The following is a 56561-nucleotide window of genomic DNA, read 5'->3' as shown; positions in this document are numbered from 1 at the left end:
ACGAAATCCCGGCGATCGTCGATTGTTATCGCTTTTTTGCAGGCGCGGTGCGCAACCTGCACGCACCGGCGGCCGGCGAATACCTGCCCGGCCACACCTCGATGATCCGTCGCGATCCAATCGGCATCGTCGGCTCGATCGCGCCGTGGAACTATCCGCTGATGATGATGGCCTGGAAGCTGGCGCCAGCGATCGCCGGCGGCAACACCGTCGTCTTCAAACCCTCGGAGCAGACGCCGTTGACGGCGCTGAAGATGGCCAAGCTACTCTCCGAAATCCTTCCCGAGGGCGTCGTCAACGTCATTCTCGGCCGCGGCGAAAGTGTCGGCAATGCGCTGATCAATCACGCCAAGATCGGCATGGTCTCGATCACCGGCGATGTCGCCACCGGCAAGAAGGTGCTGCAGGCTGCTGCCAAGACGGTCAAGCGCACGCATCTGGAACTCGGCGGCAAGGCCCCGGTCATCATCTTCGACGATGCCGATATCGATGCCGTCGTCGCAGGCATCCGCACCTTCGGCTATTACAATGCCGGCCAGGACTGCACGGCCGCCTGCCGCATCTATGCCGATGCCAAGGTCTACGACAATTTTGTCGCCGACCTCTCCTCCGCCGTCTCGAGCATCCGCTTCAACCAGGCCGATGATACCGAAAACGAGATCGGCCCACTGATCTCCAAGCGCCAGCGCGACCGCGTCGAAAGCTTCGTCGCCCGCGCTTCCGAGCACAAGCACATGGAAATCACCGCCGGTGGCAAGATTTCCGGCGACAAGGGCTTCTTCTTCACCCCGACGGTCATCGCAGGCGCCACGCAGGACGACGAGATCGTCCGCCGCGAGGTCTTCGGCCCGGTCGTCTCGGTCACCCGCTTCTCCGATGCCGACGACGCCGTTGCCTGGGCAAACGACAGCGACTACGGCCTGGCCTCCTCCGTCTGGACCAAGGATATCGGTCGCGGCATGAAGACCGCCGCCCGCCTGCAATATGGCTGCACCTGGATCAACACGCATTTCATGCTGGTCAACGAGATGCCGCATGGCGGCCTCAAACAGTCGGGCTACGGCAAAGATATGTCGGTCTACGCGCTGGAAGATTACACGGCGGTGCGCCACGTGATGATCAATCACGGCTGACGGCGAAAGATATCCCATAGATATGAAGCGCGCCTCCGGCCGAACGACTGCTCGACGCGACATCCGCCGCGGAATATCTCAAGCCGTGTGGCCGTAAAGCGCCAGCAATTGTTCGCCGCCGCTCCAGACCATGTCGAACGCGACATAGACGATGATCGCAAGGCCGATCCAGCCGATCCACCTGAAGCGGTTGAGCAGCTTGGCGACGAAATTCGACGCGACGCCCATCAGCAGCACCGAAAGGAGGAGGCCGAAGATTAACGCGTTTGTGTTCTCTTTCGCAGCACCGGCAACGGCGAGCACATTGTCCAGCGACATCGAGACGTCGGCGAAGATGATCTGGCCGATCGCCTGCCGGAAGAGCTTCGGCTTGATATGGGAGACCGCATCGCCGGCATGAGCTTCCTCCGCTTCCGCCGAGAGCAGCTCGCAGCCCATCGTCCAGCAGATCCACAGCAGCATCAGGCCGCCGGCAAGCGTGATGCCGGTGATGACAAGAAGCCTGGCAGCGATAACGGCGAAGATGATGCGGATAACGGCCGCCGCTGCAATGCCGACGGCGATCGCCTTGCCGCGCAGCTCGCTGACGAGGCCGGCAGCGGCCATGCCGATGACGATGACATTGTCTCCCGACAGGAGGAGATTGATCACGACGACTTCGAAATAAGCGGAGATTGTATGTTGGTCCAGAAAAGCTGGCATGATGGCGGAGCTTTCATCGATGGGCAAATCGACAATTTCTTGAAACAGATCGTATAGGCTTTGAAAAGAGCCTCATTTACCCAGGGAGAACGCCAGCCCATTTCAAATGAACTGGAACAATTTGCCGGTTGCTGCGTCTTTCCCAGGCAACCGCAAAGGATGACGTCATGTTGAAATGGGCTCTGATATTTTTCGTGATTTCGATCATCGCCGGCTTCTTCGGTTTCTCCGGCGTCTCCGCCGCCACCGCGACGATAGCCCGCGTTCTCTTCGGCATCGCGCTGGTGATCTTCCTGATCTTCCTCGTCCTTGCACTGATGGCCGGCCAGGCGGTTCTGTAAGCGGACGGACGGCTCAGCGCAGCCTGAGGCATGTCGCGCAAAAAGTGTGCGGCGGCTTTGCAAGCACGACATGTGGAAATCAAAGGGAATCGGAAAGATCACGACGCGCCTGAGGCTCGTTCCGACACACGATTCGGAGGAGAGATTGAGATGGAGGGGCGGCGCGGCTTCTCGCCCCTCTACTCGGCCCTTCGGTAACGGGCGGCGGCCCTTTTGATCCCGCCGCATATTCCACGTGCCATCGTCATTCGTTCTCTTGCCAAGGTATGCTGACTTCGGCGCATATTCACGACAACGCCGCCCTCAGCCAGGGATGCATCCCGGCCCGCTTTCTCAGCAGCCTGTCGATCGATATGGCTCCCGCACCCGAAGCCGCCAGGACGAACATGCCGCCGGCAATCGCCAAGTCTTTCTCGAAATGCAGCAGCTCGTTCTGGCTCGCAAAGTTCGTGTGAAAGAGCAAGGCGGTCGCCAGGCAGAAGAGCGCCAGCGCCAGTGCGCCAAGCCGGCTGAGGAAGCCTGTCGCAACGGAAAGGCCGGCGCCGATCTGAAGGGCAATGGTGGCAAGCGCGACCGGCGCCGATAGCCCCAGTTTCGCGAAAATGTCGATGGTCGCCGTGATATCTGCCGCGAGTGACCAACCTTCGTGCAGGAAGATCAGCGACAGCAAGAGCCTGCCGAGGAAAAGAATGAGATCGGCCAGTCCGGGCCGGCTTGAGGCGCTTTCCATCATACCCTCCAGTTAGAAGAGCAGGCGGCTCTCCCGCCTGCTCTCGCGTTCATATGCTCGTCAATTGCCGTCCTTGGCCGCGATGACCTTTTGCAGATCTTCGAGTTCCTCGCAGCCGCTCGGACAAAGTTGCTTCAGCGATGACACCTGCTCCTCCGCCTTCGCCATATCGCCCGTCTCGACATAGAGTTCGCCGAGATATTCACGCGCTGCCCTGTGATCGGGCTGCAGCTCTAGCGCCTTGGTGTAGTAGGTCAGCGACGTTCTGTAGTCGCCGGTCTTGCGCAGCGTATATCCCATCAGATTATAGACATCCGCCTGCTGGTTGTCTTCGGCAAGACCGCGAAGCTCTGCCAACGCACCAGCATAGTCCTTGGCATCGATCTTGGCGCGCGCCGAGGTCAGGTCGGGAGCGTCTGTCGATTGCATGTTGTCGACGGCAAAGGCGGGAAGCGCCGTCACCGCGGAGAAGCCTGCGGATATAGCGCAAAGCCAGATGTATCCGAGAATTGCATATTTCGTCATGGTGATCTCCTTTCGGCCTTTCAGGCCTGGATTGTCGGCGTGAAGCCATAGGCGCTTCCGTCCTTGACAAAGGTGCCGGAGCCAGGGAATGGAAAATGTGAGCCGCAAATCGCGATATTGTCGGCAATGATGCGGTCGATAAGACGGCGGCGAGTGTCGATGGCCGTCGGCCCATCCTGGTCGTAGCTGCCTTGCCACTCAGGATGGGGTGCGAGCAGCGCCGGCACATACATGATATCGGCCGAGACGAGCAGTTGCTTGCTGCCGGAGGCGACAAGATAGGTCGAATGGCCGGGCGTGTGGCCGGGCGCGGCGACAAGCTGCACGCCGGGTGCGACTTCGGCACCATCGGCGACGAGCTTCCAGTTCTTCCATTTCGGAAAGACCTCAGCGATACGCTTGCCTGCCGGTTTGCGGCCTTCGGCGAGCTTTTCGACGCGGCCGGGCGCGGTCCACCAATTGTATTCGTCGGCATTGACGATGAGCTCGGCATTCGGGAAGATGGGATTGTTGGTGCCCTTTTCCATCAGTCCCCAGACATGGTCGGGATGGAAATGCGAGATCATGATCGTATCGATCTTCTTGTAGTCGATCCCCGCCGCGGCCATGTTCGCTGGCAGATGGGTGGCATTTTCCTGCCACTGGCCGACGCCCGAGCCGGCATCCATCATGATCAGGCGGTTACCGAGCTTCAGGACCACGACGGTCAGCGGGATCGGCATGAACTCGGTGGTAAGCCCGGCCTTCGATAGCGCCTCCTTGGTATCCTCGATCGAGGCATTCTTGATGAAGGCCGGGTCATGCGGCTTTCTCCAGATGCCGTCGTAGATTGCCGTAGCCTCGATATCGCCGACCTTGTATTTATAGAAGCCGACCGCCGGCTCCAACGGAGTTGCAGCAAATGCCGGCATGACGAATTCAAGCTTCGACGACAGCCCGAATGCTGCCGCCGCAGCAGCCGACCCCAGGACGGCGCGACGTGACATGGTAAACATGATATGTCTCCTCTTGTTGATGGCATTTCTGGTGGCGAAGACGGCTATTGCTCAGATGTCCTCGCTGACAAACTAGATCGCCGGCGGGGCACGCTTATTCCCGATCTTGGGTGTTATTTCTTCAAGCGATTGAAAAACAAGCGTGATTTCTATCGCGTGCGACCAGCATCCCGCTGCATGCAGAAAAATCGGCGCCGACGTGGAATAAAACCGCGTGCCGATCGGTCTAGACGGCAAGGAGCCGCATTGCATGCCTGCCGGTCTCACGCCTAGATTCTGCTGCTGTTGAGGCAGGGAGGATGATGACAAACGCTCAGATCACCTATCCCGTCGGTTCGACCGATTGGATGCTGCTGTTGGCCCGGCACGCGTCAGGGACCCGCATTCGGCCATCACCGCTAGCGGTGTTTCTCGGCGGCGTGGGCCGACTATTGCACCTCATGGTCTCGGAAAAATCGAGCAGCGATCCGATCGCTTCGACGGCGGATGCGACCATGCAGCGCGAGTTCATGCAGCGCTTTCAGGACATGATCGTTCCGCATCTTGACGCGGCCTATAATTTTGCCCGCTTCCTCAGCCGCGACGCAGATGCCGCACAGGATATTGTTCAGGAAGCGTTCCTGCGCGCCTACCGCAATTTCGAAACCTATCGTGGCGGCGATCCGCGCGCCTGGCTCTTTGCCATTGTGAGGAACTGCTGCCACGTCTGGCGCAAGCAGGATCGCCGCAAAGCGCGGTTCGAGCAGCCTATGGGCAATGACGGTTACGCTGACCCTGATGAAGGTGGTGAGTATCAGATCGCCTCGGAGGAGGATTCGCCGGAGACAGAAACGATCCGGCGAAGCGAGCAGAAGCGCGTGCGCGCCGTTATCAGCCGGCTGCCGGAGGCGATGCGGGAAATTCTTGTCTTGCGCGAGCTTGAGGATCTCTCCTACCGGCAGATCGCCGAGATCATCGATGCGCCGATTGGCACTGTCATGTCGCGGCTTGCCAGGGCGCGGCGTGACTTTGGCGAAGCCTGGGATGCATGCAACAAGAGCGAGACCGCAGGATGAGTGAAGCCCAACGGAAAGGCTGCCCGGAATGGCGCGTCATGCTGCACGGCTTTGTCGATGGCGAACTGGATTCCGCCCATGCAGCGCAGTTCGAGGATCATCTTGCCAGCTGCGCGCATTGCAGGGCGGAGATGGAAAGGGTCCGTGCCGTGAGAGAGATCATCGATCAGGATGGCGTCAAGTGGCGTCCGCCGGAGGCACTGCGATCGCAGGTCCTGTCGATGCTGTCATTCGAACAGGCAGCGGCGGCGTCCAGCCTGCCCCCGCCGCGCCAGGCGCCTGTCTGGCACCGCGTCTTGGATTTCATTCGGAAATGGAGCTTCGTGCCTTCGCTTGCGGTCCTGGCGGCAGGCACCATCCTATTTGTCAACGCGCCGTCGCAGACTGTGCTTTTGCAGGACCAGATCATGGCAAGCCATGTCAGGTCGATGATGGCCGATCATCTGACCGATGTGCTGACCTCGGATCAGCATACAGTAAAACCTTGGTTCAACGGCAAGGTCGATTTTTCGCCGCCGGTCAGCGATCTCGCCAAGGATGGCTTTCCGCTGGTCGGCGGACGTGTCGACTATATCGGTGATCGCGCCGTTGCGGCCCTCGTCTACCGGCGCCATGGCCACGTCATCAACCTGTTCATCTGGCCGACGGCATCGGCCGCGCAGACGACGACGGTGCACGACGGCTACAACATGAAGCAATGGTCGGATGGCGGGCTCGTGTTCTGGGCGATTTCGGATGTCGCCGCGGGCGACCTGGCCGAGTTCGAGTCCGTCTTCAGGGCGGCGGCGAGAGCATGATGCCTAAAAGTGTGAGCGGTTTTCAGATGACATCACGCTCCAGTTTTTAATGATCTAAAGCAAGCTCGCCCCGACATTGATCGCAAGCGCCAGGATCGTCGTGTTGAACAGGAACGACAGCACCGCATGCAGCAGCGTCAGCTTGCGCATGCTGGTCGAACTGACCGCGACATCCGCCGTCTGAGCGGCAACGCCGATGGTGAAGGAGAAATAGAGGAAATCCCAGTAGCCGGGCTCCTCGATTCCATCAGGAAACTTGAGGCCGCCTTCTTCGTCCGAACCACCATAGAAATAGTGGGCATAATGAATGGTGAAAAGCGTGTGCAGGAAGATCCAGGAGATCAGGATCGTCAGCACCGCGACACCTGCCCGTGCCAGCGCGACATCAGGTGCCGCCTCCTTGATCGAATGAAGCTCGAGACCGATGCCGGCGATGCTGGCAAGTGCCGCACCGATCGAAAGAGCCAAGAGGACGGTGTCGGAGAAATCGAGATCCGCCGAGCGTTTCCGGATGCTTTCAACCGTCGCCCGCAACATCTTGCGCCAAGTGAGCGCGACAAAAACGCCGGCGCTGACATTCCAGCCGAACAGGATGTTGCCGGCGCTGACCTCACGCGAGGTCACAGCCAAGAAGACCACCAGTCCGGCAAGGGCGGCGATGATGAAGCTCGCATGCTTATAGGCAAATGCCGTGAGCGAATTTGCTCGTTCCTCATCCGCCATATCGGTCTCCGACAGCATATGCCCTTGACAACACCACGAAAAAGGCGCGCCTGCCAGCCGGCAGCCGCGCCTTCGATTGCATGCCGTGCCTTATCAGGCGGCGGCGAACTGCAGTTCCTTCTGCACCATGGTGCGCAACGTTCCGAGATCCTTGGCGAAGGCGCGGATGCCTTCGGCGAGTTTTTCGGTCGCCATCGCGTCTTCGTTCATCATCCAGCGGAAGGTCTTCTCGTCGACCGAGACCTTCGGGTCCGGCTTGCGGCTCTCCGGCGACAGCTTGCGGTCCAGCTTGCCTTCATCCTTGGCGAGCTCGTCGAGCAGGTTGGGGCTGATGGTCAGGCGGTCGCAGCCGGCAAGGGCTTCGATTTCGCCGGCGCTGCGGAAGGAGGCGCCCATGACGATCGTCTTGATGTCGTTGGTCTTGTAATAGTTGTAGATTTCACGGACGGAGATGACGCCCGGATCTTCCTCAGGGGCGAACTCCTTGCCGGTCGACTTCTTGTACCAGTCGAGGATGCGGCCGACGAAGGGCGAGATCAGGAACACCTTGGCGTCGGCGCAGGCGATCGCCTGGGCCTTGCTGAAGAGAAGCGTCAGGTTGCAGTCGATGCCTTCCTTCTGCAGCACTTCCGCGGCGCGGATGCCTTCCCAGGTGGAAGCGAGCTTGATGAGGATGCGGTCCTGACCGATGCCGCGATCCTTGTAGGCGGCAATGATTGCGCGCGCCTTGGCAAGCGAAGCCTCGGTATCGAAGGACAGGTCGGCATCGACCTCGGTCGAGACGCGGCCCGGGACGAGCTTCACTAGGGCTGCACCGACGGAGATGGCAAGACGATCGGCGACGGCAGAAGAAACGGCTTTGGGATTGCCGCCCTGCTTCTTGCCCCAGGCGACGGCTTCCTTGACGGCGTCGGCAAACATCGGCGTGCCGAGAGCCTTGAGCACGATGCTGGGGTTTGTCGTGCAATCCACAGGCTTCAGGCGGGCGACGGCTTCGATGTCGCCGGTATCGGCGACCACGGTGGTAATCTCACGGAGTTGGTCAAGCTTGGATGTCATGGTCAATAATCCTTGTTGAACTTGGGCTGCGACCGGCGCGCGTTCCGCCGGGCAAAGGTGATCTACCGACAGGTAGTTTGCATGCTGCAGGCGAAAAGGCGCGCATCCGTTACGGATGATTCATAAACGTGAAGGACAGTGGCCCTGTTCCGGCCGCGAACGAACGGCAGCTCAAACGCAAGCGATGCCGCTTGCGGCTGGAGGGCCAGTCGTGACTTTCGGTATGCCCGCACTATGTCCTCCTCGGACGGACAAGAACGACGTATGTCACCCGGACTATCGCCATTTGCCCTACGAAAAGTCAAGGACATTTGTGCATTTCAATTGACATAAGTGTCACACCCGTCATTATCCCCGGCAACAAGGGCGTCGCTAAGGCCTTTCATCCCATGAGGGATCTAGGGCACGAAATCGTGCGGAGGAGATGTGGTCAAGCTCAAACGCGGTACGCACACGGCCTATTCGGAGGCATCCTCGCTGCGGCTAAGGGCGGCATGGCTCTATTACAACGAGGGTCTGACCCAGAAGGATGTTGCCGAACAGCTCGGCATCAGCCGCACCACCGTCATCCGCCTGCTCGACGAGGCGATGAAACGCAGCGAAGTCCAGATCTGGATCAACGATTCGATTGGCGACTGCGTTGAACTTTCGGTGAAGCTGGAGCATGCCTTTGGCCTCGACGAGGCGATCGTCGTCCCTGCGCCGGTCAATGGCGACGTCAATTCACTGGCTAAAAATGTCGGCCTGGCGCTTGGCCAGTTCCTCTCAGAAGCGATCCCGAACGACTACACCATCGGCGTCGGCTGGGGCCGCACCATGACCGCCTCGCTGTCGAGCTTCCGGCCGCCGCGCCGCGCCAATTGCAAGGTCGTCTCGCTGCTCGGCGGTATCGTCGCCGTGCATCAGACGAACCCGATCGATTACACATGGCGACTGGCAAACCAGCTCGGTGCCGAATGCTACATGTTCCTGGCGCCGCTTCTCGTCGATTCCATCGAGACCAAGCGCAATCTGATCGAGAAATGCGGGCTGGACACGATTTATCGTCTCGCCGAGAACCTCGATCTGGCGATCGTCAGTTGCGGCGATATCGGCCCGCATTCGACCTCGCTGTCGGAAGGCTGGATATCGAAGGCCGAGTTGCAGGAGTTGATCGATGCCGGCTGCGTCTGCGACACGATGTTCAACTTCCTCGACAAGGACGGCAATTCGGTCGACCATTCGATCAACCGCCGCGTCATGTCCGTCGACCTCGACACGCTGAAGGAGGCAAAGCACATCGTGCTTTCCTCCGGCGGCGCCCATCGGGCCGTGGCGATCCGTGCGACGATCAAGCGCATCGGCTGCAACACGCTGATCACCGACGAAAGTGCTGCACGAGCGTTGCTGGAATTGGCGGAGACATAACGGCTTGACTCTTCTCACCCGCGGGGGTCCGAAGGACGGGTCGAGACCCGCGGCTCGACCTCGGTCGGTGCCGGCAGGCGGCTGGGGGAGCGATAGGCGGCGAATGACCCACCGCTTCGCTCCACAAACCCGCTCAGGCGTGCGCCGATTCCCAGCCGAGCATCGCCCGTTTGCGGGTGAGGCCCCAATGGTAGCCCGTCAGCGCGCCATTCTTACCGAGCGCCCGATGGCAAGGCACCACGAAGGAGATCGGGTTTGCCCCGACCGCCGCACCCACGGCGCGCTGCGCCGTCGGCCGGCCGATATCGTTGGCGATATCGGAATAGGTGACGGCCTTGCCGAACGGGATTTTCAGCAGGCTCTGCCAGACGCGCACCTGAAAATCCGTACCGATCAGCACGACACGCAGCGGCTGGTCGCAGGACCATTTGCCGGGCTCGAAGATGCGGGCGGCATAGGGAACCGTCGCCTGCAGGTCTTCGACATAACGGGCGTTTGGCCAGCGGCAGGTCATATCCTCGAGGCAGGCCCGCTCGTCGCCGGAATCGCTGAAGGCAAGGCCGGCAAGGCCGCGATCGGTCACCATGATCAGCGCCACGCCGAAGGGGCAGATGTGGAAGCCGTAGCGGATGGTGAGACCACCGCCCTTCGCCTTCCATTCGCCGGGCGACATCGCCTCATGCGTGACGAAAAGATCGTGCAGGCGGCTCGGCCCGGAGAGGCCGACCTCGATCGAGGTCTCGAGCAGCGGCATGTCTTCCTTGCGCAGCAGTCGCTTGGCGTGGTCGAGCGTCACCGCCTGCAGGAAGCCCTTGGGCGATAGCCCAGCCCAGCGGGTGAAGGTCTTCTGCAGCTGGGTCGGCGACTGGTTGAGCCGCGCAGCGATCGTTTCCAGCGAAGGCTGGTCGCGGTAATCCTCGGTGATGAGTTCGATCACCCGACGGACAATGTCATAATCAGGGCCGTCAGGCGTGATGTCTGTCTGCGGGTTGGCAATCATATTCATCGTCTTTCTCCTTGTAACAAGGAGATAGTCAATAGGGGGTGAGCAAACCACCCGTTTCTTGCGCGGTCGCTGGATAGAGCAATGCCAGGAAAAGTGCGAAGCGGTTTTCCGTCCGGAATTGCGTAAAAACAAAAGTTAGAGCGGTTCTGCGCTTCCGTGAAAAGCTGAACCGCTCTAGCTCAGATCCGCTGCTTGACCGTCGCCAGTGCTCCCTTGAAGGCTTTGGCGAAGCTTTCGCGATCGTCGGGATTGAGGAAGGAGCCGATATCCGTACGCCGGCCCTCGCCGAAGATATGCATGGAAAGGATGCCGATCTCCTGGTGCCGGCGAACGAGGAAGCGCGCCCAGGACGGATTGAAATGATGCTCCACCATCCGTCCCGATGGCGCAAACTTACGCACCGACACATCCGTGCGCGACACCGTCACCTGTTCGCGCGCTTTCCCGGAGCGGTAATTCAGCCAGAATGCGCCGTAGAGAAGCACGAAATCCAGTCCGAAGAAGAAGCCGATCGGCCAGGCCCCCGTCGCGATGAAGAACATGCCGTAAAGCAAGCAGACGGCACCGGATAGGGCAAGCAACACCTTGAAGCCCCGGCGGCCGAGCGACCGGTGGGGAAAGAGCTCGGCGGCGAAAACAGGCTGCTCGTTGAAGCTGTCGGCGTTGCTTTCCATCATGGCTGCTGAGTATAGAGTTTCCATGGCAAATCCGAAACTCAAATCCGTTAACAAGATGCCTCAGGACACGAAAGTGATCGTCCGCCGCAAACCGCCAGCCGCGGTGCGCACGGCCTATTCCCAGGCCGAGCGCGAGGAGATCTTCCGCCGCTTCTCGGTGCAGCGGCCGGAGCCGAGGGGCGAACTCGAGCACACCAACCCCTTCACGCTCGTCGTCGCCGTGGCACTTTCGGCGCAAGCGACCGATGTTGGCGTCAACAAGGCGACGCGCGCGCTCTTCAGGGTTGCCGATACGCCGGAAAAGATGCTCGATCTCGGCGAGGAGCGGCTGCGCGATTACATCAGAACGATCGGCCTTTACCGCAACAAGGCGAAAAACGTTATCGCGCTCTCGCAGATGCTGGTCGACCAATTCGGCGGCAAGGTGCCGGAGACGCGCGACGAACTGGTGAAATTGCCGGGCGTCGGCCGCAAGACGGCCAATGTCGTGCTTTCCATGGCCTTCGGCCAGGCGACGATGGCCGTCGATACTCACATCTTCCGAATCGCCAATCGCATCAGGCTTGCCCCCGGCAAGACGCCCGACGAGGTCGAGGCGCGGCTGATGAAGGTGATCCCCAGCCATTACCTCTATCACGCCCATCACTGGCTGATCCTGCATGGCCGTTACACCTGCAAGGCGCGCCGGCCCGAATGCGAGCGTTGTATCATTGCCGATCTCTGCAAATCGCCGGAGAAGAGTTGGGATGTGCCGGCTCCGCTGGTCGAGCTACCGCCGCAGGTGATCGGCGAGGCCGTCGAGTAGGACAGCGATCACCTGCTCGTAATGCAGCCTTTCCGCGCCCGCCTCGATCGCGATCGCCGCGCGATCGAAGGCTGCCGATAGCAGCGACGTCAGCGGTTCGAGCATAGCGCCGGCCTCCGGAAGCATAGCTGCAAGCCCTGCCCGCAGCGTCGCTTGCGCATTCTCTGCATCGATCGTCGCGCTCGCCGGCGGGCCGAGCACGGCAGGTGCCTCGATCAGCAGTAGCCGCGTGCGCCCTTGCGCCATCATTGCATCGAAATAGGCCGAGGCGCCGGCAATCAGCCCGGCACGCGGCGCGTCGTAGCACGCCGAGCGCGCCTCGATCTCCTCGGCCACCGCTTTCGCCTCGCATTCGATGACTGCGCGAAAAAGCGCCCTCTTGTCTTCAAAATGATGATAGAGCGCGCCACGCGTTACCCCAGCCGCCGCAACGATCTCCGGCGTCGAGGTTTCGGGATAACCTTTCTCGACGAAGAGACGTCGACCGGCATCGATCAGCGCCTGTCTCGTCTGTTCCGTTCTCTCGCGATTGCTGCGGCTCATACGTCCTCTTTACATACAAACAGAATGTATGTTAATACCCAAAAACATACAGATTGCATGCAAATAAAAGGAGGAAAGAGATGAAAGCGACCAGCTATTATCCGGTCATCATGACCGACGACGTCGCCGGCACCGCCAGCTTCTATTGCACGCATTTCGGCTTTAAAGCTCTGTTCGAGAGCGACTGGTATGTACACCTGCAATCGGCAGAGGAGGAGCATATCTCGCTTGCCGTCCTTGACGGCGGCCACGAAACCATTCCGGCCATAGCCCGCGGCAGGGTGTCCGGCCTGCTCCTCAATTTTGAGGTCGCCGATGTCGATGCGATCTATGCAGCCTGCCGGAGCGCCGGCCTGCCAATTCTGAGAGAAATCCGCGACGAGGATTTCGGCCAGCGGCATTTCATCACCGCCGATCCGAACGGCGTGCTGATCGACATCATCAAGCTGATCCCGCCAAGCGCCGAATTCGCGGCGATGTACGAGGCCTCCGCCCTGCCCGGTTGAGCCTCAGGCTCGCATCCCGGTGTCCCGTGCGGAAATCAGCTTGTGCAGATGCACCATCATGCCGGCTGCGAAAAGGGGCGTCAGAAGATTGACGATCGGGATGGCCAGAAAGAGGGCGATTACCAGCCCGCCGAGAAAGACGGTGGAGGCATGCTTGGCGCGGAAGAGCCGCGCCTCATCCGGCGAACGGAAGCGCATGGCGGCGAATTCGAAGAATTCCCGTCCGAGCAGATAGCCGTTCACCAGAAAGAACGCGACCAGATTGACGCCGGGGATAAACAGCAGCAACAATGCCACGATATTGCCGAGGATCACCACGCCGAGGAACTTGATCGAGCTCGCCATCGCCGGACCGAGCGGCATGGCGGTGCCCGGCGCATCCTTGGGATAGTCGCGCTTTTCGATGACATCGGCGACATCGTCGAGAAACAGGCCGGCGATCAGCGCCGTGACCGGCGACAGCAGCAGCGCCAGCATCAACGCAAGGCCGATACCGGCCAGGATCGCGAAGAGGAAAGCGAGCCATCCCGCCCAATCCGGCAGATCGGGAAAAAAACCCGTGAGCCAAGGAAAGAGGAAGATCATGAAGGCCCCGCGCAGCACGAACCAGAGGCCGACGAGCACGAGAATCGTCAGGCCGAGTACCTTCCAGAAGACAGATCGCGTTTCCGATGCGAACAAATTGGCGAGCGATAGTCGAGCGGCGTCAAGAATCATGTCCCAGGCGTCTCCGGTTGCGCCGAAGATGTAGGAAAGGTGGAGGCCATCGGCAAGAGAGAATAAAATTGCATTCTGTAATAGAAAACTTGTCGAAAACTGAATGCTAATATAATATTGTAAGGCATCTAAAATACGCATGGGCCTGAGAAGCAGCTTCCGAGAATAGTTGCAAAGACAAGGGGGCGAGAAAGCGCACCCACGGAACGCCTCTGAGGGGAGACGGGGGAGGCTAACGTGGAAGACTTTGTGCACAAACTCAGGCAATACGCAAAAACCGGCACGCCGGCCGAACGCCGTATCGCGAAATATTTCACCGAACACCTGAACGACCTGCCGTTCGAGACGGCTGCGTCTGTCGCCGACAGGCTGGATCTTTCGCCGATGACCGTCGGGCGCTTCCTGCGCGCGCTCGGCTATCAGGGATTGGACAGCGTCAAGGTGGAGATTCGCGAGACCGTGACAGCATCGCCGGCGCAATTGCAAAGCGCCATGAGCGAGCTGCATGCGGACGCCGCGGCGGGCAAACCGCTCGCTGTGCTGGTTGCCGAACAGATCCAGGCCCTCCATCATATCTATCATCTGACGGCGCAGCCGCACTGGTCGGAAGCCGTCAGTTTGATCAGCACTGCCCGCGAAGTGTCGATCGCCACGCATGCGCGGCTCTCGAGCCTGGCCAATCATTTCTGCCAGCGGCTGACGCAAGCTCGCGACGGTGTGCGCACGCTCGACGCCGCCGACAACCGTTTCGCGGAACTTTTCGCCCGACTGGCAGTCGACGACGCGCTGCTTGTCATCATCGACTGTCGCCGCTTCGCCAAGGCGCGGCTGCTGGCCAGAACGGCGCGGCGCTACGGCTATAAGGTCGTGCTCATTTCACCGCAGCAAGCGGACTGGATGGCGGACCAGTCGAACGTTATGCTGCCCTTGCCGCCCGCTCGCGCCCCCGATCTCGACAATCTTCCGCCGCTGATCGCGCTGCTCGATTGCCTGTCGGAATCCGTCATCCTCCAAGTCGGAGAGGAGGCCGCACTTCGCCGCCGCCGCATGATGGAATTCGCGACCGTCCTCGGCGAGACGGTAAACCATTAATTTGAACGGTTATACGCAGATTCAATGTGATGGAGCGTCCTTAGAGCGTCGCTTTATTGCATCGTTTCCAATTCGGCGCGGTGCCGGTGCATGGCGAGAAGACGGCGGTAGTCGCGGTCGTAGAGCGCCTGCTTCGCTTTGTCGGCAAGTCGTTCGTCGCCGCCCGGATACATCGCTTCGCCGGCCGTCGCCAGATCCTTGTACAAGCCGCAGGAGACGGATGCTGCGATCGCCGTGCCAAGCAGCACCGCCTCGTTCATCTTCGGCATCACGACCTTGCAGCCGGTCGCATCGCTATAAAGCTCCATGAGCACTGGGTTCTTCACATGCCCGCCGGCAATATGCAGCGTATCGGGCATGTAGCCGTATTCCTTCATCATTTCCAGGATATGGCGGATGCCGAGCGCAATCCCCACTGCAGAGCGCCAATAGAGTGCGCAGAGCCCGTCGAAGGACGTGTCGAGCGTCAGCCCGCTGACAACGCCGACGGCATGCGGATCGGCAAGCGGCGAACGGTTGCCGTGGAAATCCGGCAGCACGAAGATCCGCGCACCGAAGTCATCGCCCTCCTCGGCCCGCAATTCGGCGATGCGCGCGACGATCTTCTGATGCAGCGCCGCCGTCGGCTCGCCACCGGCCGCATGCATGCGCACGATGTGGTCGAGCAACGCGCCGGTCGCCGATTGCCCGGCCTCCACCAGCCAGGACTGCGGGAAGACAGCCTCGTAATAGGGACCCCACATGCCATGGCTCGGCTTGCGTTCCCGTGAGAAGGTAACGATGCAACTCGACGTGCCGGCAATCAGCGCCAGTTGGTGCTCGCGTTTGACAGGATCGGCGGCGTAGCCGCCGAGCGCGCCAAGTGCGCCGGCATAGGCGTCGATCATCCCGGCAGCGACATGGCAGTCCGTCGTCAGACCCAGCGCTTCCGCCGCTTCCTGCGTCAGCCGGCCGACGCTGTCTCCGACGGGCGTGGTCTCATCCGGCAGATGACCGCGCGCCTGAAGATCCTCGAGGCCGATCCGTTCGAGGAAATCCTGCTGCCAGCCCTCTTCGAGATGGGCGAGATAGTTCCATTTCGCCGTCAGCGTGCAGCGTGAACGGGCGGGCGATCCGGTCGATTTCCACGTCATGAAATCAGCGAGATCGAAGAAATAACCAGCCTTTTCCCATGTGGCCGGCAGCTTCTTCTTCAGCCACATCAACTTCGGCATCTCCATTTCCGGCGACATCACGTGGCCGGAATGTTCGAGCACCCTGTGCTGCGTCGCCGTGCAAAAATCGGCTTCCTTCAGCGCCCGATGATCGAGCCAGACGATCGTGTCGAAACGCCTCTCCCCGCCTGTGGAAACGCTAAGCTGCCGGCCCTCGACATCACGGACGACGAGCGAACAGGTGGCGTCGAAACCGATCGCTCCGACCGAGGCGGCGGCGATGCCGGATTGCTCCATCGCCCTGCGCACTGCCGTGCAGGCGGCCGACCAGATATCTTCGGAATCATGCTCGGCATGGTTTTCGCGCGGCCGGTTCATCACGATCGGATGCTCGGCCTTGGCGAGCAGTCGGCCGCGTGCATCGAAGACGCCGGCGCGCGCACTGCCCGTGCCGATATCCACCGCAACCACATGATCACGCATCAAGTCTTGGTCCCGTCCAGCTTATGGTTGCGGACAAGGTGTATCAAATCCGGCATGGCGTCAAACACCACTTCCGGCGAAAGGCGGTCGAGTTCGGCACGGTATCCGGCGAAGTTGGCGTGTGATCCGCCGGTGAAGGCGAAGACAGTCATGCCTGCCGCCTTGGCGGCGGCAACGCCGGCCGGGCTGTCTTCAACGACAAGGCAATGAGCCGGCTCGACCTGCATTTCACGCGCCGCATGCAGGAAGAGATCGGGTGCCGGTTTGCCGCGCTTGACCATCGTCGCGCTGAAGATATCGGGCAGCTTGTCGAGAAGCCCGGTCACCGACAGCGACAGGCGGATTCGCTCCATCTGGCTGGACGAGGCAACGCAACAGGGAACGCCAAGCCCGTCGATGGCCGCGGCGATACCCTCGATCGGCTTCAGTTCTGTGCGAAAACGGGCGTAAAGATCGGTGCGGATGCGCTCGAGGAATTCCTCGCCGGCATGAACGTTGAATTCGGTCTCCAGCGTGTCGATGAGAGTAGACAGGCTGCGGCCGAGAAAACGCTCATAAGCTTGGTCTTCGGTGATCGAGACGCCGAGATCGTTCATCGCCCCGACGAGCACACTGATCGAGATCGGCTCGCTGTCAACGAGTACGCCATCGCAATCGAAGATGACTAGCCGTGTTTCAGCATCAGCCATGGAAGACCCAACCTGAGTTCAGTTCGCACGTGTTACCGTCCCGCGTCGCTCGCAAAGCCGGATGAATGGCGGCAGCAGATACCGCCATCGGGATTCCTTACACTGCGAGCTTGCCGTCGAGATAGAGCTGCAGCGTCTCCCGCGTGCCCTTTTCCCACAGGGTTTTGAGAGCATGGGCAAAGCGCTTGCGGAAAAGTTCGGATTTCGCCACTTCGCCGAAAATATCGTCGAAGACGAGGAAGGCCGACGGGTCGTCCTTGGCTTTCAGCGCTGCCGCATGCAGGCGCTCTGCACTGCCGTCGTTGAAGACGATATCCTTGCCGCTGTCGGTCTTGCCGGCGAAATAGCGGCACCAGAGTGCTGAAACCAGCGCCAGGCCGATAACGTCACTACCCTGACGCAGATTGTCGAGCGTCGACGGCAGGATGAATTTCGGCTGGCGGTTGGAGCCATCCTGCGCCAGCCGCGGAATGGTATCGGCAATCTTCGGATTGAGCAGGCGATGTTCGATCAGCGCGAAATAATCGGTCAGCGACGTGTTCGGCACCGGCGGCACGATCGGGATGATCTCGTCTTTCTCGAGCTTGGCAAGGAAGGCGCGGATCAGCGGGTCTTCCATGGAATCATGAACGAAATGAATGTCCATCAGCGCCGCCGGATAGGCGATCGCGGCATGCCCGCCGTTGAGGATGCGGATCTTCATGTGCTCGTAGGGCGTGACATCGGCAACGAAAGTGACGCCGACCTTTTCCAGCGCCGGCCGGCCGGCCGTGAACTTATCCTCGAGCACCCATTGCTTGAATTCCTCGCAATAGACCGGCCAACTGTCCTCGATCTGGAAATTATCCCGGAGGAAATCGACCTCGCGCTGGCTGGTCGCCGGCGTGATGCGGTCGACCATGCCATTCGGGAAGGCGACGTTCGCCAGGATCCAATCGGCAAAGGCTGGGTCCGAAAGTGCGGCCGTGCCGACGACGGCATTGGCGGTGACGACGCCATTATGGGGAATGTTGTCACAGGACATGACGGTGAAGGGACCGATGCCCTTGTGTCTCCGCGCCTTTAAGCCGGCGACGATCAGGCCGAACACCGTCTTCGGCGCGTTGGGATTTTGTCCGTCGGCGGCAATCGCCGGATGGGTCGGATTGAAGGTGCCCGATGCATCGATGAAATAGCCGCCCTCGGTGATCGTCATCGAGACGATGCGGATCTCGGGATCGGCAAGCTTGGCGATGATGGCAGCGGCATCGCCGACCGCCAGGATGTCGATCATCGGTGCCGTGACGCGCGCCGCCGTCTTGTTGTTGTCCTGTTCGACCACCGTCGTCAGGAAATCCTGGGCCGCCAGTTTTTCGCGCATGGCGGCATCCGACGGCAGCACACCGGCTCCGACGATCGCCCAGTCGTGATCCATGCCGGCGTTGAAGAGATCGTCGAGATAGATCGCCTGGTGGGCACGGTGGAAATTGCCGACGCCGAAGTGCACGATGCCGGCTTTCAGCGATGCCCTGTCATATCCAGGAATGGCAGCAGTGCGCGCCACATCCGAAAGTGTTGCCAGCGATAATTTGCACGTCATGTTTCAGTCCTCTTGAAGGTCTTGCCGAGACGGCCGGGCGCCATCGTCCGGCTCGCATGCCTGCCCCCACCCCGGCGGTCCGCTTCAAATGGCAAGACCGCCCTCGTTGAATTTGTGAATACGCGAACGGTCCGGCGTCAGGAAAACCGTGTCTCCCGCTTTGGCCGGGAAGTCGCCGCTACCGCGCGCCGTCACCATGCCGATGCTATCGGCGTCGATATGCAGGAAGGTGTCGGAACCAAGATGTTCGGCGACCACGACCCTGCCCTTCCAATCGCCGCTCTCCATCGACAACAGCACATGTTCGGGCCGGACGCCGATGGTATGAGCGTTGAGCGCGGCGGCGTGCTGGCCGGTGATGAAGTTCATCTTGGGTGATCCGATGAAGCCGGCGACGAAGAGGTTGCGGGGGCGGCTGTAGAGTTCGAGCGGCGAGCCGACCTGCTCGATATTGCCCCCGTTCAGGACGACGATCTTGTCGGCCATGGTCATCGCCTCGACCTGGTCATGGGTGACATAGACCATCGTCGTCTTCAACTGCTGATGCAACTCGCTGATTTCGAGGCGCATATTGACGCGCAGCGCCGCATCGAGGTTCGACAGCGGTTCATCGAAGAGGAAGGCCGAAGGCTGGCGCACAATGGCGCGGCCGATCGCCACGCGCTGGCGCTGGCCGCCGGAAAGCTGGCGCGGCTTGCGCTCGAGATAGTCGGTGAGGTTGAGCACCCGGGCCGCATCCGTCACCTTACGGTCGATCTCCGCCTTGTTGATGCCGGCCATCTTCAGCGGGAAGGCGATGTTGTTGCGCACGCTCATATGCGGATAAAGCGCATAGGACTGGAACACCATGGCAAGGCCGCGCTCAGACGGCGCCTTTTCGGTGGCGTCCCGGCCGTCGATGACAATCTTGCCGCCCGAGACGTCTTCGAGCCCGGCGATCAGCCTGAGCAGCGTGGACTTGCCGCAGCCCGACGGGCCGACGAAGACGACGAACTCGCCGTCCTTGATGTCGAGATCGATCGACGGGATGACCTTGGCTTCGCCGAAGACCTTGGAAACCTTCTGAAGGGTAATGCTGCCCATGTTTCTCTCCCTTTTATCTTATTTCACAGCGCCGAAGGTCAGGCCGCGGACGAGTTGTTTCTGGCTGAACCAGCCAAGGATCAGGATCGGCGCGATCGCCATCGTCGATGCCGCCGACAGCTTGGCGTAGAACAGGCCCTCGGGGCTGGAATAGGAGGCGATGAAGGCCGTCAGCGGCGCCGCCTTCGAGGCGGTGAGGTTGAGCGTCCAGAACGCCTCGTTCCAGGCAAGGATGATGTTCAAAAGCAGCGTCGAGGCAATGCCGGGCACGGCCATCGGCGTCAGCACGTAGACGATTTCCTTCATCAGCGACGCTCCGTCCATGCGGGCCGCTTCGAGGATCTCGCCGGGGATTTCCTTGAAGTAGGTATAGAGCATCCAGACGATGATCGGCAGGTTGATCAGCGTCAGCACGACCACCAGGCCGGTGCGCGTGTCGAGTAGACCCGAATTGCGGAACATCAGATAGATCGGGATCAGTGCGCCCACAGGTGGCATCATCTTGGTCGACAGCATCCACATCAGCACGTCCTTGGTCCGCTTGGTCGGCGAAAACGCCATCGCCCAGGCGGCCGGAATGGCAATGATCAGGCCGATCAGCGTCGAGCCGAAGGAGATGATCACCGAGTTCATGAAGTGGCTGAGATAGTTCGACCGGCTCTGCACCTCGGCATAGTTTTCCGTCGTCCAGTGGAAGAACAGGAACTGCGGCGGCGAGGCAATGGCGTCGGCTTCCGACTTGAAGCTGGTCAGGAACGTCCACAGGATCGGGAAGAAGATCAGGATACCGAGCGTCCAGGCGATCGCGGTGACGATGAGCTTGCGCTTCGTTGTGACTTTTCTGGCCATCTCAAGCCTCCAGATTCTTGCCGACGAGGCGCACGAGGAAGATCGCGACGATATTGGCGAGGATAACAGCCACGATACCGCCGGCCGATGCCCCGCCGATATCGAACTGCAGCAGCGCCTGGGCATAGACGAGGTAGGTGAGGTTGGTGCTGTCGGTGCCCGGTCCGCCGTTGGTGGTGACGAGGATTTCGGCAAAGACCGAAAGCAGGAAGATCGTCTGGATCAGGATCACCACGGTGATGGCACGCGCCATGTGCGGCAGGATGATGTAGATGAACTTCGAGATCGGACCGGCGCCATCCATTTCGGAGGCTTCCTTCTGCTCCTCGTCGAGCGACTGCAACGCGGTCAACATGATGAGGGTGGCAAAGGGCAGCCACTGCCAGGCGACGATCAGAATGACGGAAAACAGCGGCGCATTCGCCAGCCAATCGATCGGCTGCAAGCCGATCGCCTTGGCAAGATGGGCAAACAACCCGTTGACCGGGTTCATGAACATGTTCTTCCAGACGAGTGCTGCCACCGTCGGCATGACGAAGAACGGCGCGATCACCAGGATGCGCACGATGCCCTGGCCGTACATCGGCTGGTCGAGCAGCAGCGCAAAGGCGATACCACCGATGACGGTGATCAATAGAACGCCGGCCACGAGCAGCAGCGTATTGACCAGCGCGGCGATGAAGGCCGGATCGGATAGGAAATATTCGTAGTTCAGAAAGCCGACGAAGCTCTCCATGCCGGGGCTGAGCAGATTGTAGTTCAGCATCGAGAAATAGATCGTCATCGCAAGTGGGACGATCATCCATGCAAAAAGCAGCAGCACGGAGGGCGCAATCATCAGACGCGCGGAGGAGCGGGTGTGTAAGGTTGCCATGGCAATCACCGATCTGGACTGAAGCGGGGAGCGGCCGCAAGGCAGCTATGTCTGAAAAAAGAGGCCGCCGATGCAGTTCGGGCAATCGGCGGCCCAGAGAGGCGGAATGTCAAGTATCCGCCTCTTGCTCGGGAGGTTCTATTTTATGTAACCGGCCTTGGTCATTTCGCGGGTTGCCAGTTGCTGTGCGCTCTTCAGGGCCTGGTCGACCGAAAGCTGGCCGGCAAGGGCTGCCGAGAACTGCTGACCCACTGCCGTGCCTATGCCCTGGAATTCCGGGATCGCCACGAACTGGACGCCGACATAGGGGACCGGCTTGACGGTCGGCTTGGTCGGGTCGGCCGACTCGATCGAGTCGAGCGTCATCTTGGCGAAGGGAGCCGCCTTCTGGTAGTCCGCATTCGCGTAGAGAGATTTGCGAGTGCCCGGAGGTGCGTTCAGCCAACCTTCCTTCTCGGCGACGAGGTTGCTGTATTCCTTGCTCGTGGCCCAGGCGACGAACTTCTCGGCAGCTTCGGCCTTCTGCGAACCTGCCGGGATGGCAAGGCTCCAGGCCCAGAGCCAGTTGCCGCGCTTGCCGAGGCCCTTGTCCGGGGCGAGCGCGAAGCCGACCTTGTCGGCGACCTGCGACTGCTTCGGATCGGCGACGAAGGAAGCGGCAACCGTTGCGTCGATCCACATGCCGCACTTGCCGGTCTGGAACAGCGCCAGGTTCTCGTTGAAGCCGTTGGAGGAGGCGCCAGGAGGGCCTGCATCCTTCATCAGCTTGACGTAGAAGTCGAGCGTGTCCTTCCATTCCGGCTGATCGAACTGCGGCTTCCACTTCTCGTCAAACCAGCGTGCGCCGAAGGAATTGGACATGGCCGTCAGGAAGGCCATGTTCTCGCCCCAGCCGGCCTTGCCGCGCAGGCAGATGCCGTAGACTTCCTTGTCCTTGTTGGTGATCTTGCGGGCAGCGTCGGCAATGAAGTCCCAGGTCGGCGCGTCCGGCATCTTCAGGCCGGCGGCGTCGAACAGGTCCTTGCGGTACATGACCATCGAGCTTTCGCCGTAGAACGGCGCCGCATAGAGCTTGCCGTCCACGGTCAGGCCGCTGCGGATCGCCGGCAGCAGGTCGTCGACGTCGTAGTTGGCGCCGAGATTGTCGAGCGGCACCAGCCAGCCCTGTTTTGCCCAGATCGGCACTTCATAAGTGCCGATCGTCAAGACGTCGTACTGGCCGCCCTTGGTCGCGATGTCGGTCGTGACCTTCTGGCGCAGCACGTTTTCTTCGAGCGTTACCCATTCAAGGTCGATGCCGGGATTCTTCGCCTTGAAATCATCCGTCAACTTCTGCATCCGGATCATGTCGCCGTTGTTCACGGTCGCGATTGTCAGTGTCTCGGCCGAAGCCATGCCGGCAAACGCCAGTGCTGAGCAGGCGCCCAGCAGAAAAGTTCTCAATGTCATAATCTTCCTCCCAGAAGATGGGGTGTGAGCATTCGCTTCGCTCATGGGCAATTACTCAACAAACGATAAAGAATGTCAATCGGCAATCGTTGCTGCAACGCCGAAGGCAGTAGTGATACCCTTGATTTAAATCGGATATTTTTTGCTCAGCTCTTGAGCAAAAACTCGGCCGTCTCTTCGTCAGTGATCAGAGCATTGATTTGATGACCGACAACGGCGGCCCTGATCGCCTTGAACTTGCGCTTGCCCTTGGCCAGCCCAATGACCATCGATGCATCGCGGGACGGGATCGGGGCAGATGCGACGCGCTCGTTGATCGGGTTGTCGATCAACCTGCCGTCGACATCGAAGATCCAGCCGCAGATTTCGCCGACAGCACCCCCGCGCATCAGTTCCATCATCTCGTCCTTCTCGAGAAAACCATCGACGCAGAGTGGCCCATCGATGCCGAGCTCGCCGATGCCGACGAAGGTGACATCGGCTTGCGCGCTTATATTAAGCGTCGAGCGTACCAGCTGCTGGCCATGCAGCAGCTCCCGCTCCTCCGCCGAGGTGACGAGCACCGGCAACGGCATCGGATAGTGCCGCGCCTTCACGGCATCGGCCATGCTGAAGATGACGTTGTAATAGGCGGCCGATCCGTCCGGGGCAATATTGCCGGTCAGCGAAACGATGCGGTGATTGGGACATTCGATCGCCGGAAGCTGGTCGACGGCCGCCTTCAGCGTGCGGCCGGTCCCGATGGCGAGTACGATCGGCTCCGGCCGTTTCAGCCACCGCTCGATCTCGGCCGCGGCCGCCTCGGCAATACCGACCGTCGTCGACGACGACGCGGGATCGCTCGGCACCACCTCCACATGTTTCAGCCCGAATTTCCGACGCAGCTGATTGCCGAGTTCCAGGCAGGCGGCGATCGGATGATCGAGCCGCACCTTGATCAGGCGCTCGGCGACCGCCAGCGACACCAGCCGCTGCGCCGATTGTCGTGAAATGCCCATCGCCGCGGCGATTTCATCCTGCGTGCGCCCGGCGACGTAATAGAGCCAGCCGGCACGCGCCGCATCGTCCAGCCGTGCGGGGGTCTCGGATCTTTTTACCATCTAATGCCTATCGCGCAAAGTGAGCCGGCGGGCCGGCGCCGAACATGATTTGAGTCTGTATCGCGCCAGATCAAAACAAAATTCCGGCAAATGTCGAGCCTATTGCAAAGAGCCTCGCCAAATAACGGCCGTCACTCAAGCAAACTCCGTTTAGGCAAACCATTGCACGACGAGATAGATCGCCGCCTTCACGAGACCGTAAATCACCCCGCCGGCGACGACGAGCGACACGGCCGTCATCACGAAGCCGATGAGCGCGAAGAGACCGTCACGGCCCAATATGCCGAAGGCGAAGACCGAGATCGTGATCGCCGGCAGCATGTTGCCGAGCGGGACCGGCAGCAGCAGCACGATCGCCAGCAGCAGGCATGCCGCCCCCGCAAGATATTCCGCCGGCGGTTCGGCGAAGATCGCAAGCCTTGGTTTCAGCATGCGTTCGGCCCAGGCGAGCCAGCGGTAGATGCGGCCGACAATGGCCTCGAAATCCTCCCGGCGCATCGAACGGTTGGCAATCACCTTCGGTAGCCAGGGTTTCAGCCCAAAGGTCAGTTGCGCTGCCAGGAAGACCAATGGCGCCCCGAGCACGGCCGAGGTGCCCGGCGGCGTAGGAAAGGCGTTCGGAAGCGCGAAGATCAGCATCAACGCGCTGATCGCCCTGTCGCCCATCGTGTCGAACAGATCGCCGATCGAGATCCGTTCGCGGCTTTGATCGGCGGCCATTTGCCGCAAAATGGATGAGAGGCGGCGGCCTTTGGGACGTGGTCTTCGGATGGTACTGTTTTCTCTCGTATCGATGGTCGTGGGTCCGGCAGTTGATGAAAGTGTAGGGCCGGATTCTGGCGATGCAATATGCCAATTGAATGACTTGCGGGGACGGAAACCCCTCCCGCCTATCTGATCTCCCCACTTGTAGGAGAGATGTCCGGCAGAACAGCGGAGGTGCCACACGGCACGACCCTAAACCCGGCGACACCGCCGCCGAATGAGCGCTTGAAATTCCCCGCCAACAATGCAAGCAGACGCGGGAGAGAAACGGCAGAGTGGCAATGATCATTTCATTCGACATCGGCGGCACCGCCATCAAGGGCGGCATCGCTCGTTCCGAGACAGACATCGTTCCCCTCGGCCGCCGCCCGACGCCCAGGGATGATTTTGCCGCTTTCGTCGAGACCCTGCGCGACATCATCGCCGAAACCGGCGAACAGGCGAGCCGCATCGCCCTCTCCATCGCCGGCGTCGTCGATCCCGATACGCAGCGCCTGATCTGCGCCAACATTCCCTGCATCCACGAACGCACGCTTGGCGCCGATCTCGAAGCCGAACTCGGCCTGCCGGTGCTGATCGCCAACGATGCCGACTGTTTCGCGATGGCCGAAGCCGGTCTCGGCGCCGGCCGCGGCCACCGCATCGTCTTCGGCGCCATCCTCGGCACCGGCGTCGGCGGCGGCCTGGTTGCCGACGGGCGCCTCGTCAACGAGGCCGGCGGCTTTGCCGGCGAATGGGGTCACGGGCCGATCATCGCATCCGCGGCCGGCAACCCGCCGGTCGCCATTCCCGCTTATGCCTGCGGCTGCGGCCAGAGGGGCTGCGTCGACACCGTCGGCGGCGCCCGCGGCCTCGAGCGCCTGCACAAGACGCTGCACGATCTCGACCTTGCCAGCGAGGAGATCATCGCTCAGTGGCGCCATGGAGAGGAGAAGGCGACACGGACGATCGACGTCTATGTCGATCTCGTCGCCTCGCCCTTGGCGCTGACGATCAACATCACCGGCGCGACCATCGTGCCTGTCGGCGGTGGGCTTTCCAATGCCGAGCCGCTGCTTGCCGCGCTCGACCACGCGGTGCGCGCCCGCATCCTGCGCAAGCTCGATCGCCCGCTGGTGGTGCGCAGCGAATGCCGCATCGAACCCGGTCTGATCGGCGCGGCACTGCTGGGACTGAAGGCCAAGGCGGACTGAAGCAATTCCGCGAAAAGTGCGAAGCGATCTTCCGTCCGCAATTGCCATTCCTTAAAGCACCGGCCACATCCGCACGATTGCTGCGAACCGATCCCAGTCCTTGCGCGCCAAAGGCGTCCAGGCAGCCTCGGCGATTGCCGGGAGACGCGGAAAAACCAGCCGGTTGAAATAGGCGCGCGAGACGAAGTTCTCGGTCCAGATACAGGCCTGGATGCCGCGCATCTTCTCCTGCAGCGCCTCCGGCAGCTCGCCCTCGGCCTCGTAAGCATAGGTGTGTTCCGGCGGTGCGTGGCCCGCCCAGCTGGCGCCCGGCTCGGCCCAGGCCTCCGCCTGCGCCATGTCGAGATAATAGGCCTGCCCCGGTGTCATCACCACGTCGTAACCTTCTTGCGCGAGCTCGATGCCGACGGCCGGCTTTTCCCAGGCCATCAGCAGCGTGCCGTCGCGATCGACGCCGCCGCCATGCGAGACCTCGTTCCAACCGGCGAGCTTCTTGCCGCGCTCCGACAGCATGGCTTTGATGCGTTTCAGGAAATAGGATTGCAGCTCGGCAGTGCCGGCAAGTTTCTCCCGCTCCATCAGCACTTTGCAGAGCGGCGAGGAAAGCCAGGAGCCATGCGCCACCTCGTCGCCGCCAATATGAAGATATTCGCCGGGAAACAGCGTCACCATCTCATCGAACACCTTGCCGAGAAATTCATAGGTGAATTCCACCGCCGGATTAAGGGCGTTGTTCGGATAACCCTGCACCGAGCGGTAACTGTCCGGCGCCTCCTGCCCGTCGACGAGTTCGGGCAACGAGAACAGCGTCGCCGTGCTGTGACCCGGAATATCGATTTCCGGCACCACTTCGATATGCAGCGAGGCTGCATGCGCAACGATCCGCCTGGCGTCCTGCTGCGTGTAATGGCCGGAGCGCGTCTCAGCCCCGTCGCCGAGCTGCGGCACGAGCACTTCATCCGGCCCGTGCCGGGCACCGATCTCCGTCAGCGCCGGATAGGCCTTGATCTCCAGCCGCCACGCTTCGTCGTCGGTCAGATGCCAGTGGAAGATGTTGAGCTTGTTCCAGGCGAGAATATCGATCAGCCGCACGACGTCTGCCACCGGATAGAACTGCCTGGACACATCGAGATGGCAGCCGCGCCAGTCATAACGCGGCTGGTCGGCGATTGTGCCGAAATTGGGGAATTTGAAGCGCTCGCGATCGGCGCGGGAGCCGTGCAGCAGTTGCGCCAGGCTGATCAGCCCGTAATGCCGCCCGGCCGTATCCGCACTCGAAAGCACGATCTCATGCGCCGTAAAACGCAATTCGTAAGCAGAGGCGGCGATCGACGATTCGGTAACGAAACGAATGGCCCGCCCGCCTTCGACGGCACTGAGGGAAAACGGCATATTGTCGGCCGGATAGAGCCGCTGGTAAAGCGCAAGAACCAGCGAGAGCGCCTTGACCGCATCGGGCGGCGTCCGCTCGACCGGATGAAGGACGACCGGCAGCTCTCCCGCCTTCAGCCCAAGCGCCAGCGGCCAAGGCAGCAGCGAATAAGGTTCCTCGGCGCGGCCCGGCGGCAGAAGCGGCGGCGCCACGCCAGCATCCCGGCCTTCGAGCATGAGATCGCCGAAACCAACCGGAACGTGGCGTCCGTCGCCAAGTGTCAGATAGGCCGATTTGACGCCTGATGTCATATGTTTCGGCGCCCTGGTCAGCCCCTCGACGGTGAACCGCCAGCGCCCGCCGGGCGGCACGCTCAGCCCTTCGGGCGGCAGGAATTCGTGGAAATGCGCGACCTGCCGCCTGAGGCTGCCGCCGTCGCAGACATGTTTGTCGGCAACCCGCGTCTCTGACGTATAGGCGAGCGAGAAGCCGGACAGCAGCTCTGCCGAAAGATTGAAAAGCGTGAAGGTGAGGCGCCCGAAACTGTCCTCGATCGGGCTCCAGCTTGCTTCCAGATGGTAATCGACCATGGTCGTGCCCTGCCTCGTCGCTGAGTGGCCGGGATCGCGGTTGGTCTCCCGGCATGCTTTCGCAGCTTAGCTTTTTCGAGGCGGCAATGGAATCGTGGCCCGGGTCCGAGGCAGAGCGGACAGCGATGAGCCGTTCAAAGGCTGGCTGCCGAGCCGCGGCTAAGCAGCAACGTGCTTTGACGGAGAGCTGACCCTGCAAGAAAACGGCGCGGCTTTCGCCGCGCCGTCCTCACTCTGCTGCCAACGCCGGCGGATATCTGTCATCCGCCTCTTCCTGGATGGCGTCGGCATGCTGGCCTGGCTCGTCCTTTGCCTTCGGCTCCCGGCCGAAGAAGAGGGCGTAACCGGCGGGCAGAACCAGAATGGTAAGCACTGTGGCAACCAGGATGCCGCCCATCATCGCGTAGGCGAGCGGGCCCCAGAAGACGCCGCGCGAAATCGGGATCAGCGCCAGCACCGCGGTCAGCGCCGTCAGCATGATCGGCCGGAAACGCCGCACGGCAGCACCGACGATCGCCTCCTGCCGGTGCATGCCGGCCTTGATATCCTGATCGATCTGATCGACCAGGATGATCGAGTTGCGCATGATGATGCCGAGCAGGGCGATGACGCCGAGGATCGCCACGAAGCCGAAAGGCGCGCCGCTGATCAGCAATGCGGCCGCCGCACCGATGATCCCGAGCGGGCCGGTGGCGAGCACCAGCATCGCCTTGCCGAAATGCTGCAGCTGTATCATCAGCAGCACGATGATGACGGCGAGCATGATCGGCGCCTTGGCGGCAATCGACATCTGGCTCTCCGCCGCATCCTCGGCGCCGCCCTGGATCTCGACATTGTAGCCGGCCGGCAGGCTGTCGCGCAGGTCCTTCATGTCGGCATACATCTTCATCACCACGTCGTTCGGCTGCACGCCGTCCGGCAGCGTGGCGCGCACGGTGATCGTCGGCAGCCGGTCGCGACGCCATTCGACGCCATGCTCCATGACGGGCACGACCTTGGCGACCTGCGAAACGGGCACGAAACTGCCGAAGTCCGTCGGCACATAGACGGAATTGACGGCCGACAGCAGCGAACGGCTGGAATTCGGCTCGCGAGCGACGATCGAGACCGTCTCCTCGCCGTCACGGAAATCGTCGAGCGACGTCCCCGACATGGCGGTCTGCAGCACCTGGCGTACGCGCTGCGAAGTGACGCCGAGTGCCCGGGCGCGGTCCTGGTCGATCACCAGCTTCATCGCCGGCACCTCTTCCAGCCAGTCGTCATGGATGGCGCCGAGCTCCGGGTTGGCCTGGAAGCGCGCCTTTACCTGATCGGCGATCTCCCTGACTTTCAGGCGGTCGGGTCCCATGACGCGCATCTGCACCGGCCAGCCGGTCGGCGGACCGAGGAAGAGGCGGTCGACCTTGCCGCGAATGTCGGGGAAGTCTTCCGCAAGGATCGTCCGCAGCTTGACGATCAGCCGCTCGCGTGCCGGTTCGTCATTGGCCATGACGAGCAGCTGGGCGAAGTTCGGATTGCGCAGCTGCTGGTCGAGCGGCAGAAAGAAGCGCGGCGCGCCTTCGCCGATATAGGTGGCGATGAACCGCTTGTCGGGATCATCCATCATCTTGGCTTCGAGCGCCTTTGCCTGCACCTCGACTTCCCGAATGCTGGTGCCCTCGGGTAGCCAGAGATCGACGAGAATTTCCGGCCGCGAGGATTGCGGGAAGAAATTCTGCGGAATGAACTGGAAGGCCCAGAGGCTGGTGACGAAGGTGCCGAGCGTCAGCAGCAGCACGATGACCCGGTGGCGCACCGCCCAGCCGACCGTGCCGCGCAGCCGACGGTAAAAGCCGGTGTCGAAGGCGTCGCGATGCTCGCCGGCATGATGGCGCTGCTTGAGGATCATATAGCCGAGCCACGGCGTGAAGTAGACCGCGACGAACCACGAGGTGACGAGCGCGATGCCGACGACGTAGAACAGCGAGCGCACATATTCGCCGGCCGTCGAGGCGGCGAAGCCGACGGGAATGAAGCCGGCCGTGGTGATCAGCGTGCCCGTCAGCATCGGGAAGGCGGTCGAGGAATAGGCGAAGCTTGCCGCTTCGATCTTGACGAGCCCCTCCTCCAGCTTTCGTTCCATCATCTCGACGACGATCATCGCATCGTCGACGAGCAGGCCGAGCGCGATGATCAGCGCGCCGAGCGAGATGCGCTGCAGATCGATGCCGAGTTCGTACATCAGCGCAAAGGTGGCGGCGAGTACCAGCGGAATGGCGATGGCGATGACGAGGCCCGATCGCCAGCCGATCGACACGAACGAGACGACCAGCACGATGATGAGAGCTTCGCCGAGCGCATGCATGAATTCGCTGACAGCATCCGTCACCACGTCGGGCTGGTTGGCGATCTGGTCGACGGCAACGCCGTAGGGCAGCGCCTCCTCGAAGCGCTGATAGGTCGCCTCCACCCCCTTGCCGACATCGGTAACGTTGAAGCCCTTGGCCATCACGACGCCGACCTGAACGCTGTCGTGGCCGTTGAAACGGTACTTGCGCTGGTAGGGATCTTCGAGCCCGGAACTGACGGTGGCGATATCGCCGAGGCGCGTCACCTGACCGCCGGCGCGAAGGCGCAGTTCGCGGATGTCGGCTGCTTTCTTCACGTCGCCTTCGACCGATATGCGCACCGACCGCAGGCCGGTATCGACCGAGCCTGCCGGATCGACATTGTTCTGGCCCTTGATGGCATTCTGCAGATCGAGGATCGTCAGGCCGCGCTCGGCGAGCGACTTGGACGAGACGTCGACATAGATCTTCTCAGGCTGGTCGCCGATGATGACGGCTTTCTCGACGCCCGGCGTCGTCAGCAACATGTCGCGCGCCTGGATCGCGAATTTCTTCAGCTCCGGATAGGAATAGCCGTCGCCGCTGATCGAATGCAGCGTGATGAAGGTATCGCCGAACTCGTCGTTGAAATAAGGGCCGAGCAGGCCCTGCGGCAGCTCGTTGGAGATGTCGCCGACCTTCTTGCGCACTTGGTAGAAGGCATCCGCCACCTCTTGCGAATTCGTGTCGCCCTTGACCTGCAGGGTGATGATCGCACTGCCCGCCCGCGTATAGGACTTGACCCAGTCGATATGCGGCGTTTCCTGCAGCTTGCGCTCGATCTTGTTGACGACCTGATCTTCCATTTCCTGGATGGAAGCGCCCGGCCAGATCGCCTGAACGACCATGACGCGGAAGGTGAATTCGGGGTCCTCGCGCTGGCCCATGCGCATCAGGCCGAGCACGCCGGTGATGATGATCAGCCCGAAGAGGAAGCGGGCGATGCTCGGATGCCCGATCGCCCAGCGCGACAGATTGAAGGGCCGCTTTTCGGTTGTGGTGGCGTCCATGGTCCTGTTCTCTCTTTATGGCGCGTTCAGCGGACGGTCTGGTCCGTGGCAGCCAGGGCCGACTGCTGGTCCGGCACCTTCACCTTCAGGTTTTCGCTCATGAACTGCGTGCCGGCCGAAACGACGAGATCGCCGGTATCGAGACCCTCGGTCACATGCACGCCGTCGCCGGTGAAATCGGCAACCTTGATGTCGCGGCCATGCACGGTCGCCGTGTCGCGGTCGACGGTCCAGACCATCTGCTTGCCGTCCTTTTCAGCCAATGCGCTGAGTGGGATCGAGACATAGCTGTTGCCATTGCTGACATCGGCCTCGATCGTCGCCGTCATGCCGAGCAACACCTGCGGATCGTTCGGCAGGCTCACCCGAACCGCAAATGTACGCGACTGCTGGTCGGCGCTGCCGGAAACCTCGCGCACCTTGCCGTCGAGCACCAGCCTGTCGTCGGCCCAGAAGCTGGCCTTGACTGTCTTGCCCGGCTTGAATTCGGCAATGTCGTTTTCCGGAACCGCAATCTGCACTTCCTTTTCGCCGTCGACAGCAACGGCGACGACGGGAGTGCCCGACGCAACGACCTGGCCGACATCGGCATTGATCGTCGTGACAATCCCGTTGTGGTCGGCTTTCAGCTCCGCATAACTCACCTGGTTCTTCGCCTGTTCGAGCGCCGAGACGGCGGCATCGCGGCTTGAAACGGCCTGATCGTAGCTGAGCGACGCTTGCTCGAGCTGGGATTTCGGCGAAACATTCTTGTCGAACAGCTGCTGATTGCGCTTGTTCACGAGATCGGCGGTTTCGACGCCTTTTTCAGCGGCGGCGAGATTGGCTTCCGCCGTCTTGACCGCCAGCTGGTAATCGGTGGAGTCCATCCGAGCGAGCACGTCGCCCGGCTTCACCTTGTCGCCGATATCGACGAGGCGTTCGGTGATCTTGCCGGCGACGCGAAATCCGAGGTTCATCTCCGTGCGCGCCTTGACCGAGCCCGAATAGTCGAGCTTGCGGGTGTCGCCGGCCTTGGCGATCTCGACGACCTTCACCGGCCGGATGACTTGCTTGACCTCAGCCTTCTCTTCCGAGCAGGCGGAAACGCCGATGCCGATGGCGCCGAAGAGCACGAGACTGGCGACGGACGGCATGCGATGGCTGAGGGTCTTGAGCGAAAACATCTTTCGCACTCCTGGATCGTTTGGGGTTTCGGCGGCGGCTGCCGTTCATTATTTCTTCAGCGCCCTGATCACATAACTGATCAGCTCGTCGACGCTTGCGCGGTTGGTTTTGGCAAGACATTGCGCCACCATCTGCGGGTGGCAGAGATTGATCGTCGCCGCGCCGAAGCAGCGCGAGGCAACGACCGGATCCTGCTCGGCGAATTCCCCGGCTGCAATGCCTTCGGCGATGATTTCCGCAATGAGATCATGGACGCGGTCGATATGTTTCTCGATGACATGCCAGTCGCGTTCGATCGCGACGATGATCATCTCGTGCACCTTCATCTCGTCGAGCATCAGATCCAGCGTCAACTGGTGCTGGGTCTCGACATAACGGCGCAGCCGCTCGCTGGCGCTGATCGGCTGATGGCGGATGTCGTAAGCGATTTGATAGGCTGTGGCGAGCATGCGCCCGCAGAGCGCCTGATGAATTTCGACCTTGGAGGCGAAGAAACGATAAATATTGGCCGGCGACATGCCGAGATCGCGGGCAATGTCGGCCACCGTCGTCTTGCTGTAGCCATAGTGCCGAAACAGCCGCTCGGCCGCATCGAGAATGCGCGTGACATTCTCCTGCCGCGTGATGTCGAGTGTATTTTCCGCGAGGTCGTTCATAAGTTTTGAGGCCTGATTTTACGACTGACGATTTTCGAATTTCGTCAGTCGTAAAATATAAGACGTTATTTGTCAATATGCCGCGGCGCAGCACAAATCGTCGCGGGACGAGCACGATCCGGCGGAAGCGACAATCTAGCGGTGAGAAGGCCTGTACCGCCCGCGTCATGCCGACAGCCGACGACTTCGGGATAGGCGGACCCGATAATGCAGGCGACAAATGGAAAGTGCCACGGCGAGAAGCGCGCGGCGCCTGGTCAATGAAATGACGTGTCAGACGATCTTGACGTCGAGTGTGATCGGAACGGAGGCGAGCGCCTTGGAAACCGGGCAGCCGGCCTTTGCCTTGTTGGCGAGTTCGGTGAAGGTCGCCTCATCGGCACCGGGAATACGGCCGGAGAGCGAAAGATGGATGGCGGTAATGGCAAAGCCGCCCTCGACGCTTTCGAGCGTTACCTTGGCAGAGGTTTCCATATGCTCGGCGGTAAAGCCGGCTTCCCCGAGGATCAACGACAGCGCCATGGTGAAGCAGCCGGCATGGGCGGCACCGATCAGTTCTTCCGGGTTGGTGCCGGCAACGCCTTCGAAGCGGCTCGCAAAGCCGTAGGGATAATCCTTCAGGGCGCCGCTCTGTGTCGAGATCAGGCCTCTTCCGTCCTTGAGGCCACCGGTCCAGTGAGCCGAAGCCGTACGATTGATCTGCATGCCGTCCTCCTGTTTTCGATTGAGCTTTCAGCGCATGATGCCGAAAAGTGTACACGGTTTTCGGACGACATCATGCTCCAACTGTTTCCAGGAAGCGGCAGGGCGCCGCTCCATGCCTGCGGGAGATCGGATAACCTTCCCGATGGGCAATATAATGCTCTATCGCGAGAAGACGACAGGCTTGTAAAAATAGCGGGGTCGAAGCCCTTCAGGCGGAATGCTGCAGCATGCTGAGGCCGCCGTCGATCGTCAGGCATGTGGCATTGATGAACGGGCACTCGTCTGAGATCATGAACACGGCCGCCATGGCAATCTCCTCCGGCGTCGCGATGCGCCCGCCGGGGTGCAGTTTCATCGTCTCGGCCTTTGCCGCCTCCGGATCGGGAAAGCCGTTCCAGTAATCGATCACCTTCTGCGTCGAGACATAACCCGGCGCCAGCGCGTTGACGCGGATATTGCGGGCGGCATATTCGAGCCCTAAGGATTTCGTCATTCCGAGCAGGGCGTGTTTTGCCAGCGGATAGGGAAATGTGTGCGGGATGATGGTGAAAGCGTGCGTCGAGGCGATGTTGAGGATGACGCCGCCACCCTGTTCGATCAGGCCGGGCAGCACCGCCCTGCAGCAATTCCATGCGCCCTTGAGATTGATGTCGAAGCAGCGGTTCCATTCCTCGTCCGTCGTCTCGAGCGGTTCGGCGAAGACATTCACCCCGGCATTGTTGACGAGCGCGTTCAGCTGTCCGATCTCTTCATTCGCCTGAGCGACCAACGTGGTGATCGTCTCGGAATCGGTGATATCGGCCGGCAGATAACCAAGCCGGCCACCACTGCGCTGGAGGTCTTTCGCTGTCTTCACCAGCAGCGCGGCGTCGCGATCGACGAGAAAGACGGCGGCATCCTCCCGCATGAAAGCCTTTGCGATCGCAAGGCCGATACCCTGCGCAGCGCCGGTGACCAGGATGTTCTTGCCCTGCAGGCGGCCGCTCATCTATCCCTCCTCCGGTTGAACCGGCAGCGCCGACATCAGGATCGTCACCGTGCCGGCAAGCGCCTCTCCCGGCGCAAGCGGCGTGAGCCCACCGAAATCGGGAAGGTGGTGGCCGTTCGGCAGGTGGCTCATCGGCTCGAGGCAGAAGAAGTCGCTCCGGTTGACCGGCATATACAGCATAAAGCGATCGAGCGCACCGTTGGTTTCCAGCGCCGCCTGAATTCCAAGTTCCGGCCAGGCGATTGCCGCCCGCCCGTTCCAGCCCTCGAAGGCATTGTTCATCCACCTCTGCGGCAAAAGCTTTTCGGATCTGAAATCGAAATGGTCCGGCACAGGGCCAGGCATCTCTGGCAGATGGTCCGGCCGCTCGCTCCAATAGCGATCGGCCGCAATCGTCAGTCGCGTCTTTGGCGTCCGCGCGAAGAAGGGATGTTGACCGAGCCCGAAAGGAAGAGCCGCTTCGCCGCGGTTTTCCACGGAAAGCCTCAGCACCAGAGCATCGCCGGTGAGACGGATCTCCTGCCGGGCAAAATAGGCATAGGGTGAAACCCCGTCGGCACTACGGGAAAAGGAGAACTGCGCATGCTCCGCGCTGGCATCTTCAAGCTGCCAGAAGCTGAGCCAGCCGTCGCCGTGGAGATAGAGCGGATCGGAAGCATTCGGTTGGAAGGCATAGTCTCGGCCGGCAAAGGACATGGCGTTGCCCTCCACGCGATTGCCGAACGGCACCATCGCGAAATTCGCCATCGCTCCGTCCGGCCCGCCGGCCGCCACGACAAAGGGCATGCCTCGATAGGTCGCGGCGGTGACGGCGGCACCCCGACGGCTGACCCGGACGGCGAGATCGCCGTGCCTCATTTCGATGTCATCGCCAGCTTGTCCCTGGTTCATCCGCGCCGTCCCGCAGCCGAAGACCTCAAATTGTCGAGCAACACTGCGATCAGCAGGATCAGCCCGCGGACCACATACTGATAAAACGCCTGGATATTCAAGAGGTTCATGACGTTTTCGGCAATGCCCATGATCAGCACGCCGACGATGACGCCGCTCATCGCCGCCCGGCCGCCGGCCAGCGAAACGCCGCCGAGAACGCAGGCCGAAATCACCGAAAGCTCAAGCCCCGTCGCCGCATTCGGCTGGCCGGAGGTGATGCGCGAGGCAAGCAGGATGCCGGCAATGCCGCAGACGAGCCCCTGCAGCGCAAAGATCCAGATGCGCATGTTGACGACGTTGACGCCGGCAAGCCGCGAGGCCTCGGGATTGCCGCCGATCGCCAGGGTGTTCTTGCCGAAGACGGTGCGGTTGAGCACGAAACCGAAGAGGATGAAAAGGATCAGCATGATCCAGATCGGCGTCGGCACCGTCAGAAATCGCGACAGGGCAAGCTGGTAGAAGGCCGGATCGTTGATGCCGACGGCGCGGCCATCGGACGCGATCAGCGCCAGCCCGCGGACGATCTGCATGGTCGCAAGTGTGGTGATTAGCGCATTGATGCGAAAGCGCGCAATGACGATGCCGTTGACGAAGCCGACGACGGCGCCGCATAGCAGGGCGGCGAGCAGCCCTACCGGAATGGAGCCCGTCGCATTCGAGACCATCACCGCGATCATGCCGGAGAAGGCGACGATCGATCCGACCGAGAGGTCGAAATCGCGCGACGCCAGGCAGAACATCATCGTGCAGGCAACGATGCCGATCGTGACGACCGACTGCAGCAGCCCCAGCATGTTTCGCTCGGTCAGGAAGTTCGGAACGAAAAGCGAGACGATCACGAAGGCAGCAGCGAAGATCACCACCAGCCCCTGTTCGCCGAGAAGGATTTTTTTCAACGAATTCATCGTCCGTATTTTCCCGGTCCTAAAGGGTGCCTGCGGCATTCTTGTCGGGCAGTGCTGCCGTCAGGATGCTGCGCTCGTCGAAATCCGGACGGGCAACATTGGCTGCCACCCTGCCCTGGCACATCACCATGATGCGATCGGAAATGCCCATGACTTCGGGCAACTCGCTTGAAATCACCACGATCGCCATGCCGCCGGCTGCAAGCTCGTAGAGGATTTCGTAGATTTCCGATTTCGCTCCGATATCGATGCCGCGCGTCGGCTCGTCGATGACCAGGACCTTGATCCCCTGCTCGGACAGCCAGCGGCCGAGGATGACCTTCTGCTGGTTGCCGCCCGAGAGATTGATGATGTCCTGCTTGCGCGACGGCGTGCGCACCCGAAGCTTGGCGATGAACCGGTCCGCCAGCGCCGCCTCTTGTCTCGGGCTCAGAATGCCGAAAGGCGAAAAATGCCGGCGTGATGAGATCGCGATATTCTCTTCGATCGATCGGCCCTGGACTATGCCGTCGAACTTGCGGTCCTCAGGGCAAAGCACCATGCCGGCATTGATCGCCGCTTTCGGATTGTTCGGCGAAACGGCAACGCCGTCGATCGTCACCTGGCCCTGATGCCTGGCATCGGCGCCGTAAAGCAGCCGCGCCATCTCGCTGCGGCCAGCGCCGATCAGGCCGAAGAAACCGAGGATCTCGCCTTGGCGGACGGAAAAGCTGATCGGATGGCGCAGCCTCGGCCCCGACAGGCCCTTGACCTCCAGCCGTATGCCGCCGAGCGGACGTTCGCGCCATCCCCAGACATTGCTGATCTCGCGTCCGACCATTTCCGAGATGATCTGCTCACGCGTGGTTTCGGCGATGTCAGGATGGTGGGCGGCAAGCTTGCCGTCGCGCAGCACCGTCAGGCTGTCGCAAAGACGAAAGATCTCATCGAGACGATGCGAGACGTAGAGAATGACCGTTCCCTTCGCCTTCAGCCTGTCGATGAGCGAAAACAGGATTTCGCTTTCACGCGAGGAAAGCGAGGAGGTCGGCTCGTCGAGCGCAATCACCCGTGCATCGAGCATGACGGCCTTGGCGATCTCGACCATCTGCCGCGCGCCGATCGAAAGCGAGGCGACCTTGGCCGACGGATCGACATCGATGCCGATCTCCTCGAGCTTCGACCGCACCGTCTCGATCAGCGTCTTCGAATGGATGACGCCGCCCTTGGCCGGAAAGCGTCCGAGCCAGAGATTTTCGGCGACGGTCAACTCCGGAACGAGTTGCAGTTCCTGATGGATGACGATGACCCCGGCATGGAAGGCGTCACGGACGGACGCATATTTCTGCTCCTCGCCGTCGATGAGGATGTTGCCGGCATCGGCGGCCTGATCGCCGGACAGTACCCGGATCAGCGTCGATTTACCGGCGCCGTTTTCACCCATCAAGCCGTGGACGGCGCCCTTCTCGACAGTGAAGGACACATTCGCCAGCGCCTGCACGCCGGGATAACCCTTGGAGATATTGCTGAATTCGAGGAAAGCCATCATCGCTCCGCCGAGAAGGACCCGGCGGCGCGCTGAGCGGCCGCCGGACGATATCATCTTGGAAGGACGATCACTCGATGCCAAGATCCTTGCGGACCTTTTCAAAATCGCCGCGCAGCGCCAGGGAACCCGAGGTCAGCGTCAGCTTTTCCGGCTCCTTGTCGTTGGCGATCCAGTCATACATATTGAGCGCCGTTTCATAGCCGTGACGCTTCGGCGAGATGATGACGGTGCCGAAGAAGCCCGTCGCCGCCGGCTTCTTGAATTCGTTGATCGCCGATTCCGCCCCGCCGATGCCGACACCGATGACGTTGGCCGCCGGAATGCCGACCGATTCGGAAGCACGGACGGCGCCGAGGACGGCTTCGTCGTTGAGGCCGAAGGCGACCCAGTATTTCACGTCGGCATGCTTGTTGAGAACGGTGGTCGCGGCGTTGAGCGCCGCTTCCGTATCCGTCTTTGCCTGCGGCGCGTCATAGATGTTTTCGGCCGGGAAGCCGGCGGACTTCAGCACCGAGATCGCACCTTCGACGCGGTCGACGGCCGTCGGCAACTGGTCGTAGGAGACCCGCACGGCGCCGACACTCTTCATGTCCCAGCCGCGCTTCTTGATTTCGTCGACGATCGCCTGGCCGACGGTCTCACCGATCTTGGTGGCTGAAATGCCCATATGCGGCACGTCTTCCAGCGGCTTGCCGTCGGCGCTGACGAGGCGGTCGTCCACCGTCATCAGCTTCAGCTGGTTGGCTTCGGCCTTGGCGACGATGCCGGGGCCGAGCTTGACGTCGGGCGTGCAGATGATGAAGCCCTGCGCACCCTGGGCGCCGAGATTATCGATCGCCGACTGGACCTTCTCGCCGTCTTCGGCGCCGATCTTGACGACGGTGAAGCCTTTTTCCTTGGCGGCCTGGTCGGCGAATTTCCATTCGTCCTGGAACCAAGGCTCCTCCGGCTGCTTGACGATGAAGCCTATCTTGACGTCCGCGGAAAATGCCGAGCCGGCTGCCAGAATGGCGAAAGTGCCAGCCAGAATGGCTGCTTTGAACAAGCGCATGTCTCTCTCCCTAAACTCTCAAAAACCGAGCCGCTGCCTCCCAGGCAACGTCCAATGAATTAGGATAAATCATCATACCAGTCAATTGCCAATGTATGATGATTGGAATAATAGGATTATTGACGAGGTGTCGGGAGGAAGCGTCGCAAAGCGGATCGAATTCGGATAATCAGGTTCGGTTGCCTAGCACGCGAGACAGAGCGGAGAGGTGAGTTGGAAACAATCGAGCGACAGAGCGGGGCCGAAAGCCGCCGCATCGAGCGCCGCCCACGCGTACGCCGCAACGTCACGGCGGCGATCGCTCAGGATATCTGTGCGGACCGCTATCCCGCGGGCTCGCCGCTGCCGCGCGAAAACGATCTCCGCGAACTTTACGGCGTCAGCCGCACCGTCATTCGCGAATCGCTGAAAGTGCTGGAGTCCAAAGGCCTCGTCCGTGGCAAGCCGCGCATCGGAACCACCGTCTGCGACAAGGACGACTGGAATATCCTCGACGCCGACGTGCTTGAATGGATGGGTCCCTATATCAAGGATTTCGACCTGCTCGGCTGCATTCTCGAAGCCCGCCGCACCATCGAGCCGGCAGCCGCCGAATATGCCGCCGAGCGCGCCAGCGCCCAGGAGATCGCCGATCTCGACAACGCCTGGCGGCAGATGCGCGACAGCGCCCGCGACCCGGAAAGCTTCACCGATGCCGACGTCATGTTCCACACGGTGCTGCTCACCGCCAGCCACAACCAGGTCTTCCGCCGCCTGTCGAGCGCCATTCACGCGGCGCTGAAATATGCGCTGCATGCCTCCAATATCGGTGTCGAGAATCGCGAGGATGCAGTGCTCGTTCACGGCCAGCTGGTCGAGGCGCTGCGCATGCGCGACAAGGCGGGCGCCCGCGAATGCGCCAACCGCATGCTTGATCTTGCGGTGCGCGATCTTGCCGCCGCCGAAAAAGCGATCGGCAGAACGAAATGAACTATCACGACAAATCTGCGGACGCGCCGCCGATCGCAAACCCGGGAAGAGACTGAAAGAGCAGCGATGAAGATCACCAAACTCACCACCTATATCGTTCCCCCGCGCTGGCTGTTTTTGAAGGTCGAGACCGATGAAGGCATCGTCGGCTGGGGCGAACCGGTCGTCGAAGGCCGTGCGCTCACCGTTCAGGCCGCCGTCCATGAGCTGGAAGACTACCTGATCGGCAAGGATCCTTTCCTGATCGAAGACCACTGGACCGTGATGTATCGTGGCGGCTTCTATCGCGGCGGCGCCGTCCACATGAGCGCGATCTCGGGCATCGACCAGGCGCTGTGGGATATCAAGGGCAAAGCGCTCGGCCAGCCGATCCATTCTCTGCTCGGCGGTCAGCTCCGTGATCGCATCAAGGTCTATTCCTGGATCGGCGGCGATCGTCCCTCGGATGTCGCCAACAATGCCAAGGAAGTGGTTGCCCGCGGCTTCAAGGCGATCAAGCTCAATGGCTGCGAGGAAATGCAGATCGTTGACACCAATGAGAAGGTGGAAAAGGCGGTCGAGACCATCGCCATCATCCGCGAGGCGATCGGCCCACATATTGGCATCGGCGTCGATTTCCACGGTCGCGTGCACAAGCCGATGGCGAAGGTTCTCGCCAAGGAGCTCGATCCCTACAAGCTGATGTTCATCGAAGAGCCGGTGCTTTCCGAAAACAAGGAAGCGCTGCGCGATATCGTCAACCACACCTCTACGCCGATTGCGCTCGGTGAACGGCTCTTTTCGCGCTGGGACTTCAAGCAGGTCCTTTCGGACGGCTATGTCGACATCATCCAGCCGGATCTCTCCCATGCCGGCGGCATCACCGAATGCCGCAAGATCGCGGCCATGGCCGAAGCCTATGACGTGGCGCTGGCACCGCATTGCCCGCTGGGTCCGATCGCGCTTGCCGCCTGCCTGCACGTCGATGCCGTCAGCTACAATGCCTTCATCCAGGAACAGAGCCTCGGCATCCATTACAACAAGGGCAACGACATCCTCGACTACATCTCCAACAAGGAGGTGTTCCAGTATGCCGATGGTTTCGTCTCGATCCCGCAGGGTCCAGGGCTCGGCATCGAGGTCGACGAGGCCTATGTCATCGAACGCGCCAAGGAGGGCCACCGCTGGCGCAACCCGATCTGGCGGCATGCCGACGGCAGCTTCGCCGAATGGTGAGAGCGCATAACCCCGAAAATCGGAACCGATTTTCGGAAAGGATTGTGCGCAATTCAAAGTGATAGGGTCGCGCAAGCGGCCCTTTTTCATTCACCGTGTAGGATGTCGGGGGTCTCGTCCGTCATAGTGGAAACTCAAAGAGGAGATTTCAGGATGGCCAGAGCAATCGCAATCATCGTCGCCCGCATCATCTTCAGCTTCGTCTTCTTCATGGCCGCCGGCTTCAAGTTCGCCGATATCGGCGCAACAGCGGGCTATATCACTGCCGCCGGTTTTCCGATGGCGACATTTCTTACCTGGGTCGCCGCCTTCTTCGAGATCGCGCTGGCGCTCGCTTTCATAACAGGGGCCTTCTTCACCGAGGCCAGCCTGCTCGCAGCCGTCTATGTGATCTTCCTCGCTTTCGCCTTCCACGGCCCATCCCATTGGCAACAGAACCAGGCCGAATTCGGCTTTTTCATCGATCACTTTACCTTCCTCGCCGGTCTGCTCTTTGCCGCCGTCCACGGGCCGGAGAGATGGGCGTTGAAGCAAACGCTTCTAAGATAACCGCGACGACCCGCCTCCTCCGGAACCAACTGCCGTGCTGAACAGTTGGCATGTCGGCAAAACGGCAAGGAGAGCCCACCCATGGAGCTGAAGGGAAAGATCGCATTGGTGACAGGCGCTGGTTCCGGCATCGGCAAAGCGGCCGCATTGCGGCTCGCCGCCGAGGGGGCGAGGGTCGCAGCATTGAGCCGCACCGCTGACGAGGTCGAAAAGACCTGCGCCGAAATCGAGGCCGCCAGTGGCCAGTCAATAGCGTTGACGGCAGATACCAGCGACGAAGCTCAAATGCGGGGCGCCGTCGCGCAACTGACCGACACCTTCGGCGGCCTCGACATCGTTGTCGCCAATGCTGGGATCAACGGCGTCTGGGCGCCGATCGACGATCTGAAGCCGGAAGAATGGGACAAGACCATCGCCGTCAATCTGCGCGGCACCTACCTGACCCTGCATCTGACGGTTCCGCATCTGAAGCGGCACGGCGGTTCGATCATCGTCGTCTCCTCGATCAACGGCACCCGAACCTTCACCACGCCGGGCGCCACCGCCTACACCGCAACCAAGGCAGGCCAGGTCGCCATGGCCCAGCAGCTCGCCCTCGAACTCGGCCGGCACGGCATTCGCGTCAATGCCGTCTGCCCGGGCGAGATCGACACCAATATCAGCGCCAATACCGACAGCCGCCATCGCGAGGAGACGGAGGTTCCGGTCATCTGGCCGCAGGGCGATATTCCGATCGCCGGCGGCAAGGCAGGCAAGAGCGAGGATGTTGCCGAAGCCATCCTCTTTCTCGCATCCGAACGCGCCCGACATATCACCGGTACGCCGATCTGGATCGACGGCGGCCAGGGTTTGTTGCGATAGCCCTTGCAGTCAGGAACTCAGCCGTTCAGCCGGGCGCTGTCGAGAGTATATAGTTCCTGCGCGCGCTGCACGCCGCGCAACACATAGCGCCCGATGCAGGCGAGTGATGTGCGTTCCTCCTCTGGTATCGCTGCGGCGAAATCGGAGGACATCAAGACGTTGAGATCGACCGAGCGGCAGATCGAGGCGATGCGGCTGACCTCGTTGACGGCAGGTCCGATGACGGTGAAGTCCAACCGGTCCTGGCTGCCGATATTGCCGTAAAAGACGTCGCCGATATGCAGGCCGATATAGACGTCGGTCGTCGCCCGGCCGTCGGTCGCACGCACGGCATTCAGCGTGGTCAGCTTTTCCCGCAGCAACGATTCGGCGCTCAGCGCCGCACGACATGTCTCCGCCGGCACCGCACCCTTAAAGATGGCGAGCACACCGTCGCCGATCAACTTCAGCACGTTGCCGCCGGACTCGTGGATCGCCGTGATCACTGCCTCGCTATAGTCGTTAAGCAGCGGGATGATCTCCTCCGGCGGCACGCTGTCGGAGATCTTGGTGTAGTTCAGCAGGTCGGAAAACCAGAGCGCCGCGGAAATCCGCTCCGATTTGCCGCGGCTGATCTTGCCTTCCATCACCTGGCGCGCGGCGTCCTCGCCGAGATAGACCTCGGCGATGGTGCGGGCGATACGCCCGAGCGCGATACATTTGATCGCCAGCCCCAGCACCGGCACCAGCTTGCGCAGGATGGCGAGGTCGTGATCGGAAAAGCCCTCCGGATGTTTCGTCGCGAAATGCGAGAAGAAGCAATCCATCTCGCCGATCGTGCCGGCCTCGGAAAAACGATGCATCATTGCCACGAAATCCGTGTGACCGGCTTCAGCGATCGTATCGAGCATGGAGAAATCGATCGGATCACCGAAGCCGAGACGCCGGCGTATCTCCCGCTCGTTGCGAGACCAAAGATGATAGAAGGCCGAACGCTGCCAGTTCGACGCCGCCTCCCCCGAGATCGTCGGACCATATTCGAATTCGGTCTGGACTTCCTCGACGCTGTCCCAGCGGAAGGCGCGGCCCTCATGCACCGGATGCAGCGTATCCATCAGCGCCAGACCGCGATCGAGCGGCAGGCCGGCATCCCGGCAAGCTGCGCAGAAACCGGTCATGAGCTCGGCTTCCGAGGCGCCTTTCAGTCCCTGCTCCGTGATCCAGGCTGCAATCGTGCTGACGTCACTGTAATCCATGCCGCTCACCTTCACTCGTGTCAAAGCTGTAGCCCGAATCCGGCATCGAAGGAAAGTCAATTGGCTCAATCGGCCGCGGGCATATTGTAGCGCGTGACGATTTCGACTGATGAAAGCGAGGGCGTAACCGCGCGCGGCAAGGCAGTCGCCCGGCTCATGATCGCCCGGAAGGCCGAACGCGCATCGGTTCTGAGATCATGATGCAGCACGAAGCCGATCCGGCGCGCGGCAAGCAGGGCGCGATTATCCGCATCAAGATCATGAGCGACGAAAACGCGGATGGGGCGTTTGGCCATGTCGAAGGCCGCAAGCACCGCCCGGTTGCCGCCGCCGATCGAATAGACGGCGCTGATGTCGGGGTCGGCCGCAAGCGCTGCCGCGGCAAGCGTTCCCGTCACAGCATCGGTGCCGTGCCCCTCGCTGATTTCGGTAATGCCGATGTCGGGATAACGGGCGCGGATGACGCGGCGAAAGCCGATTTCGCGCTCCTCCTCGCCACGGAACCGCCCGCTCGACAGCGTCACCAGCACCTTGCCACCATCACTCCCGAGAAATTCGCCGATCAGATAGGCGGCGGTCTCTCCCGCCGCCCGGTTGTCGGCGCCGGCATAGGCGATGCGTGCCGAATTCGGCAGGTCGGTCACCAGCGTCACGACGGGAATGCCGGCCGCATCCGCCCGCGCGACGGCGGCGGCCACCTCGACGACGTCAGGCGCCTTGAGTACGATGCCGTGCGTGCCGCGCAGCCGGATGCGATCGAGAAGCTGCACCAGTTCGGCCGGCTTCATCACCTCGGCAAAATGGAACCGGCAGCGGAAGACACCCGGCAGGAAGGTCGCCATCTCCGCCTCGAAGGCGGCCCGCACCGCATCGCTGAAACGCCGCGGCGTCTCCATGACGATATCGATCGCCAGCATGCGGCCGCTGCCCATTGCACCTGCCTGCTGCTTCTCCAGCTCCGCGATCGCCGCCTTCACCCGCATCTCGGTTTGCCGGCGCACACCCGGCCTGCCGTTCAGCACCCGGTCGACGGTCGCGGTGCTGAGCCCTGCTTGGAAGGCGATATCCTTGACGAGAAAGAGGTGTGCCATGCGACCGGCCTGATGGTTTTTTGATGGATTTCTGATCTATATCACCTGGCATCGCGGCGTATAGTGCCTCCATTGGAACGAGGGAGGAGCCCGCCATGAAGACCGACAACCAGCAGAAACTGCGCGCCGACCGTGTCTGGCTGAGTGAAGACGCCTGCGATCTCGATGAGTTTCGCGCGCTTGCAGAAAAGACGACGGCACTTGCCGATTACCCCTCGGCATCTGCGGTCGAAAAAAACGTGCTGATCTATGACAGCCGCAAGGTGATGATGGCGGCCGCAACGCCAGAAGGCCGACGCGCCGTGCTAGCCGAAATCTGCGACGCCTTCGGCGAGGGTCCTGGTGTCGTCGTGTTCAAGCGCGCTTACGAAGACACCGGCATCATCGGTCGAGCCAGCGTGATCTTCGATGCGATCATCGAGGAACAGCACCGCACCTCGACCGGCGGTGGCGATCACTTTGCCAAACCCGGCGCCAACGACCGTATCTGGAACTCGCTGGAAAAACATTGCCTAGCCGATCCGGCAAATTTCGCCGAATATTACGGCAATGCCATCATCGCTCTGGCCAGCGAAGCCTGGCTCGGCCCAAGCTACCAGATGACGGCGCAGGTCAACCGCGTCAATCCGGGCGGTTCGGCGCAGTCGGCGCATCGCGACTATCATCTCGGCTTTCAGTCGTCGAAGGTGATCGAACAATTCCCGGCGCATGTGCACCGGCTCTCGCCGGTGCTGACATTGCAGGGTGCGGTCGCCCATTGCGACATGCCGCTCGAAAGCGGCCCGACGCTCTTCCTGCCGCACAGTCAGACCTATGTACCGGGCTATCTCGCGCTGAAGCGGCAGGAGTTCCGGGATTATTTCGAGACCAACCATGTCCAGTTGCCGCTCGAAAAAGGCGACGTCGTCGTCTTCAATCCCGCCCTCTTCCATGCCGCCGGCACCAATCGCTCGGCCGATATCAAACGTGTCGCCAATCTCCTTCAGATCTCCTCCGCCTTCGGCCGGGCAATGGAAACCGTCAATCGCGAGAGGATGAGCGCCAGGCTGTTTCCGGCTTTGAAGGCCTTGCAGGGCAGGCTCTCGCCCAAGGAAATCGCCAACGCCGTCGCCGCCTGCGCCGAAGGCTACTCCTTCCCGACCAACCTCGACCGCGACCCGCCGCTCGGCGGACTGGCGCCGAAAACGCAGGCGCAACTGATGCATGAGGCGTTGCGGGAAGGCTGGAGCGATGAAGCCTTTACGGCTGCACTTGCCGAGCAGGCGGGCAAGAAGTTGAGCTAACTTGGAGGCTGGAGCCCCCTCATCCGCCCTACGGGCACCTTCTCCCCGAGGGGAGAAGGGGAAATCGAGACGTTGCCGCGAATCTCTTCTCCCCAGCGGGGGCCGAAGGACGGGTTGAGACCGGTGGCTCAACCCAAAGGTGCCGGCAGGCGGATGAGGGGGCATCCGCACGGACATAACAGCCTCCCGAACCGGCGGGAGGCCACGCAAATCATTACAAATGGAGGAACCACATGAGCACAGACCACGGCCGCCTGGACGGCAAGATCGCCATCGTCACCGGCGGCACGCAAGGGTTGGGCGCGACCATTGCCCGCCTCTTCGCCGAACGCGGCACGGAAGGCATCGTCATCTGCGGCCGCAACGAAGCCAAGGGCAAGGCGAAGGCGGCGGAGATTTCGGCTGCGACCGGCGCCAGAATCGTCTACGTCAAAGCCGACCTCGGCAAGATCGAGGATGCACAGAATGTCGTGCGCGCCTGTGACGAGACCTTCGGCCGTGTCGATGCGCTGGTCAATGCCGCCGCCATCACCGATCGCGGCACCATCCTCGATACCAGCCCGGAGCTCTTCGACTCCATTTTCGCCGTCAATGTTCGCGCGCCGTTTTTCCTGATGCAGGAGGCGGTGAAGGTCATGCGCCGCCAAAACATCGAGGGTACGATTGTCAATATCGGCTCGATGTCGGCCAAAGCCGGCCAGCCCTTCATCGCCGCCTATTGCGCCTCCAAGGGCGCGTTGGAAACGCTGACGAAGAACACCGCCTACGCGCTCCTGCGCAACCGCATTCGCGTCAACGGTCTGAACATCGGCTGGATGGCGTCCGAGGGCGAGGACCGGATCCAGCGCGAATATCACGATGCCCCCGCCGACTGGCTGGAGAAGGCGGCAGCAAGCCAGCCCTTCGGCCGCCTCGTCGATCCGCACGAGGTGGCGCGCGCCTGCGCTTACCTGTCGTCTTCCGAATCCGGCCTGATGACCGGCTCGGTCATCTGTTTCGACCAGTCGATTTGGGGCGCTTACGACGGCTCGCCGCATCCGGTCGCGGTGCTCTGACGAAACCGGAGCCCGGCATTTCCATCGCCGGGCTCTGGCACCTCCAGGTTTTTGCCGATAGGAAAAGAACGGCAGCATTCAGGGAGGAAACTGGCATGGGCGACAATCCGATTTATGAGATCCGCGACGAACGCTTCGGTGCAATGGTCATCGGCAGCGCCGGCCTCGAGGAGCTTTATTCCGGCTGCCGCTGGACGGAAGGCCCGGTCTGGTTTGCCGACCTGAACTGCCTTCTCTGGAGCGATATCCCGAATGAACGGATGATGCGCTGGACACCGGATGGGACCGTCTCCGTCTTCCGTTCGCCCTCCAATTACGTCAACGGCAACACCCGCGACCGGCAGGGACGGCTGGTCTCCTGCGAACATGGCGGCCGCCGCGTCACCCGCACCGAGACGGACGGCACCATCACCGTTCTCGCCGACAGCTACCAAGGCAAACGGCTGAACTCGCCGAACGACGTCGTCGTGCACTCCGACGGCGGGGTCTGGTTCACCGATCCAACCTACGGCATCCTGTCGGATTACGAGGGCCACAAGGCCGAGCCCGAGCAGCCGACGCGCAACGTCTACCGGATCGACCCCTTAAGCGGCGCGATCGACGCTGTCGTCGACGATTTCATCCAACCGAACGGCCTTGCCTTCTCGCCCGATGAGACGAAGCTTTATATTGCCGACTCCGGCTCATCAAAACATGACGTGCCGCGCCATATCCGCGTCTTCGACGTCGTAGACGGCAGGGCGCTTGCCAACAGCCGCTATTTCTGCAGCCTAGACGTCGGCAACCCTGATGGTTTCCGCTTCGATGTCAGCGGCAATCTCTGGACGAGCGCGTCCGACGGCGTACACTGCTTTTCGCCGGACGGCACCCTGCTCGGCAAGATCAGGGTGCCGCAGACGGTGTCCAACCTCACCTTCGGCGGCCCCAAGAAAAACCGGCTCTTCATCACCGCGACGCGCTCGGTCTATTCGATTTACATCAAAACGACCGGCGCACAATATCCGTGAGGATCAGGGCGCCGGCTTCAAGATCGCCGTTCCGGGATGACGAGTTCCGTAAAAAAAGCTAAAGCGCGTCACACGAATGAGATTCGATGTGCGCGCCTCAGAGCCTGATGCCGAAACTTGTGAGCGGTTTTCTGACCGCATCCGGTTCTGACAGCTCGCATATCCATTGCATCAAGGAGGAATATTATGACCCAATTTTCATGCGCCGAAAGGCGCCGCACCGTCCTTGATGCAGCAACCTGGAGAGCCTGACATGCGTTCCGTCGTTTCCTTCAACGAAGGCTGGAGTTTCCATGAGGGCTTCGGCCAGCGTTTGCTCGAAGCTTTCGATGCCGCCAAGTCGGTCAGCCTGCCGCATTCCGCCGTCGAACTGCCCTTCAGCTATTTCGACGAGACCAGCTACCAGCGTGCCTTCACCTACCAGAAGGTGTTGCGCTGGCTGCCGGAATTCGAGGGCCGCGAGATCTCGCTCGTCTTCGACGCCGCCATGGCCGACAGCGTCGTCTATCTGAACGGCGAAGAAATCATTGCCCATAAGGACGGCTACACGCCCTTCGAGGCCCGCCTCACCGGCAAGCTCGTCAAGGGCGAGAACCTCGTCACCGTCAAGATCGACGGCAGCGAGAACCCTGACATTCCCCCTTTCGGCGGCCGCATCGATTATCTGACCTATGCCGGCATCTACCGCGATGTCTGGCTGAAGGTCACCAACCCGGTCTCGATCCGCAATCTCAAGATCGAAACCACCGACGTTCTTCGCCCGGAGAAATCGGCGACCATACGCGTCGACATCGCCAACCCCGACGGCCGCAGCTTCTCGGCGACCGTCACCGCCACGCTGAAACAGGCCGACGGCACGGTGGTCGCCACTGCCGCAACCGAAACGATCGGCAGCCGCACCACGCTCTCCTTTGGCGGCCTCACCGGCATTGCCCTCTGGGACATCACCGATCCCACGCTCTATGACGTCACCGTCGAACTCAGGACCGAACACGGCTCCGACCGTCTTTCCACACGGTTTGGCTTCCGCACTGCCGAATTCACGCCGGAAGGTTTCCTCTTGAACGGCAAGCCGCTGAAGCTGCGCGGCCTCAATCGTCACCAGGCCTTCCCCTATGTCGGTTATGCTGCCGGCCGCTCCGCCCAAGAGCGTGACGCCGACATCATGAAGACGGTGCTGAAGTGCAATATCGTCCGCACCTCGCATTATCCGCAGTCGAAATGGTTCCTCGACCGATGCGACGCGATCGGCCTGCTGGTCTTCGAAGAGATCCCTGGCTGGCAGCATATCGGCGATGCCGAATGGCAGCAGGAATCGATCGAGAATGTTCGTCGCATGATCGAGCGCGACTGGAACCATCCCTCGATCATCATCTGGGGCGTGCGCATCAACGAGTCGCAAGATAATCACGATTTCTACGCCGAGACGAATCGCCTCGCCCGTGAACTCGACAGCACCCGCCAGACCGGCGGCGTGCGTTATCTCACCGAGAGCGAGCTGCTCGAAGACGTCTACACGATGAACGACTTCATCCTCGGCAATGAAGAGCTGCCGGGCGCCAACCGTCCGCGCACCGCGCTGCGCGCCCAGCAGGAAAATACCGGACTGTCGCACAAGGTGCCGTACCTCATCACCGAGTTCAACGGCCACATGCACCCGACCAAGATTTATGACCAGGAGCAGCGTCAGGCCGAGCATGTGCGCCGTCACCTGGAAGTGCTGAATGCCGCCTATGGCGATCCCGATATCTCCGGCGCCATCGGCTGGTGCATGTTCGATTACAACACCCACAAGGATTTCGGCTCCGGCGACCGCATCTGCTATCACGGCGTCATGGACATGTTCCGCGAGCCGAAATTCGCAGCCTATGCCTATATCAGCCAGTGCGACCCTTCCGAGGAGATCGTCATGCAGCCGGTGACCTTCTGGGCGCGCGGCGAACGCAATATCGGCGGCGTGCTGCCGCTGATCATCCTGACCAACTGCGACGAGGTGGAGCTGCAATATGGCTCGCTCAGCAAGCGCATCGGTCCGGACCGCGAGAACTATCCGCATCTGCCGCATCCGCCCGTCGTGCTCGACCATCGGCACTTCACCGCCGATGAACTCGGCACCTGGGGTCTCGAATGGATCGACGGCACTTTCACCGGCTATATCGGCGGCGAGCCGGTGGCCAGTCTGACGTTGGCGGCCGATCCGCTGCCGACGACCCTGGAAGTGGTTGCCGATAGCTCGACGCTGAAGGCCCGCGAACGCGACAGCACGCGGGTCATCATCCGCGCCCTCGACCAGCGCGGCCAGCGCCTGCCCTTCATGAACGACAGCATTTCGCTGAAGGTTCACGGTCCGGCAAGGATCGTCGGCCCGACCAATGTGCCGCTGCAGGGCGGCACCGCCGGCTTCTGGCTGGAGGCGACGGGGTTTACCGGCGAGATCACCGTCGAAGCGGTCTCCACGCGTTTCGCGCCGGTGACACTCGGTGTCACGGCCGGCTAGCGCATAACCCCGAAAAACGAAGTCGATTTTCGGAAAGGATTATGCGCAAACTCAGAGTGTTAGAGCGTCCTTAGCGCGTCTTACCGACGCGCGGCGCTCTAACGACCCTCACCCAATCCGGACCTGGCTCGCTGGATCGAAGAACACGGCCTTGTCGAGATTGAAGGCGAGGCGGGTTTGTTGTCCGGGAGCGATGCCGGTATCGGCGCGCAGGCGGGCGACGACGGATTTGCCGCCGAGCTTAGTGACGGCGAAGGTGTCGGAGCCGGCGGGTTCGACCACCTCGATCAGGCAATCGCCCTCGGTCAGCGCGCGCGCCTTGCGGTCGGCGCCATCGGGATCGGTCAGCGCCTCCGGGCGGATGCCGAAGATCACCTGTTTGCCGGTATAGGCGGTCAGGCCGTGATTGCCTGAGATGACCGGCAATCGGAGCGGGGCGGCATTCGGCCGCTCCAGCGAGACTTCGAGGCCGCCGGCGCCGTTTTCGACGGTGGCGGTCAAGAGGTTCATCGCCGGCGATCCCATGAAGTCGGCGACGAAGATGTTGGAGGGGCTGTTATAGATCTCGGCCGGCGTGCCGAACTGCTGCAGCACGCCATCCTTCAATACGGCGATCTTGGTCGCCAGCGTCATCGCCTCGATCTGGTCATGGGTGACATAGACGAAGGTGGTGCCCATGCGCTGATGCAGCCGCTTGATCTCGGTGCGCATGTCGACGCGCAGCTTGGCGTCGAGATTGGAGAGCGGCTCGTCGAACAGGAAGACCTGCGGATTGCGCACCAGCGCTCTTCCCATGGCGACACGCTGGCGCTGGCCGCCGGACAGCTGGCTCGGCTTGCGGTCGAGCAGATGGCCGATCTGCAGCATGTCGGAGACCTGGGCGATCGCCCTGGCGCGCTCCTCCTTCGGCACGCCGCGGATCTCCATGCCGAAGGCGATGTTGCCCGCCACCGTCATGTTCGGATAGAGCGCATAGGACTGGAACACCATGGCGATGTCGCGCTTGGAAGGATGCAGACCGCTGATGTCGCGCCCGTCGATCCTGATATCGCCAGAGGTGATCGTCTCCAGCCCGGCAATGGTGTTGAGCAGGGTCGACTTGCCGCAGCCGGACGGGCCGACCAGCACGAGAAAGCCGCCCTTTTCCAGTTCGAGGTCGATCCCCTTGAGAATGTCGACGGCGCCGAAGCGCTTTTTGAGACCGGAGATTTCGAGGAAGGCCATGGATTACCCTTTGACAGCGCCCGCCATCAGACCGCGCACGAAGTAGCGGCCGGCGAGGATATAGACGATGAGCGTCGGCACGGCGGCGATCATCGCCGCCGCCATGTTGACATTGTATTCGACGACGCCCGTCGAGGTGTTGACGACATTGTTCAGCGCCACCGTCATCGGCATGGATTCACCGGTGCCGGCATAGGCCGAGGCAAACAGGAAGTCGTTCCAGATATTGGTGAACTGGTAGATCACCGTGACGACGATGATCGGCAGCGAGTTCGGCAGCATGATGCGGCGGAAGATCTGGAAGAAGCTGGCGCCATCGACCTGGGCGGCCCTGACCAGCTCGGTCGGAAAGGCCTCGTAGAAATTGCGGAAGAACAGCGTCGTGAAGCCCAAGCCATAGACGACATGCACGAAGACCAGATTGACCGTCGGATTGCCGAAGCCGAAGCTCAAACCCGTGGAATTCTGCAGTGTGGCGCCGAAGCGGCCGAGCGAGCCGAGGATCGTTGCCATCGGCAGCAGCACCGACTGGAACGGGATGAAGCAGGCAAACAGCATCAGCCCGAACACCAGCGTATGGCCGGGAAAGCGCCATTTGGTCAGCACATAACCGTTCAGCGCCCCCATGATGGTGGAGATTGCGACGGCCGGCACCACCATCTTGATCGAGTTCCAGAAGTAGCCCTTGATGCCGGCGCAGGTCAGCCCGACGCAGGTCTCGCCCCAGGCCTTGATCCAGGGATCGAAGGTCGGCGCTTGCGGCAGCGCCAGCATGTTGCCGTTCTGGATCTCGTCCATGGTCTTGAACGAGGTCGTCAGCATGACGAAGAGCGGCATCAGATAAAGGACGGCAAAGATCAGCAGCAGGCCATAGATGACGGTGCGGCCGATCCAGCGGGTGTTGTTGGTCCTGTTATCGCCACCCTGCGGCAAAGCTGCGGCCAAGGTCTGGGTTGAAGAGGTCACGCTGCTCATCGGGCCTTCTCCTTCAGTTCGGAATAGAGATAGGGAACGATGATCGCCGAGATCGTCATCAGCATGATGATGGCGCTGGCCGAGCCGACGGCCATTTCGTTGCGCTTGAAGGTGTATTCATACATGAAGTTGGACGGCAGCCAGGCCGAGCCGCCGGGGCCGCCGGAGGTCAACGCCACCACCAGGTCGTAGGACTTGATTGCCATATGGGCGAGCACGATGAAGGCGGAGAGGAAGATCGGCCGCAGCAGCGGAATGACGATGCGCCGATAGAGCTGGAATGGCGAGGCGCCGTCGATCTGGGCGGCCTTCATGATCTCGCCGTCGATGCCGCGCAGGCCCGCCAGGAACATCGCCATGACGAAGCCCGACGCCTGCCAGACGCCGGCAATGACGACGGTGTAGATGACGAAGTCCTTGTTCTTGATCCAGTCGAAGTGGAAGCTGGTCCAGCCAAAATGGTGCAGCGTCTGTTCCAGCCCGAGGCCGGGATCGAGGAACCATTTCCAGGCAACGCCGGTGACGATGAACGACAGCGCCATCGGGTAGAGGAAGATCGGCCGGAGCAGACCCTCGCCGCGGATCTTCTGATCGAGCAGGATGGCGAGGAGCAGGCCGAGCGCCAGGCAGATGCCGATATAGAGGAAGCCGAAGATCGCCATGTTGGTGATCGAAGTATACCAGGAGGACGGCGGATCGCTCTCGAAGGTCCAGCGCCACAGCCGCTGATAGGCGCGTGGCCCGGTCAGCGCATAGGAGGGAAAGGTCTTGGAATTGGTGAAGGAGAGATAGGCCGTCCAGACGATGAAGCCGTAGACGAAGATGATGGTGATGACGAAGCTCGGCGCCAAGACGATCTTCGGCAGCGCATCCTGCAGCCGGCCCCGCAACGAGATCGCCGTCGATTGCCGCGGCGTCAGAACCGGATCGGTGGTCGCAACGGTGCTCATGGAATATCATCTCCTCCCTGCATAATCGTCCGGGCAATCCGCCCTGCATGATCATCCCGCATGATCGGCGCGGAGCCTGAAGCTTCCCCGCGAGCATGCGGGGAAGCATTTGTCATCACACGTGGTCTCAGCGGGCGTCGTCGATCGCCTGGACGAGCTGCTTGACGGCTTCGTCGGAGGTCTTGATCTGGCCGTGGACGAACTTCGAGACGACATCCTTGTAGGCATTGGCAATCGCCGGCGGGGCGCCGTAGCCTTGCGCCAGCGAACCGAACAGCGTGCCGCCCTCGTTGGCTGCCTTCAGATCGGCGATGCCCTTCTTGCCGCAAGCGTCGAAGTCGGTATCGGGAACGTCGGTACGAGCCGGCACCGAACCCTTGACGACGTTGAAGGCCGACTGGAAGCTCTTCGACAGCGTTGCCTTCGCCAGCGCCACCTGGGCCGCCTTGCGGTCATCGGGAACGTTGAACATGCCGAACATGTCGGAGTTGTAGACCACGCTGCCGTCGGTGCCGGGGAAGCGGTAGCACAGGAAGTCGGTGTCAGGCGTCTTCTTGGCGGCGACGAATTCGCCCTTGGCCCAGTCGCCCATCACCTGCACCAGCGCATCGCCCTTGATGACCATGGCGGTCGCCAGGTTCCAGTCGCGGCCCGAGAAGTTCGGGTCGACATACTTGATGATCGTGGCGAGGTTATCGAACGACTTCTTCATCGTGTCGGACTTCAGCGATTCCTCGTCGAGGTCGTTGAAGGCCTTCTTGTAGAACTCCGGCCCGCCGGTCGACAGCACGATGGAATCGAACATCGTCGCTTCCTGCCAATTCTGGCCGCCAAGCGCCAGCGGGATGACGCCGGCGGCCTTGGCCTTGTCGAGCAGCGCGATCAGCTCGTCGAAGGTCTTCGGCTGGGTGCCGCCGATCTTGTCCATCACCGCCTTGTTGATCCACAGCCAGTTGACCGAGTGGACGTTGACCGGGGCGGCAACCCACTTGCCGTCATAGACCGAGAACTTCTGCAGGGCTGCCGGAACCGACTTGTCCCAGCCTTCCTTCTTCGCCGTCTCGGTCAGATCGCCCATAACGCCGGCCTGGGCATAATCGAGCACGGTATAGCCGAGCATCTGCGAGGCTGTCGGATAGGTGCCGGCCGCCACCATTGCCTTCAGCGCCGTCATCGCCGCATCGCCGCCACCGCCGGCAACCGGCACGTCCTTCCAGGCAAAACCTTCCTTCGAAAGATCCTGCTTCAAGACGTTCAGTGCCGCTGCCTCGCCGCCCGACGTCCACCAGTGCAGCATCTGTACTTCCTTGACGTCGGCGGCGTGGGCCGCACTGAGGCCGGCCATCATCACGACAGCAACAGCTGCCGAGCTCAAAAACTTGCGCATGAATTTCCTCCCATTTGCAAATCGGCGGCGGGACCTCCCAGCCGCCCGACGCCTCCCGCTCTTGCAGCGGTCAGCATACGGCCGCACTCCTCCGCGCGGTTGCTAATTTAAAACGTTATAAGTCATAGGCCGTCAAGCCCTTTCTCGGCAGTCGAGAAAAATATGGTTATTTCGCCATTCTATTGAATTTGCTATGAATTATATTCGTGACTAACAAAACGTTAAAATTTAAAACGTTTTCATTCGTCGATTGCGTGCTGAAATCGTCGTGTTATTGTGTCGGCAAATCCAGCATGGAAAACCAAGGGTGACCGAACCGTCCCGACCGCAGCGCGGCGAAAATCTCGATATCACGCATAAGCGCGGCAAGCCGACCTTGCGAACGATCGCCACGATCGCCGGCCTTGCGGTGACGACGGTGTCACGGGCGCTTTCCGATGCGCCGCAGATTTCGCTCGAGACCCGTCAACGGGTGCACCGCATCGCCCGCGAGATCGGCTACCTCCCCGACCGCGCCGCGCAGCGTCTGAAGACCGGCCGCACCAACGTCATCGCCATCTTGCTCGATTCGCACGAGGAAGTGGTCGGTTTCAGTACCTCGATCATGTACGGCATCGCCAAGGCGCTGAAGGAAACCTCCTACCATCTTGTCGTCGCCCCGAACTTCCTGTCGACGACCGATATCGAGGCCGCCGAATACATCATCCGCAACCATCTCGCCGACGGGCTGATCTTCACGCGCACCGAACCGCTCGATGCCCGCGTCCGCCTGCTGCTCGAAACCGGCTTTCCCTTTGTCTGCCACGGCCGCACCGAATTTTCGACGCCGCACCCCTATGTCGACTACGACAATTTCACTTTTGCCTATGAGGCGGCGCGCCGGCTGATCGCCAAGGGCCGCAAAAAGGTAATGTTGATCCTGCCGCCAAAACGGCTGACCTTCTGCCAGCATATCCTGCAC

General features: G+C 61.4%; 53 protein-coding genes (2 of these 53 running past the window's edge). 18 read left to right on the top strand and 35 right to left on the bottom strand.

Annotated features, from left to right (window positions below; genetic code table 11):
- On the top strand, positions 1-1133 hold the 3' portion of the coding sequence (locus ACS4RR_RS05445) for a gamma-aminobutyraldehyde dehydrogenase (RefSeq protein ID WP_260297151.1). It extends 295 nt beyond the left edge of the window; only the last 1133 of its 1428 coding nucleotides appear in the window; its start codon lies beyond the left edge, outside the window; its stop codon occupies positions 1131-1133.
- Positions 1134-1211: 78 nt separating this feature from the next.
- On the opposite strand, the gene ACS4RR_RS05440 is transcribed toward ACS4RR_RS05445, so the two are convergent.
- Positions 1212-1835, bottom strand: coding sequence for a YjbE family putative metal transport protein (locus tag ACS4RR_RS05440; protein ID WP_260109462.1), 624 nt, complete (start codon positions 1833-1835; stop codon positions 1212-1214).
- A gap of 167 nt (positions 1836-2002) precedes the next feature.
- Here ACS4RR_RS05440 and ACS4RR_RS05435 point away from each other — a divergent pair, with 167 nt between their 5' ends.
- The gene (locus ACS4RR_RS05435; protein WP_004678026.1) at positions 2003-2176 is read left to right on the top strand and encodes a DUF1328 domain-containing protein; all 174 of its coding nucleotides are present in this window, start codon (positions 2003-2005) and stop codon (positions 2174-2176) included.
- Between the two features lie 286 nt (positions 2177-2462).
- Here the strand turns inward: ACS4RR_RS05435 and ACS4RR_RS05430 are convergent, their stop codons facing one another.
- Genes ACS4RR_RS05430 through ACS4RR_RS05420 form a run of 3 tightly spaced genes read right to left on the bottom strand, consistent with a single transcriptional unit; the run spans position 2463 to position 4426 of the window.
- A complete protein-coding gene (locus ACS4RR_RS05430) occupies positions 2463-2909 on the bottom strand; it encodes a DoxX family protein (protein ID WP_170282076.1) in 447 nt (148 codons plus the stop codon).
- Positions 2910-2966: 57 nt separating this feature from the next.
- Positions 2967-3431 carry a tetratricopeptide repeat protein gene (locus tag ACS4RR_RS05425; RefSeq protein WP_170282077.1) on the bottom strand — a complete coding sequence of 155 codons (465 nt, stop codon included), beginning with the start codon at positions 3429-3431 and terminating at the stop codon, positions 2967-2969.
- 20 nt (positions 3432-3451) lie between these two features.
- Positions 3452-4426, bottom strand: coding sequence for an MBL fold metallo-hydrolase (locus tag ACS4RR_RS05420; RefSeq protein WP_170282078.1), 975 nt, complete (start codon positions 4424-4426; stop codon positions 3452-3454).
- 299 nt (positions 4427-4725) lie between these two features.
- Between ACS4RR_RS05420 and ACS4RR_RS05415 the strand changes: the two genes are divergently transcribed.
- Both ACS4RR_RS05415 and ACS4RR_RS05410 read left to right on the top strand, forming a co-directional pair.
- Positions 4726-5481 (top strand): sigma-70 family RNA polymerase sigma factor, encoded by a 756-nt coding sequence (locus ACS4RR_RS05415; RefSeq protein ID WP_456189805.1) that lies wholly within the window; start codon positions 4726-4728, stop codon positions 5479-5481.
- Positions 5478-6278, top strand: a complete 801-nt coding sequence (locus ACS4RR_RS05410) for an anti-sigma factor family protein (protein ID WP_170282080.1) — start codon at positions 5478-5480, stop codon at positions 6276-6278. The genes ACS4RR_RS05415 and ACS4RR_RS05410 overlap by 4 nt, the downstream gene beginning before the upstream one ends.
- Before the next feature lie 54 nt (positions 6279-6332).
- Here ACS4RR_RS05410 and ACS4RR_RS05405 read toward each other — a convergent pair whose 3' ends face one another.
- Both ACS4RR_RS05405 and tal read right to left on the bottom strand, forming a co-directional pair.
- Positions 6333-7001 carry a DUF1345 domain-containing protein gene (locus ACS4RR_RS05405; RefSeq protein WP_170282081.1) on the bottom strand — a complete coding sequence of 223 codons (669 nt, stop codon included), beginning with the start codon at positions 6999-7001 and terminating at the stop codon, positions 6333-6335.
- A gap of 93 nt (positions 7002-7094) precedes the next feature.
- Positions 7095-8060 (bottom strand): transaldolase, encoded by a 966-nt coding sequence (tal, locus tag ACS4RR_RS05400; RefSeq protein WP_170282082.1) that lies wholly within the window; start codon positions 8058-8060, stop codon positions 7095-7097.
- Positions 8061-8486: 426 nt separating this feature from the next.
- On the opposite strand from tal, the gene ACS4RR_RS05395 reads away from it, so the two are divergent.
- The gene (locus ACS4RR_RS05395; protein ID WP_170259878.1) at positions 8487-9467 is read left to right on the top strand and encodes a sugar-binding transcriptional regulator; all 981 of its coding nucleotides are present in this window, start codon (positions 8487-8489) and stop codon (positions 9465-9467) included.
- Positions 9468-9600: 133 nt separating this feature from the next.
- Here the strand turns inward: ACS4RR_RS05395 and ACS4RR_RS05390 are convergent, their stop codons facing one another.
- Together ACS4RR_RS05390 and ACS4RR_RS05385 are read right to left on the bottom strand one after the other, a co-directional pair.
- On the bottom strand, positions 9601-10473 hold the full coding sequence (locus ACS4RR_RS05390) for a methylated-DNA--[protein]-cysteine S-methyltransferase (protein WP_170277025.1): 873 nt from the start codon (positions 10471-10473) through the stop codon (positions 9601-9603).
- A 179-nt stretch (positions 10474-10652) separates the two neighbouring features.
- Positions 10653-11150 carry a DUF2244 domain-containing protein gene (locus ACS4RR_RS05385; RefSeq protein WP_170277179.1) on the bottom strand — a complete coding sequence of 166 codons (498 nt, stop codon included), beginning with the start codon at positions 11148-11150 and terminating at the stop codon, positions 10653-10655.
- Here ACS4RR_RS05385 and nth point away from each other — a divergent pair.
- Entirely contained in the window at positions 11149-11955 is an 807-nt protein-coding gene (gene nth / locus ACS4RR_RS05380; RefSeq protein WP_222384504.1) for an endonuclease III, read from the top strand. The two genes, ACS4RR_RS05385 and nth, sit on opposite strands and share 2 nt — an antisense overlap.
- Here nth and ACS4RR_RS05375 read toward each other — a convergent pair.
- The gene (locus tag ACS4RR_RS05375; protein WP_222384503.1) at positions 11920-12498 is read right to left on the bottom strand and encodes a TetR/AcrR family transcriptional regulator; all 579 of its coding nucleotides are present in this window, start codon (positions 12496-12498) and stop codon (positions 11920-11922) included. The genes nth and ACS4RR_RS05375 overlap by 36 nt on opposite strands.
- Positions 12499-12578: 80 nt before the next feature.
- On the opposite strand from ACS4RR_RS05375, the gene ACS4RR_RS05370 reads away from it, so the two are divergent.
- A complete protein-coding gene (locus tag ACS4RR_RS05370; RefSeq protein WP_162119112.1) occupies positions 12579-13004 on the top strand; it encodes a VOC family protein in 426 nt (141 codons plus the stop codon).
- Between the two features lie 3 nt (positions 13005-13007).
- Here ACS4RR_RS05370 and ACS4RR_RS05365 read toward each other — a convergent pair whose 3' ends face one another.
- Positions 13008-13721, bottom strand: coding sequence for a sulfate transporter family protein (locus ACS4RR_RS05365; RefSeq protein WP_170277021.1), 714 nt, complete (start codon positions 13719-13721; stop codon positions 13008-13010).
- A gap of 237 nt (positions 13722-13958) precedes the next feature.
- On the opposite strand from ACS4RR_RS05365, the gene ACS4RR_RS05360 reads away from it, so the two are divergent.
- Entirely contained in the window at positions 13959-14813 is an 855-nt protein-coding gene (locus ACS4RR_RS05360) for a MurR/RpiR family transcriptional regulator (protein ID WP_162119114.1), read from the top strand.
- 53 nt (positions 14814-14866) lie between these two features.
- Here the strand turns inward: ACS4RR_RS05360 and ACS4RR_RS05355 are convergent, their stop codons facing one another.
- The 9 genes from ACS4RR_RS05355 to ACS4RR_RS05315 all read right to left on the bottom strand — a co-directional run bounded on the left by ACS4RR_RS05355 (position 14867) and on the right by ACS4RR_RS05315 (position 24793).
- On the bottom strand, positions 14867-16450 hold the full coding sequence (locus tag ACS4RR_RS05355; RefSeq protein ID WP_222384502.1) for an FGGY-family carbohydrate kinase: 1584 nt from the start codon (positions 16448-16450) through the stop codon (positions 14867-14869).
- On the bottom strand, positions 16450-17139 hold the full coding sequence (locus ACS4RR_RS05350; protein WP_017967984.1) for an HAD family hydrolase: 690 nt from the start codon (positions 17137-17139) through the stop codon (positions 16450-16452). The genes ACS4RR_RS05355 and ACS4RR_RS05350 overlap by 1 nt, the downstream gene beginning before the upstream one ends.
- A gap of 97 nt (positions 17140-17236) precedes the next feature.
- Positions 17237-18718, bottom strand: coding sequence for a mannitol dehydrogenase family protein (locus ACS4RR_RS05345; protein WP_222384501.1), 1482 nt, complete (start codon positions 18716-18718; stop codon positions 17237-17239).
- Between the two features lie 84 nt (positions 18719-18802).
- Positions 18803-19801: an ABC transporter ATP-binding protein gene (locus ACS4RR_RS05340; protein ID WP_222384500.1), complete on the bottom strand. Its 999-nt coding sequence runs from the start codon at positions 19799-19801 to the stop codon at positions 18803-18805.
- An 18-nt stretch (positions 19802-19819) separates the two neighbouring features.
- The gene (locus ACS4RR_RS05335) at positions 19820-20650 is read right to left on the bottom strand and encodes a carbohydrate ABC transporter permease (RefSeq protein WP_017967987.1); all 831 of its coding nucleotides are present in this window, start codon (positions 20648-20650) and stop codon (positions 19820-19822) included.
- 1 nt (position 20651) lies between these two features.
- The gene (locus ACS4RR_RS05330) at positions 20652-21524 is read right to left on the bottom strand and encodes a carbohydrate ABC transporter permease (protein WP_017967988.1); all 873 of its coding nucleotides are present in this window, start codon (positions 21522-21524) and stop codon (positions 20652-20654) included.
- Positions 21525-21662: 138 nt separating this feature from the next.
- Complete coding sequence (locus ACS4RR_RS05325) at positions 21663-22973, bottom strand: ABC transporter substrate-binding protein (RefSeq protein WP_017967989.1); 1311 nt, start codon at positions 22971-22973, stop codon at positions 21663-21665.
- A gap of 146 nt (positions 22974-23119) precedes the next feature.
- Entirely contained in the window at positions 23120-24073 is a 954-nt protein-coding gene (locus tag ACS4RR_RS05320; RefSeq protein ID WP_017967990.1) for a sugar-binding transcriptional regulator, read from the bottom strand.
- A gap of 150 nt (positions 24074-24223) precedes the next feature.
- The gene (locus ACS4RR_RS05315) at positions 24224-24793 is read right to left on the bottom strand and encodes an exopolysaccharide biosynthesis protein (RefSeq protein ID WP_246730980.1); all 570 of its coding nucleotides are present in this window, start codon (positions 24791-24793) and stop codon (positions 24224-24226) included.
- Positions 24794-25119: 326 nt separating this feature from the next.
- Here ACS4RR_RS05315 and ACS4RR_RS05310 point away from each other — a divergent pair, with 326 nt between their 5' ends.
- Positions 25120-26031 (top strand): ROK family protein, encoded by a 912-nt coding sequence (locus ACS4RR_RS05310; protein WP_456189804.1) that lies wholly within the window; start codon positions 25120-25122, stop codon positions 26029-26031.
- Between the two features lie 51 nt (positions 26032-26082).
- Here the strand turns inward: ACS4RR_RS05310 and ACS4RR_RS05305 are convergent, their stop codons facing one another.
- From ACS4RR_RS05305 to ACS4RR_RS05260, 10 genes are all read right to left on the bottom strand, one after another.
- The gene (locus ACS4RR_RS05305; RefSeq protein WP_260297160.1) at positions 26083-27993 is read right to left on the bottom strand and encodes a beta-N-acetylhexosaminidase; all 1911 of its coding nucleotides are present in this window, start codon (positions 27991-27993) and stop codon (positions 26083-26085) included.
- 229 nt (positions 27994-28222) lie between these two features.
- A complete protein-coding gene (locus ACS4RR_RS05300; protein ID WP_456189803.1) occupies positions 28223-31369 on the bottom strand; it encodes an efflux RND transporter permease subunit in 3147 nt (1048 codons plus the stop codon).
- A gap of 26 nt (positions 31370-31395) precedes the next feature.
- A complete protein-coding gene (locus ACS4RR_RS05295; protein WP_456189802.1) occupies positions 31396-32535 on the bottom strand; it encodes an efflux RND transporter periplasmic adaptor subunit in 1140 nt (379 codons plus the stop codon).
- Between the two features lie 48 nt (positions 32536-32583).
- Positions 32584-33192 (bottom strand): TetR/AcrR family transcriptional regulator, encoded by a 609-nt coding sequence (locus tag ACS4RR_RS05290; protein ID WP_017989495.1) that lies wholly within the window; start codon positions 33190-33192, stop codon positions 32584-32586.
- Between the two features lie 273 nt (positions 33193-33465).
- Positions 33466-33897 (bottom strand): OsmC family protein, encoded by a 432-nt coding sequence (locus ACS4RR_RS05285; protein ID WP_170257601.1) that lies wholly within the window; start codon positions 33895-33897, stop codon positions 33466-33468.
- Between the two features lie 208 nt (positions 33898-34105).
- Complete coding sequence (locus ACS4RR_RS05280; RefSeq protein WP_456189801.1) at positions 34106-34885, bottom strand: SDR family oxidoreductase; 780 nt, start codon at positions 34883-34885, stop codon at positions 34106-34108.
- Positions 34886-35776 (bottom strand): aldose 1-epimerase, encoded by an 891-nt coding sequence (locus tag ACS4RR_RS05275; RefSeq protein ID WP_456189800.1) that lies wholly within the window; start codon positions 35774-35776, stop codon positions 34886-34888.
- Positions 35773-36723 (bottom strand): L-arabinose ABC transporter permease AraH, encoded by a 951-nt coding sequence (araH, locus tag ACS4RR_RS05270; protein ID WP_003543150.1) that lies wholly within the window; start codon positions 36721-36723, stop codon positions 35773-35775. Before araH ends, ACS4RR_RS05275 begins: the two co-directional genes overlap by 4 nt.
- 19 nt (positions 36724-36742) lie before the next feature.
- Positions 36743-38248, bottom strand: a complete 1506-nt coding sequence (araG, locus tag ACS4RR_RS05265; RefSeq protein ID WP_456190126.1) for an L-arabinose ABC transporter ATP-binding protein AraG — start codon at positions 38246-38248, stop codon at positions 36743-36745.
- Positions 38249-38318: 70 nt separating this feature from the next.
- Positions 38319-39302 carry an arabinose ABC transporter substrate-binding protein gene (locus ACS4RR_RS05260; RefSeq protein WP_456189799.1) on the bottom strand — a complete coding sequence of 328 codons (984 nt, stop codon included), beginning with the start codon at positions 39300-39302 and terminating at the stop codon, positions 38319-38321.
- A 213-nt stretch (positions 39303-39515) separates the two neighbouring features.
- Between ACS4RR_RS05260 and ACS4RR_RS05255 the strand changes: the two genes are divergently transcribed.
- The 4 genes from ACS4RR_RS05255 (at position 39516) to ACS4RR_RS05240 (ending at position 42896) form a co-directional block, all read left to right on the top strand.
- Positions 39516-40271, top strand: coding sequence for a FadR/GntR family transcriptional regulator (locus ACS4RR_RS05255; RefSeq protein ID WP_446949385.1), 756 nt, complete (start codon positions 39516-39518; stop codon positions 40269-40271).
- A gap of 66 nt (positions 40272-40337) precedes the next feature.
- Complete coding sequence (gene dgoD, locus ACS4RR_RS05250; protein ID WP_260109472.1) at positions 40338-41486, top strand: galactonate dehydratase; 1149 nt, start codon at positions 40338-40340, stop codon at positions 41484-41486.
- 153 nt (positions 41487-41639) lie between these two features.
- Positions 41640-42035, top strand: coding sequence for a DoxX family protein (locus tag ACS4RR_RS05245; RefSeq protein ID WP_260109473.1), 396 nt, complete (start codon positions 41640-41642; stop codon positions 42033-42035).
- A gap of 81 nt (positions 42036-42116) precedes the next feature.
- Complete coding sequence (locus ACS4RR_RS05240) at positions 42117-42896, top strand: SDR family oxidoreductase (protein ID WP_260109474.1); 780 nt, start codon at positions 42117-42119, stop codon at positions 42894-42896.
- A 17-nt stretch (positions 42897-42913) separates the two neighbouring features.
- Here ACS4RR_RS05240 and ACS4RR_RS05235 read toward each other — a convergent pair whose 3' ends face one another.
- Positions 42914-44131, bottom strand: a complete 1218-nt coding sequence (locus tag ACS4RR_RS05235; RefSeq protein ID WP_170259899.1) for an adenylate/guanylate cyclase domain-containing protein — start codon at positions 44129-44131, stop codon at positions 42914-42916.
- Between the two features lie 65 nt (positions 44132-44196).
- Entirely contained in the window at positions 44197-45222 is a 1026-nt protein-coding gene (locus tag ACS4RR_RS05230) for a LacI family DNA-binding transcriptional regulator (protein WP_260109475.1), read from the bottom strand.
- Positions 45223-45317: 95 nt separating this feature from the next.
- On the opposite strand from ACS4RR_RS05230, the gene ACS4RR_RS05225 reads away from it, so the two are divergent.
- The 4 genes from ACS4RR_RS05225 (at position 45318) to ACS4RR_RS05210 (ending at position 51064) form a co-directional block, all read left to right on the top strand.
- Complete coding sequence (locus tag ACS4RR_RS05225) at positions 45318-46505, top strand: phytanoyl-CoA dioxygenase family protein (protein ID WP_456189798.1); 1188 nt, start codon at positions 45318-45320, stop codon at positions 46503-46505.
- A 233-nt stretch (positions 46506-46738) separates the two neighbouring features.
- Positions 46739-47560: an SDR family oxidoreductase gene (locus tag ACS4RR_RS05220; protein WP_260109477.1), complete on the top strand. Its 822-nt coding sequence runs from the start codon at positions 46739-46741 to the stop codon at positions 47558-47560.
- Positions 47561-47655: 95 nt separating this feature from the next.
- A complete protein-coding gene (locus ACS4RR_RS05215; protein WP_260109478.1) occupies positions 47656-48567 on the top strand; it encodes an SMP-30/gluconolactonase/LRE family protein in 912 nt (303 codons plus the stop codon).
- A 253-nt stretch (positions 48568-48820) separates the two neighbouring features.
- Complete coding sequence (locus ACS4RR_RS05210) at positions 48821-51064, top strand: glycoside hydrolase family 2 protein (RefSeq protein ID WP_260109479.1); 2244 nt, start codon at positions 48821-48823, stop codon at positions 51062-51064.
- Between the two features lie 108 nt (positions 51065-51172).
- On the opposite strand, the gene ACS4RR_RS05205 is transcribed toward ACS4RR_RS05210, so the two are convergent.
- From ACS4RR_RS05205 to ACS4RR_RS05190, 4 genes are all read right to left on the bottom strand, one after another.
- Positions 51173-52288, bottom strand: a complete 1116-nt coding sequence (locus ACS4RR_RS05205; RefSeq protein WP_017963935.1) for an ABC transporter ATP-binding protein — start codon at positions 52286-52288, stop codon at positions 51173-51175.
- Between the two features lie 3 nt (positions 52289-52291).
- Entirely contained in the window at positions 52292-53263 is a 972-nt protein-coding gene (locus ACS4RR_RS05200; RefSeq protein WP_456189038.1) for a carbohydrate ABC transporter permease, read from the bottom strand.
- A complete protein-coding gene (locus ACS4RR_RS05195; RefSeq protein ID WP_260109481.1) occupies positions 53260-54213 on the bottom strand; it encodes a carbohydrate ABC transporter permease in 954 nt (317 codons plus the stop codon). Before ACS4RR_RS05195 ends, ACS4RR_RS05200 begins: the two co-directional genes overlap by 4 nt.
- Positions 54214-54340: 127 nt before the next feature.
- Positions 54341-55600, bottom strand: a complete 1260-nt coding sequence (locus tag ACS4RR_RS05190; protein ID WP_260109482.1) for an ABC transporter substrate-binding protein — start codon at positions 55598-55600, stop codon at positions 54341-54343.
- A gap of 307 nt (positions 55601-55907) precedes the next feature.
- Here ACS4RR_RS05190 and ACS4RR_RS05185 point away from each other — a divergent pair, with 307 nt between their 5' ends.
- Positions 55908-56561, top strand: partial view of a LacI family DNA-binding transcriptional regulator gene (locus ACS4RR_RS05185; RefSeq protein WP_260109483.1) — the 5' portion only. It continues 399 nt past the right edge of the window; the window shows 654 of its 1053 coding nt (coding positions 1-654); the start codon lies at positions 55908-55910; its stop codon lies off the right edge, out of view.

It is taken from the genome of Rhizobium zaerense, from assembly GCF_051810725.1.
In the GTDB taxonomy this organism is placed as follows: domain Bacteria; phylum Pseudomonadota; class Alphaproteobacteria; order Rhizobiales; family Rhizobiaceae; genus Rhizobium; species Rhizobium leguminosarum_I.
This window is presented reverse-complemented; position numbering and strand designations above follow the sequence as displayed.

Coding starts and splice junctions, on each gene's coding strand:
- ACS4RR_RS05420 (WP_170282078.1), bottom strand. CDS start 4,426: ATGTTTACCATGTCACGTCGCGCCGTCCTGGGGTCGGCTGCTGCGGCG.
- dgoD (WP_260109472.1), top strand. CDS start 40,338: ATGAAGATCACCAAACTCACCACCTATATCGTTCCCCCGCGCTGGCTG.
- ACS4RR_RS05280 (WP_456189801.1), bottom strand. CDS start 34,885: ATGAGCGGCCGCCTGCAGGGCAAGAACATCCTGGTCACCGGCGCTGCG.
- ACS4RR_RS05290 (WP_017989495.1), bottom strand. CDS start 33,192: ATGAACGACCTCGCGGAAAATACACTCGACATCACGCGGCAGGAGAAT.
- ACS4RR_RS05390 (WP_170277025.1), bottom strand. CDS start 10,473: ATGAATATGATTGCCAACCCGCAGACAGACATCACGCCTGACGGCCCT.
- ACS4RR_RS05330 (WP_017967988.1), bottom strand. CDS start 21,524: ATGGCAACCTTACACACCCGCTCCTCCGCGCGTCTGATGATTGCGCCC.
- ACS4RR_RS05320 (WP_017967990.1), bottom strand. CDS start 24,073: ATGGTAAAAAGATCCGAGACCCCCGCACGGCTGGACGATGCGGCGCGT.
- ACS4RR_RS05430 (WP_170282076.1), bottom strand. CDS start 2,909: ATGATGGAAAGCGCCTCAAGCCGGCCCGGACTGGCCGATCTCATTCTT.
- ACS4RR_RS05245 (WP_260109473.1), top strand. CDS start 41,640: ATGGCCAGAGCAATCGCAATCATCGTCGCCCGCATCATCTTCAGCTTC.
- ACS4RR_RS05220 (WP_260109477.1), top strand. CDS start 46,739: ATGAGCACAGACCACGGCCGCCTGGACGGCAAGATCGCCATCGTCACC.
- ACS4RR_RS05370 (WP_162119112.1), top strand. CDS start 12,579: ATGAAAGCGACCAGCTATTATCCGGTCATCATGACCGACGACGTCGCC.
- ACS4RR_RS05440 (WP_260109462.1), bottom strand. CDS start 1,835: ATGCCAGCTTTTCTGGACCAACATACAATCTCCGCTTATTTCGAAGTC.
- ACS4RR_RS05315 (WP_246730980.1), bottom strand. CDS start 24,793: ATGGCCGCCGATCAAAGCCGCGAACGGATCTCGATCGGCGATCTGTTC.
- ACS4RR_RS05240 (WP_260109474.1), top strand. CDS start 42,117: ATGGAGCTGAAGGGAAAGATCGCATTGGTGACAGGCGCTGGTTCCGGC.
- ACS4RR_RS05230 (WP_260109475.1), bottom strand. CDS start 45,222: ATGGCACACCTCTTTCTCGTCAAGGATATCGCCTTCCAAGCAGGGCTC.
- ACS4RR_RS05225 (WP_456189798.1), top strand. CDS start 45,318: ATGAAGACCGACAACCAGCAGAAACTGCGCGCCGACCGTGTCTGGCTG.
- ACS4RR_RS05325 (WP_017967989.1), bottom strand. CDS start 22,973: ATGACATTGAGAACTTTTCTGCTGGGCGCCTGCTCAGCACTGGCGTTT.
- ACS4RR_RS05295 (WP_456189802.1), bottom strand. CDS start 32,535: ATGTTTTCGCTCAAGACCCTCAGCCATCGCATGCCGTCCGTCGCCAGT.
- ACS4RR_RS05260 (WP_456189799.1), bottom strand. CDS start 39,302: ATGCGCTTGTTCAAAGCAGCCATTCTGGCTGGCACTTTCGCCATTCTG.
- ACS4RR_RS05410 (WP_170282080.1), top strand. CDS start 5,478: ATGAGTGAAGCCCAACGGAAAGGCTGCCCGGAATGGCGCGTCATGCTG.
- ACS4RR_RS05190 (WP_260109482.1), bottom strand. CDS start 55,600: ATGCGCAAGTTTTTGAGCTCGGCAGCTGTTGCTGTCGTGATGATGGCC.
- ACS4RR_RS05365 (WP_170277021.1), bottom strand. CDS start 13,721: ATGATTCTTGACGCCGCTCGACTATCGCTCGCCAATTTGTTCGCATCG.
- ACS4RR_RS05375 (WP_222384503.1), bottom strand. CDS start 12,498: ATGAGCCGCAGCAATCGCGAGAGAACGGAACAGACGAGACAGGCGCTG.
- tal (WP_170282082.1), bottom strand. CDS start 8,060: ATGACATCCAAGCTTGACCAACTCCGTGAGATTACCACCGTGGTCGCC.
- ACS4RR_RS05210 (WP_260109479.1), top strand. CDS start 48,821: ATGCGTTCCGTCGTTTCCTTCAACGAAGGCTGGAGTTTCCATGAGGGC.
- nth (WP_222384504.1), top strand. CDS start 11,149: ATGGCTGCTGAGTATAGAGTTTCCATGGCAAATCCGAAACTCAAATCC.
- ACS4RR_RS05215 (WP_260109478.1), top strand. CDS start 47,656: ATGGGCGACAATCCGATTTATGAGATCCGCGACGAACGCTTCGGTGCA.
- ACS4RR_RS05425 (WP_170282077.1), bottom strand. CDS start 3,431: ATGACGAAATATGCAATTCTCGGATACATCTGGCTTTGCGCTATATCC.
- ACS4RR_RS05200 (WP_456189038.1), bottom strand. CDS start 53,263: ATGAGCAGCGTGACCTCTTCAACCCAGACCTTGGCCGCAGCTTTGCCG.
- ACS4RR_RS05385 (WP_170277179.1), bottom strand. CDS start 11,150: ATGATGGAAAGCAACGCCGACAGCTTCAACGAGCAGCCTGTTTTCGCC.
- ACS4RR_RS05340 (WP_222384500.1), bottom strand. CDS start 19,801: ATGGGCAGCATTACCCTTCAGAAGGTTTCCAAGGTCTTCGGCGAAGCC.
- ACS4RR_RS05285 (WP_170257601.1), bottom strand. CDS start 33,897: ATGCAGATCAATCGTACGGCTTCGGCTCACTGGACCGGTGGCCTCAAG.
- ACS4RR_RS05235 (WP_170259899.1), bottom strand. CDS start 44,131: ATGGATTACAGTGACGTCAGCACGATTGCAGCCTGGATCACGGAGCAG.
- ACS4RR_RS05405 (WP_170282081.1), bottom strand. CDS start 7,001: ATGGCGGATGAGGAACGAGCAAATTCGCTCACGGCATTTGCCTATAAG.
- ACS4RR_RS05305 (WP_260297160.1), bottom strand. CDS start 27,993: ATGGTCGATTACCATCTGGAAGCAAGCTGGAGCCCGATCGAGGACAGT.
- ACS4RR_RS05350 (WP_017967984.1), bottom strand. CDS start 17,139: ATGGCTGATGCTGAAACACGGCTAGTCATCTTCGATTGCGATGGCGTA.
- ACS4RR_RS05310 (WP_456189804.1), top strand. CDS start 25,120: ATGATCATTTCATTCGACATCGGCGGCACCGCCATCAAGGGCGGCATC.
- ACS4RR_RS05345 (WP_222384501.1), bottom strand. CDS start 18,718: ATGACGTGCAAATTATCGCTGGCAACACTTTCGGATGTGGCGCGCACT.
- ACS4RR_RS05195 (WP_260109481.1), bottom strand. CDS start 54,213: ATGAGCACCGTTGCGACCACCGATCCGGTTCTGACGCCGCGGCAATCG.
- araG (WP_456190126.1), bottom strand. CDS start 38,248: ATGGCTTTCCTCGAATTCAGCAATATCTCCAAGGGTTATCCCGGCGTG.
- ACS4RR_RS05415 (WP_456189805.1), top strand. CDS start 4,726: ATGATGACAAACGCTCAGATCACCTATCCCGTCGGTTCGACCGATTGG.
- ACS4RR_RS05435 (WP_004678026.1), top strand. CDS start 2,003: ATGTTGAAATGGGCTCTGATATTTTTCGTGATTTCGATCATCGCCGGC.
- ACS4RR_RS05205 (WP_017963935.1), bottom strand. CDS start 52,288: ATGGCCTTCCTCGAAATCTCCGGTCTCAAAAAGCGCTTCGGCGCCGTC.
- ACS4RR_RS05300 (WP_456189803.1), bottom strand. CDS start 31,369: ATGGACGCCACCACAACCGAAAAGCGGCCCTTCAATCTGTCGCGCTGG.
- ACS4RR_RS05355 (WP_222384502.1), bottom strand. CDS start 16,450: ATGCGTGATCATGTGGTTGCGGTGGATATCGGCACGGGCAGTGCGCGC.
- ACS4RR_RS05335 (WP_017967987.1), bottom strand. CDS start 20,650: ATGGCCAGAAAAGTCACAACGAAGCGCAAGCTCATCGTCACCGCGATC.
- ACS4RR_RS05275 (WP_456189800.1), bottom strand. CDS start 35,776: ATGAACCAGGGACAAGCTGGCGATGACATCGAAATGAGGCACGGCGAT.
- araH (WP_003543150.1), bottom strand. CDS start 36,723: ATGAATTCGTTGAAAAAAATCCTTCTCGGCGAACAGGGGCTGGTGGTG.